Source organism: Rhizobium sp. 05N49 (assembly GCF_056396805.1).
This window is the reverse complement of sequence record NZ_JBFTME010000009.1, coordinates 1-55,257: the sequence shown is the minus strand read 5'-3', so window position 1 is coordinate 55,257 and position 55,257 is coordinate 1. Positions and strand designations below refer to the sequence as shown.

The window sequence follows — 55,257 nt, the reverse complement described above, 5'->3', positions numbered from 1 at the left end:
ATTCCCCATAATCGTCTTCGGACCTTGTCCGGTCTGCCGATAATTTCCGCAAGCTCCTATCACCAAATAGAGGTAACGGGAAGTTAGTGTTGATCATGAATTTGCCGCTTAGTCTTCATCTTTTGGCCTTCGACAAGCCTTCAAAAATGTGTCACAGTCCGCTGGTTGACACCTTGGATCCCTGGCAATGGATGGCTGGGGAAGGGTAAGAGGAAGGAAGGGTCAAATGACTGTTCAAGCTCATCTTGAATCGCTCCAGAAAAAGCATGTCGCTCTCGAGGAGGAGTTGCATGCCCTGAGAACATCTCCCTCTATTTCCGATACTGAACTTGCCGAATGCAAGCGCCGTAAGCTGCGCATCAAGGACGAGATCGAGCGTCTCAAGTCATCCGTCCATTGATCTTTCCAGGCTATCGCCGGACATTAGTCTTGTGAAAGAAAAGGTGAAATTCCCCAATTTTCTCGACTATCAAGCAAGACCCGGTGAATAACCGAAATCGAGCGCCAGTCCCTTGCATGCGGCATCGGGCTGGCGTTTTTGCGAGAAGAGGGCGCCTTCAGGCCCAGAACTGATCCAGCCAAAGATTGAGCTTGTCGAAACCACGGTTGTTGACCGTGTAGATGCGCCTCGTTCCTTCCGAGGTCACGGAAACAAGGTTGCTTTCGAGCAATGCCTTCAGGTGCTGCGACACGGCGGGACGGCTGATCGGCAGACCCTCGGCAAGCTCATTGACCGTCTTTGGAGCGCGCCGCAATTCCTCCAGCAAGAACCGCCGGTTCGGATCGGCAATCGCAGAGAAGGGGTCCGTGTTCGACATGTCAAAAAGCTACGTCAAACGGGCCTTTCCAGCAAGGAAATTGTGCATCGCAACGGAATGCAACCCTATCCAAGCACCCCTTCGCGCAAGATCAGGAAGGCAGCGATCAGCGCCATAGTATACATAAAAGGGTAGAATATCTGCGGCTTCATGCGACGTACACACCATGCACCGGCCATTGTCGCCAGCGGAGCGAAGGGCACAAGCGTGGCTGAGGTCAGAAGATTGCGGGTGTCGAGTTGGCCGAGCGCGAAATAAGGAACAAGCTTTATGGCGTTCAGAATGGCGAAGAAGCGTACGCTGGTGCCGGTGAATTCGCGTGGCGGCAGCTTGAGCGGCAGGGCATAAATCTGGAAAGGCGCGCCGCCGGCATGGGCGACGAAGCTGCCATAGCCGGAAAACGTGCCCCAGAGGCTTGCCAGTACCGGGCGTTGGGGACGCGGTGGGACGACTATCCCCTTGCCGGGGCCGAAATTATTCCAGAAGTAACGCAGGCAGAAGGCCACCGTGACGGCACCGATGAGAACGCGCAATACGCTGCCTGGCACGAGAGCGGAGGTCGCCCAGCCGAAGGTGATGCCGAGAATAGCGCCAGGCAGCATGATCTTCAGCGTCGTCCAGTCGCCATGCTGGCGCCAGATCGCCAGCGAGATCATGTCCATGAAGACGAGAATGGGAAGCAGGATCGCGGCGGCTTCCACGGGAGCGACGACGAGGGCGAGAAAGGGAAGGCCGATCAGCGACAAAGCGTCGCCCATCCCGCCTTTGGCAAGCCCGACGAGAATGACAGCCGGGATTGCGGCGTAGTAGAATGACAGATCTTGCGGCATGCTTTTGAAGTTCCTCCCCTTGCAAGCCCCCTCTATCGGAATTACTCACTCAAAACGAGTGCGGATCCGCCATAGAGCGGGAAAAACCGCCGCAGATGGAAAGACTTCATGACCGAACCGGAAAACCGCTGCCGCCTTGTTCTCGTTCTGCCCGATATCGCCGATGCCGATGAGCGGGCGAAGATCGTCGCCGATGCGCTGAAAGGCGGTGATGTCGCGTCCGTTATCCTGCCGCAATACGGTCTTGACGACGGCGCCTTCCAGAAGCATGCGGAAAAGCTCGTTCCCATTATTCAGGGTGCGGGTGCCGCGGCGCTGATTGCCGGCGACAGCCGCGTCGTCGGTCGCGCGAAGGCCGATGGCCTGCACATCACCGGACCGGCAAGCGAGATTGCGGATGCAATCGATCGTTATGCGGACAAGTTGATCGTCGGCGGCGGCAATGCCGCCGACCGGCATACGGCGCTGGAAGTCGGCGAGGAGCGGCCGGATTACATCTTCTTCGGCAAGCTCGACGGCGACATCAAGCCGGAGGCGCATCCGAAGAACCTGGCGCTTGCCGAGTGGTGGGCGTCGATGATCGAAATCCCGTGCATCGTCATGGGCGGCACTGATCCGGCCTCCGCCCTTGCCGTTGCGCAGACCGGGGCAGAGTTCGTGGCGATGCGCATGGGCGTATTCGCCGAGCCGGCTCAGGCGCCCTCGATCGTGGCTCAGATCAATGCCCTGCTTGACGAAAAAGCGCCACGGTTTGAGGATTGATATCGCGCTTATGCCGATCCCCGCCCGCTTTTCGAGATGCGCTCTCTTTTGTATAGCCGCCTTATTGGCGGCTCGGACGGAGTTTGCGCAGGCACAGGCGAATGAAACCGTTACCGAGCGCTCGCCAACGCCAAGCCAGACATTCCGTACCGACCGACCGCAGCCCCCGCAGGGGATTGAGCCGTCTGACGGCGTCGGGGTTTTCGATCGCATGGGTGCGAAGCTGCCCGATCTGCCACCTGAAAAGCCATATACGGGTGCGATTGACGAGGCGTTCGGCGCCTATCAGCGTGGCTACTATCTGACCGCCATGGACAAGGCGCTGCCACGCGCACAGCTCGGCGATCCGGCGGCCCAGACGCTGATTGCCGAAATTCTGTCGCAGGGCCTCGGTGTCAAGCGCGATATGAAGAACGCTGCCTTCTGGTACGGCAAGGCGGCAGAGGGCGGCGATCCGACCGCCATGTTCAAATATGCGTTGCTCCTGATGGAGGGCAACAATGTCACGCGAGACAAGGCGAAGGCCGACGAATATATGCGCAAGGCGGCAGATGGCGGAAATTCGTCAGCCGAATTCAACTGGGGCCAAACGCTCGTAGCCGACAATCCCGGGGACAAGGGATTGAAGCTTGCCCTGCCTTATTATGAAAAGGCAGCAGAGCAGGGCATCGCAGACGCGCAATATGCGGTAGCGCAGATCTACCAGCAGGTGCCCGACCTGCCCGAAGACAAGAAGCAACTGGCACGCGAATGGATGGCGCGCGCGGCGCGGGCGGGCTTCGATACGGCTCAGCTCGACATGGGTATCTGGCTGATCAACGGCGTCGGTGGGCCGAAGGATTACGTGCGTGGCTTCGAATGGATGAAGCTTGCGGCCAACCGGGGCAATGTCGCCGCGCAGAACAAGCTCGCACATCTTTACGTCAATGCAATCGGCACGGCACCCGATCCGGTCGAGGCGGCCAAGTGGTACGTCCTGTCACGGCGTGCAGGATTGAGCGATCCCTCGCTTGAGGATTTCTATCTCGGCATCGAAGACGACCAGCAGAAGGCGGCGATCGAAGCGGCGAACAAGTTCCGCCGCATCAATTAAGCTGCGGCCTTTCTAAAAGAGAGCGTCCTCGAACAAGTCCTCGTCGCTCTGGGCTTTGGCGGGCTCGGCAGGCGCCATTGTTGTTGTTTCCTCGTTGGCGGGAATGATGTTGCGATGGACATTGCGTTCCTGCACCATCGTGTAGAGCTTGAAGATCTTGCGGTCGAGCGGGCCAATTGCTTCGGCAATGTCGGAAATATCGGCGATCTGATCGCCGGCCACGGTTTCCAGCACGTCGGCGCAGCGGGCAAGCACGTCACCGAGATCATGCTGGAAATCGAGTTTGCCGATCAGCAGGTTGATCTTGGTCGCGACCTCGCGGCCATGTTCGGCAAGGACTTTGAGTTCGTCTTCCATCAGGTTGGCCGCGGAGCGGATCGTGCCGACGGCCGAGGTGAGGCTTTCGGCAAGGCCGCCGTTCCTGGAGCCGGCGGCGGGGGCAACGCGCCCTGCCGAGGCTTCGAGCGCAGGCAGGCCATTGACGATGGCATCGGCTGAATCATCCAGCTTGCCGGCAAAGATGCGCAATTCGGCGGTGACGACGTTGATCGACTTGCCTTCTTCGCCGAGACGGCTGCAGCGCAGGTTGGTATTGAGCGCCATGTAGTGGATATCGGTCTTGACCGCGCGGATCGCCTCGATGGACTGCAGAAGCGTTGCGGCGGTGCCGATCGTCGACTGGCTGACCTGGTCGGCTTGACGGCTTGCCACATCGACCTGCTTGACGATCTCGTGAGCGGCGGAGACGCTCGATTCCAGCGCGCGCATGAAGTTCCCACCGCTGCCGTCGCTCTGACCGCTCATCTGGTCGCGCAATCTCAGAATTTCCTGCGTATCCTGGCTGAAGCTTGCGATGGTCTTTACGACATTACGGGAATCCCGCTGGAAGTCGGTGCACATCTCAGCCATCTGCGCGGCTGTCAGGTGATGAATGACGTTCTGCAGGCGCTTGCGTCCATCGGCATTGAGCTTGGCGCCGTCTTCGCTTGCGAGGAAATCCTCGAGCAGCGAGAAGGTGCTCTGCACATGTTCGATGCGCTGGCGAGTGATATCGCCGATCTGCAGCGCCGAAAGAGTGGAGGCGACCTTGCCCTGCACGCCACGGGCGATTGCGCCTACATCGCGGGCGATGGTGCCGAGGCTCTGGCGGTGGTCGGCAATCTTCTTTGCGTCATCCTTCAGCGCCCTGGCGACTGCCGGAACGGTGTCGGCGTAGCTCTTGGAAAGATTGTTGCCGAAGGAGAGGGCGAGCTTGACCTCCTTCTGCAGGCTGTCGAGATGGGTGGCGAAGCGGTTGACTTCGTCTGTCCCTGAATAGATGCGCTCAAGGATTTCCTGAGCGAAGCCTGCAAATTCGGCGAGGCCCGCACCCGTTATCTTTACCGTCACTGCGAAGGTGCGCAGGTAGCGCATCGTCTCCTGCATATCAGCGACATGCCGGTGCAGTTCCGAGCCGGTCTGGGCAAGTGCCGTCAGAGCCTGCTGGCGTTTTTCCTCAGAGCCCGGAAGCTCGATCAGGTTCTGGACGGTCGCATTGAGATCGGCGCTGGTGTCACTCGCCTCATTGTTGTCCAGCGCCTTGGTGATCTGGTCCAGTGACGTCAACAGACGATTGAGGACATCCATCACTGAAAGCAGGACTGTACCACCTTCGAGGAAGCGTTCCTCCACCTGGGCGCGGGCCGACTCCAGGGTCTGGCTGATATCCGAACCTGGTGCCAAAAATGCAGTCTGTGCCGATGCCGTCGCGTTTGTCACATTTGTACCTTTACTTATGAACACAGGCAATTTGACTCTATTTTTACGGGCAGGATGGAAACGGCAGGTAAACGCCGCAGACTCGTAAACGTTGTGATTAACAACCCATAAAACTATTCGGCAAGATTTTATAAGCTTCCTATAAATTGTTGTCTATCATATTGTTTTTTCAAGTTATTTTATAATATGAGAAAGCTTCAGTATAAATTATCCCGGATAAGAATTCAGGGAGTCGGGACTCGCGCCAATTGCATTTTCCTACAACCGCTGTTTACGCGCTGTTAAGCCTGTCATGAGAGTCCTTTTATGGTCGTTAAGTATTTCTCCGACCATGGAGGCTGCATTGGATACTCAGGCAAAATATTTCGAATCTATATCCCTTCCGGAAACTCTGAGCATTCGTAATGCTTCGGAAGTATATGCGAAGATTATTGATCGGTTTCGCGACAATAATAGTATTGCCGTAAGTCTTCCCGAAAACGCGGAGGCGGATCTGAGTTTTCTTCAGCTCATCGAATCCGCCCGTCGTCAGGCCAAGGCCGAAGGCAAGACTTTTACCCTTTCAGCTCCGGCCAGCGGTTCGCTTCTCAAGGTTCTTGAACGCGCCGGATTTATGGAAGTCTTCGATCAAGAAGACCAGAAGTTCTGGTTGCATAAAGAGGTGACATTATGAGCGCAAACATCCTGACCGTCGACGATTCCGCCAGCATCCGGCTGACCACCAAGGTCACGCTGACCAATGCAGGTTACACCGTCACCGAAGCCGTCAATGGCGCCGAGGGTCTGGCAACCGCCAAGAGCGGCAATTTCGACCTGATCGTCACCGACCTCAACATGCCCGTCATGGATGGGCTGACGATGATCGAGGAACTGCGCAAGCTGCCCGCCCAGGCCGGCGTGCCGATCATCTTCCTGACGACGGAATCCGACGCGGACCTCAAGGCCCGTGCCAAGGCCGCCGGTGCCACCGGCTGGCTCACCAAGCCGTTCGATCCGGAAAATCTCGTTAAGATCGTGAAGAAGGTTCTCGGCAGATGAGCTCGCTTGATCCAGTCGCAGTCTTCCGAACCGAAGCGGCCGAATGCCTCGAGGCGATCGAAGCCGGCCTTCTCGACCTTAATCACGACCTCGAAAACAGGGATCTCGTCGACGCTGTCTTCCGCGGCCTTCATACGTTGAAGGGTTCGGGTGCCATGTTTGGCTTCGAGGCGCTTGCGGCTTTCACGCATCATTGCGAAACGGCCTTCGACCGTGTTCGCAAGGGCGAGGTGCCGGCAACCGCCGAGCTCGTCGCCGCCGTTCTTGCCGCGCAGGATCACATGCGCGCCCTTGTCGAGCAACCCGATGCCGATCATGGTGATACCGGCCACAAGCTGCTTGCCCAGCTCCAGGCAGCGGTCGGCGGCAAGTCGGAGGCCAAAGAGGCCACAGCGCCTGTGGCTGCAGCACCTGTCGTCGCCGGTCCCGTCAAGAAGAAAACGACGTGGCGCATCCGTTTCAGCCTTCCGGCGAATTCCATGGCCAACGGCACCAACCCGCTCGGCCTTCTGGATGAATTGCGCGATCTCGGCGAATGTACCGTCCGCGCAAACAGATCGGGAATTCCGCTACTCAACGATCTGGTCCCGACAGAACTTCACGTTTCCTGGGACGTCGTTCTGACGAGTGAACAGGACCGTTCCGCCATCGACGACGTCTTTATCTTCGTCATGGATGACATGGAGCTCGATGTTCAGGAAATCGCCGGTCCGCAGGACGCAACGATCGAAGCAAAGAAAGACGTAACTCCTGCCGCAGCAGCTGTCGCTCCAGTGCCCGCCGCTGCTCCGGAATTCCGCCCCGTCGAGGCGGTTCCGGTGAAGCGCGAGGCGGCAGCTCCTGTTCAGGCGGCAGCCCAGGCGAAAGCGCAGGAAAACGTCCGCGTTCCGGCCGAACGCCTGGACGAACTGATGGACCGCGTCGGCGAGCTCGTCATTGCCCAGTCGCGCCTTAGTCAGCTGGCAAGCTCCAGCTCGGATATAGCGCTACGCTCGGTTTCGGAAGAAATCGAACGTCTCTCCGGCGAGCTGCGCGACACGATGATGGTGTTGCGCATGGTGCCGGTCGGGACGCTCTTCTCGCGCTTCCGCCGTCTCGTCCACGATCTCGCCCGCGAAACCGGCAAGGTGATCGAGCTCGTTACCGAAGGTGAGACCACCGAAGTCGACAAGACCGTCATCGAGCGTCTGGCCGATCCGCTGGTCCACCTCGTCCGCAATTCGATAGACCACGGTCTCGAGCCGCCGGCCGAGCGCCTTGGCGCCGGCAAGACCGAAGCCGGCACGGTGACGCTTGCTGCCCACCAGTCTGGCGGCGAGGTCATCATCTCCATCAAGGATGACGGCCGTGGCATCAACCGTGACCGCGTTCGCGCCAAAGCGGAATCCTCCGGCCTCATCGCGCCCGGCCAGCCGCTTTCCGATCAGGAGTTGCTGCAGCTCATCTTCGCTCCGGGCTTCTCGACCGCAGCGGCGATCACCAATCTGTCCGGTCGCGGTGTCGGCATGGACGTCGTCAAGAAGACGGTCGAGGCGCTGCGCGGCACGATCGATATCGTCAGCCTGCCCGGGCAAGGCTCGGAAGTTTCTCTCCGCATTCCGCTGACGCTCGCCATCATCGACGGTCTGCTGGTGCGAGTGGGTTCCGGCCGCTACGTCATCCCGCTCTCGGCGGTCGAGGAATGCCTCGAACTGTCGCTGGAAGAAGATCTCCGCTCTCGCGGCCGCTCGTTCATCTCGCTGCGCGACAGCCTGGTTCCGTTCCTCAGGCTTCGCGATCTCTTCCGCACAGGCACCAAGCCGGACGTCCACCAGAAAGTGGTCGTCATCTCGACGGGCACCGAACGTGTCGGTCTGGTGGTCGACCAGATCATCGGCGACCACCAGACGGTCATCAAGTCGATGTCGAAACTGCACAACGACGTGGCGACCTTCTCTGGCGCCACCATTCTCGGCGACGGCAGCGTCGCTCTCATTCTTGACGTCGGGCATCTCGTTGCCGCGGGTCAGCAACAGGAGGCGCAATTGCGCGTGGCAGGATGAGCACAGCAACAGCCGAAAAATTCGACAAGCACTGGAATTACGCTGAGGAAGTCGAGGTTCTGACCTTCGATCTCAATGGCGAAACCTTCGCTCTGGAAGCAGTCATCGTACAGGAAATCCTGGACCTGCTTCCCGAGACTGCGGTACCTGGCGCTCAGCCTTTCGTTGCCAGCGTCATCAACTTCCGCGGCAAGGTCATTCCGCTTGCCGATCTTCGCCTCGCCTTCGGGATGGAGGCTTCGGAAGCGACAATAGACAGCCGCATCATCGTCATCGAAGTCGATCTGCAGGGGGAGCAGACCCTCGTCGGTATCCGTACCGACAAGGTGAACGAGGTGACGACGCTGACGAAAAACGCCAGCGAGCCTCCGCCGAGCGTGGGTATGCGGTGGCGCGCGGATTATATCAACTGCCTGGTCAAGAGGGGTGGTGAGTTCATCATCCTCCCGAATTTGCAGGCGATTTTCTCATCGAGGCATGAGACGGCGGGGGCCGTCAACTAGCCGGGGGCCAATCACTGAGGGGTTAAGACGATGCGATTGACGATCAAGACAAAGCTGGTGACAGCGTTCACCTTTATCATCTTCATGCTGATAGGCACGGCCGCCTACGGCATCTTCAGCCTCGGCTCGCTGAACGATACGATCGGCAACCTTCTTGCCGGTCCTGCTGCGCGCCTCGACCTGGCGCAACAGATCAACATCGCCCAGCTTGAAGCCATCCGCCAGCAGAAGAACCTTCTGACTGCACGCAACGCCGATGACGCTTCCGGCGCCATCGAAAAGGGCGCCAAGGCCCGCAAGGACTTCGCCGATGCATTCGCTGCCGTGACGAAACTCGCCACCGAGGAAGGCAAGGCGCGTTGGGAGCGCGTTGCCCAACTCTCCGCGACATTCAATCAGGCCGACGACCAGATTCGAGATTTCATCAAGGGCGGCAATATGGACGGCGCCAACAATATCTCGGTCACGACGGCTCGCCAGGCGGCCAACGATATAGACGCCACGCTCGACGAAATTCTGGCGCTCGAAAAACAGCGCATGCAGGATGCAGACGACAGCGCCGAGCAGCAGTACGGCACGACACGCACGATGATGATCGCGGTTGCCGCCGCAGCGTTGCTGATCGCTGTCCTCACGGCGTTCTGGATCGCAAATACCATCAGCAAGGGTCTCAACCGCGCCAACACTGTTGTCCGTGAAGTTGCCGAAGGCGACCTGACCAAGATGGCCGAAATCACCACGCATGACGAGATCGGCGAACTGCTCGGCAACGTCAACGTCATGATCGAACGCCTTCGCGGTGTCGTCGCCGATGCACTGTCTGCCGCCGACAATGTCTCTTCGGGCAGCCAGGAACTGTCGGCCAGCTCCGAGCAGGTCTCGCAGGGTGCGACCGAACAGGCGGCATCGGCTGAAGAGGCCTCCGCTTCGATGGAGCAGATGGCTGCGAACATCAAGCAGAATGCCGATAATGCCGCGCAGACCGAAAAGATCGCCCGCCAATCCGCCAAGGATGCGGAAGCTTCCGGCGACGCCGTCAACCGCGCCGTCGACGCGATGCGCACGATTGCCGAGAAGATCGGCATCGTTCAGGAAATCGCCCGCCAGACCGATCTGCTCGCCCTGAATGCCGCCGTCGAAGCCGCACGTGCAGGCGAACATGGCAAGGGTTTTGCGGTCGTTGCTTCGGAAGTGCGCAAGCTTGCCGAACGCAGCCAATCGGCCGCCGCGGAGATTTCCTCCATGTCAAGCGACACGGTCAAGGCTGCCCGCGACGCCGGCGAAATGCTCGGCCGCCTGGTTCCGGACATCCGGAAGACTGCGGAGTTGGTCTCCGAGATCAGCGCTGCCTGCCGTGAACAGGATATCGGTGCCTCACAGATCAACGAAGCGATCCAGCAGCTCGACAAGGTGACCCAGCAGAATGCCGGTGCTTCGGAAGAGATGTCGGCCACTTCGGAGGAGCTTGCTGCTCAGGCCGAGGAACTGCAGGCTTCGATCGCCTTCTTCAAGGTTGATACGGCAGGCGCGACCCGCGCTGGTGTACGGAAGACCGCCACAAAGACTTCTGCAAAGGTGGTGAAGACTCCGGCCGCCGCCACTCCACGCAAGCCGGCTCCGGCGACGCATAGCCATAATCACGGCAATACCGTTGCTTCCCAGCAGGCGCGTGCCAAGGGCTTTGCCCTGGACATGTCGATGGGCGGTCCGGACGCCGGTGACGACGATTTCCGCGAAAGCGCTTAAGCGCTTCGCCGATATGAGCATCGCCGCGGACTTCTTGCCCGCGGCTTACTGAAGACCCGACGTGTGTATGCGTCGGTATCGATCGGCAGATGTCCGCCTGCTAGGTTAAACAGGCAGGCGGAGCATCGGATTTCCCTTCCGCAAGATGGGACCTTCCGCAGTCAGACGCGCTGCGGTTTTGCAAGCCGATCGTAATTTCCGGCAGGGTCCGTGACGACGGGCGCGCGGAATGAGCGGCAATGTATCTCCCGCAACCGAATATTCTGCATGCATGCCGTCATAAGCGGCAGAATGACGATCCATGCCCGGACGTCGCGCAACGCCCCCAGCTCTGTCGATCTACTTCAAGGAAGTATTCAAATGCGCTTCACGATCAAGGCAAAGTTAGCCATCGCCTTCGGGCTTCTCATTGCCGTCACCCTCTGCTGCGCAGGCTTCGGCATGCGTGGCGTCAGCCTCGTCGCTTCCATGCAAGATGAACTGCTGACCGGTCCGGTTCGCCAGGACGGCTATGCATCCAACCTCGCGAGAGCCTTCGACTCGCTCAATGTCGCGGAAAGCGACCTTCTGCTTGCGACGACGCCTCAGAGAACGCAGCAGGCAGTTTCGGAGATGGAAGCGCAGCGCAAGGCATTCGAACAGGCTCTGAAGGAAGGTCAGGAAAGCGCTGGCGACGGCTTCAAGGAAAAGTGGGAAGCGATTAGCGCCTTCTGGTTGGACTACACGAAGCTCAACGATAACATCCGTGAGCTGGCGCTCAATGGCCAGCGCGACCGCGCAATCGAGGTAAACCAGACGGACGGCGATGTCGCTTCGGAAAAGCTTGACGCGCTGACGGAATCCCTGGCTGGCCTGACGCGCGCCTCGATCAGCGAAGGTGACGAAAGCGCCGACGCGGCATTCCGCAGCACCTTTACGACGCTGATGATCATTGCCGGCGTCGGCGTGGTGCTCTCGATCGTTGCGGCTCTCTGGATCGCGATCAACATCATCACCGGTCTTTCCAAAGTGCGCAGCGCGGCCAATGCGGTTGCCATCGGCGACCTCAACCAGACGATCAACGTGCGCACCAATGATGAGATCAAGGATCTCGTCACGACGATGAATGTGATGACAGCCAATCTGCGCTCCACGGCCGACGTGGCGAATGCCATCGCTGCGGGCGATCTTTCGATCGATGCGAAGCGGCTTTCGGATAAGGACGCGCTCGGTATCGCGATGGAAGATATGATCGCCAATTTGCGTGCAACCGCGCACATCGCCGGTCAGATTTCGAATGGCGACCTGACGGTTTCCCCGAAGCCGCTTTCCGACAAGGATGTTCTGGGCGTTGCGCTCGAACAGATGGTCGAACGTCTGCGTGGTGTCGTCGCCGACGCTATCGCCGCGGCCGAAAACGTCTCGTCCGGCAGCCAGGAGCTTTCGGCGAGCTCCGAACAGGTGTCGCAGGGTGCGACCGAACAGGCGGCTTCCGCTGAAGAGGCTTCCGCCTCGATGGAAGAGATGGCAGCCAATATCAAACAGAACGCCGATAACGCGGCCCAGACCGAGAAGATTGCTCGCCAGTCCGCCAAGGATGCCGAGACTTCTGGCGATGCGGTCAACCGCGCTGTTGCGGCCATGCGCACGATTGCCGAGAAGATCGGCATCGTTCAGGAAATTGCCCGTCAGACCGACCTGCTTGCTCTAAACGCCGCCGTAGAGGCTGCTCGCGCCGGCGAACATGGCAAGGGTTTTGCGGTCGTCGCCTCGGAAGTGCGCAAGCTCGCGGAGCGCAGCCAGTCGGCTGCCGCTGAGATTTCCTCCATGTCCAGCGACACGGTGAAGGCCGCTCAGGAAGCCGGCGACATGCTCGGCCGCCTGGTTCCGGACATCCGCAAGACGGCCGAACTGGTCTCCGAGATCAGTGCAGCCTGCCGCGAGCAGGATATCGGCGCGGGGCAGATCAACGAAGCAATCCAGCAGCTCGACAAGGTAACCCAGCAGAATGCCGGTGCCTCCGAAGAGATGTCGGCAACGTCGGAAGAACTGGCGACCCAAGCTGAGGAACTGCAGGCCTCGATCGCCTTCTTCAAGGTCGACATGGCCGGCAACCGCCTGTCGCACGCTCCTGCTGCCAAGGTCACGGTTCGCAGGCCGGCTCCAACTGCAGCCCGCAAGTCGGTCGCCAAGAAGGCCGCGCCCGCCAACACGGTTTCTGCCCAGCAGGCACGCGCCAAGGGCTTTGCCCTGGACATGTCGATGGGTGGTCCCGACGAGGGGGATGCAGAGTTCAGGGAAAGTGCCTGAGCGCTTGCCACGTTGATGCTGTCAGGGGCTCGGCATTCGGCCCCTGACACAGGCTTTCGGTGCCCAGGAACGCCGGAGGCAAGATCGCAATTTCTTCGATAACCGTTTTCGCCTGCCGGAATGTTTTTGCTGCGTGATATCGCGCCAAGGAAACCACCGGTCCACACTTATTCCGTCGCTTTCAAATAGGGGTATTGCGATGCGCATCACGATCAAGCTCAAGCTCGCGGCCGCATTCGGCTTCGTCATACTGCTGCTAATGGGTAGTGCAGTCTTTGGAATTATCAGCCTCAGTTCGCTGAACGATGCCGTAGGCAACCTGATCGCAGGCCCTTCAAAAAGCCTGGAGCTGGCTCTGGAAGCCAAAGCTGCCGAGCTCGATGCCATCAGGTGGCAGAAGAACGCCCTTCTGGAAATGGATCCTGAAACGGCCAAGAAACACTACGAAAACTCGGCAAGAAGCATGGATGAAATGCTCGCCTTCGCGACCGGCGGCCAGCAGATCGCAACGGCTGATAGCAAGCCGACATGGGACAGGCTGATCGAGCTGAGCAAACGTTTCGTTGATGGTTCCAACAAAGTCGCCTTGATCCACGAAAGCGGCGACAGGGCAGGGGCCACGGCTTATTCCGGTGGTGAGGTTCGCGCCATCGTCACGGAGCTGGAAGACGTCTTCACCGCGCTTGTCACGCATCAGCAGAAGGCGATGACCCAGGCCGACGACGATACGGAAACCCTCTACGGCAACACCAGAAACCTGCTGATCGGCATTGCCATCGGCGCCTCCGTCATCGCTTTCGCTGCCGCGCTGTGGATCGCGCTCGGCATCAGCAGCGGTCTGCGCAAGATCATGAATGTCGCCAACGCCGTCGCCATTGGTGATCTGAACCAGAAGGTCGAGATCAAGAGCAATGACGAGATCAAGGATCTGGTGAACACGATCAACGTCATGACGGATAATCTGCGCAATACCGCGGGCATCGCAAACGAGATCTCGAATGGTGACCTCAGCGTTACGCCGAAACCGCTCTCCGACAAGGATACGCTCGGCATTGCCATGCTCGGCATGGTGAACAACCTGCGCGCCACCGCCGATATTGCCAACCAGATCGCAGAAGGCGATCTCTCGGTCGAGGTCAAACCACTTTCAGCCAAGGATACGCTTGGCATCGCGATGCAAAGCATGGTCGCCAACCTTCGCGCCACAGCCGAAATTGCCACCCAGATTGCCGGGGGCGACCTGACAGTCTCTCCGAAGGCGCTCTCGGCCAAGGATACGCTCGGCACCGCGCTGGAACAGATGGTGGAGCGCCTGCGCGACGTCGTTGCTGATGCAATTGCGGCCGCCGAAAATGTTTCGGCCGGCAGCCAGGAGCTTTCGGCGAGTTCGGAGCAGGTGTCGCAGGGCGCCACCGAGCAGGCCTCTGCGGCCGAGGAAGCCTCCTCCTCAATGGAGGAGATGGCCGCCAACATCAAACAGAATGCCGACAATGCCGCCCAGACGGAAAAGATCGCGCGTCAATCCGCCAAGGATGCCGAGATGAGCGGGAGCGCCGTTTCCCGCGCCGTCGAGGCCATGCGCACGATCGCCCAGAAGATCAGCATCGTTCAGGAAATCGCTCGCCAGACCGATCTTCTCGCCCTCAATGCTGCAGTCGAGGCCGCCCGTGCCGGCGAACATGGCAAGGGCTTTGCGGTCGTCGCTTCCGAAGTTCGAAAGCTTGCCGAACGCAGCCAGTCGGCAGCAGCGGAAATCAGCGCCATGTCGAGCGATACCGTCACGGCCGCCCAGGAGGCTGGCGATATGCTCGGCCGCCTGGTGCCTGATATCAGGAAGACCGCGGAACTCGTGGCGGAGATCAGTTCGGCATGCCGCGAGCAGGATGTCGGTGCGTCGCAGATCAACGAGGCGATCCAGCAGCTCGACAAGGTAACCCAGCAGAATGCGGGCGCTTCCGAGCAGATGTCTGCGACGTCGGAAGAGCTCGCCGCCCAGGCCGAGGAACTGCAGACCTCCATCGCCTTCTTCAAGGTGGATACGGCAGGCGGCAAGGCAATGGCGGCTAGTGGCCGCCAGGGCCGCGCACCGGCCGCCAAGGTGACCACGCGTAGCCCGGCTGCGTCTGCAGCCCGTAAGGCAGCTTCCGCCAACGGCGTTGTTGCTCAGCAGGCCCGCGCCAAAGGCTTTGCCCTCGATATGTCCATGGGCGGACCGGACACGACTGACGATGATTTCCGGGAAAGTGCTTAGGCGCCTCCCCGCGGACAGACGTCGGGGCCACAGCAACAGCGGCCCCGTTATGGCCGACGCATGGACGCGTCGGGACACACCGGCCCAGCCGGCAACGCATGAAGCGTTTTTACGGCGGCACAATGTGTCATTTCGCGGGATATCCGCAGCAGTCCTGAAGGGGTCTTGGAATGCGCTTCACGATCAAACTCAAACTGAGCCTGGTGTTCGGTTTCATCGTTCTCTTGACCTGCGCAATGGCCGGTCTTTCGATCTACAATCTCTCGTCGCTCAATGACGACATCTCGGTCATGGTTGCTGGCCCGGTCGCCAACCTGCGTGACTCCGGTGATCTCTCCGATGCGGTGATGCGCTCGATCCGTTCCGAAAAGGACGCGATCATCAACACGGATCCGACGAAGATCACCGGCTATGTCGACGAAATCTCCCAGAGCCGCGATCAGATCAAGACACTGCAGGCGCGTCTTGCTGCATCGCCTGATCCGGATATCCGCAACAGCATGAGCGAATTCGGCGATCTCTACGGTAAATGGACGTCCCTGCAGGACCGTGTTGCCGATCTCGCCAGGCAGAATACCAATGAATCCAACACGCAGGCCGGCGCTCTTTCGATGGGGGAAGGCCAGCAGGTTACGAACCAGCTTCTCGCCATCCTCTCGAAGCTGAACGATACGGTTACGGGCAATGTCGGCGAGACCGACGCGGCCACCAACGAACAATATGCGCAGTCACGCAACATGCTCATCTTGATGACGATCGGCCTGATCGTCGTATCCTCGGCCGCTGCGATCTGGATCCTGCTCAACATCTCACGCGGCCTGAAACGCGCCGTTCAGCTTGCAGATGCCGTCAGCATTGGTGACCTCGAACAGAATATCGATCACAAGAGCAACGACGAAATTCGCGACCTGGTCAATTCCATGTCGAGGATGACCGGCAACCTGCGTAACACGGCGCAGATCGCCAACCAGATCTCGAACGGCGACCTTACGGTTTCCCCGAAGCCCCTGTCGGAGAAGGATACGCTGGGCATTGCTCTGGAGCAGATGGTGGAACGTCTGCGCGGTGTCGTTGCCGACGCGATTGCTGCGGCCGAAAACGTCTCGTCCGGCAGCCAGGAGCTTTCGGCGAGCTCCGAACAGGTGTCGCAGGGTGCGACCGAACAGGCGGCTTCGGCTGAAGAGGCTTCCGCTTCGATGGAGGAGATGGCCTCCAACATCAAGCAGAATGCCGATAACGCTGCCCAGACGGAGAAGATCGCCCGCCAGTCGGCCAAGGATGCTGAACTGTCGGGTGAAGCGGTCTCACGCGCTGTTCAAGCCATGCGCACGATTGCCGAGAAGATTGGCATCGTTCAGGAAATTGCCCGTCAGACCGACCTGCTTGCTCTAAACGCTGCGGTCGAAGCCGCGCGGGCCGGCGAACATGGCAAGGGTTTTGCGGTCGTCGCTTCGGAAGTGCGCAAGCTTGCCGAACGCAGCCAGTCGGCCGCCGCTGAAATCAGTGCGATGTCCGGCGATACGGTCAAGTCCGCGCAGGAGGCCGGCGACATGCTCGGCCGCCTAGTTCCGGATATCCGCAAGACGGCCGAACTGGTCTCCGAGATCAGTGCGGCCTGCCGCGAGCAGGATATTGGCGCAGCCCAGATCAACGAAGCAATCCAGCAGCTCGACAAGGTGACCCAGCAGAATGCCGGCGCCTCCGAAGAGATGTCGGCAACGTCGGAAGAACTGGCGACCCAGGCTGAGGAACTGCAGGCCTCGATCGCCTTCTTCAAGGTCGACATGGCCGGCAACCGCCTGTCGCACGCTCCTGCTGCCAAGGTCACGGTTCGCACGCCGGCTCCGGCTGCGGCCCGCAAGTCGGTCGCCAAGAAGGCCGCGCCCGCTAACACGGTTTCTGCCCAGCAGGCACGCGCCAAGGGCTTTGCTCTGGACATGTCGATGGGCGGTCCCGACGAGGGGGATGCCGAGTTCAAGGAAAGCGCCTGAGTATCAGGTCCTTCCAATATATTAACAGGCGTCCCCGATAATGGGGCCGCCCGAATCCAAGGAAAGCGGTTGATCATGGCGACAACATCTCTGGAAGCTCAATTCGTGACCTTCAGCCTCGGCGAGGAGATCTTCGCCGTTCCGGTTGAGGTGGTGCGCGAAATCCTCGACTACGCCGAAGCATTCAAGATTCCGAACGGTCCCGACTATCTGCTCGGTCTGCGCGATGTGCGCGGACAGGGCGTCCCGACGATCGACCTGCGCCTGAAGCTCGGCATGTCGAAGACAGTGCCGACGCCGCATACGCGTGTGCTGGTTCTCGACGTTCCCATGGAAAATCGCCTTCTGACGCTCGGCCTCGTTGCCGACCGCGTTTTCGAAGTGACGCCGTTCCGCCGCGACCAGATCGAAGCTGCGCCCGATATCGGCGTACGCTGGCGATCGGATTACATTGCAGGCGTGGTGCGCCGTGAGAACGGCTTCGTTGTCATCGTCGACCTTGCCCGGCTTCTGTCGCGCGAGGACGCCTCTGTCCTGCAATCGGCCGCCTGAGGCCCTCAAGACTACCCGGAGTGTTGCGTGTTATGAGTATGGCAGCGGTAGAAGCCCAGTTGCCGGGCGACAGGATCAGCAAGCGTAATTTCGACAAGCTGGCGCGGTTCATCTACGACTATAGCGGCATCAAGATGCCGCCGACGAAGCTGACGATGCTGGAGGGTCGGCTGCGCCGGCGCCTGCGCGCCACGCGCCATGCGAGCTTCGACGATTATTGCGATTTCCTGTTCAACGAGGGGGGCCTCGATCAGGAGACCATCTACCTGATCGATGTCGTAACGACCAACAAGACCGACTTCTTCCGGGAAGCCAAGCATTTCGAATATATGCAGACCGTCGCCCTGCCGACGCTTGCCGACAGCGGCCTGCGCACGATCCGCACATGGAGTTCTGCGTGCTCGACCGGCGCCGAGCCCTACACGATGGCAATGGTGCTGGCTGAATTCGTCGAGAGCCGCAGCGACGTGTCCTACAATGTGCTCGCGACTGATCTCTCCACCGATGTCCTGCAGACGGCGCGCCGGGGCATTTATGCAGAGGATCTGGTCGCCCCGGTGCCGCGCGACCTGCAGAAGAAATATGTTATGGTTGCCAAGCAGCAGGGCCGCCGTGAAGTTCGGATCTCGCCGAAGCTGCGCAGCCGTGTCGGCTTCGCCCGCATGAACCTGATGGATGAGAAATATCCTGTCGGCGACATGATGCACCTGATCTTTTGCCGCAACGTGCTGATCTACTTCGACAAGCAGACGCAGGCCGGTGTGCTCACCCGTCTCTGCGGCTGCCTGGCGAAAGGCGGTTACATGTTTATCGGTCACTCGGAATCGATTACCGGCTTCGACCTTCCCCTGAAGCAGGTTTCGAACACGGTGTTCCAGCGCATCTGAGAGGGGTCCTATGGCCAAGAAAGTCCGCGTCCTCATCATCGACGATTCCGCCAGCGTCAGGCAGACGCTGACACGGGTTCTGGAAGAAGACCCGGAGATCGAAGTCATGGCCGTCGCCTCCGATCCATTCATGGCGGCGCGCAAGATCCAGGAAGAGATCCCTGACGTCATCACCCTGGATGTCGAGATGCCGCGCATGGATGGCATCACCTTCCTGCGAAAGCTCATGTCGCAACGACCGATTCCGGTCGTCATGTGCTCCTCGCTGACGGAGGCGGGTTCGGAAACTCTGCTGCAGGCGCTTGAGGCGGGTGCCGTCGATATCATCCTGAAATCGAAGATCGGAGCGGCGGATAGCCTGGCAGACGATGCCATGCGCATCCGCGAAGTGGTCAAGAGCGCTTCGCATGCGCGGCTTGCCAATACGCGCCGTGCTGCGGGAAGCGTCCGCTCGGCCTCGGCGGAAGGGCCGGCCAAGAAGCTGACGGCCGATGCGATGCTGCCGCCGCCAAGCGGTCGGGCAATGGCGAAGACAACTGAAATGGTCGTCTGCGTCGGTGCTTCTACGGGCGGAACGGAAGCCCTGCGCGAATTTCTGGAAGCGCTGCCGGCCAATGCGCCAGGCATGGTCATCGTCCAGCACATGCCGGAGAAGTTCACCGCAGCATTCGCCAAACGTCTCAACGGTCTCTGTGAAGTCGAGGTCAAGGAGGCGGCCGATGGTGATCCGGTGTTGCGCGGTCACGTGCTGATCGCGCCGGGCGACAAGCACATGCTGCTGGAGCGTCAGGGCGCGCGATATTACGTATCCGTCAAACCCGGCCCGCTGGTTTCCCGCCACCGTCCGTCCGTTGATGTGCTGTTCCGTTCCGCTGCCCGTTCTGCGGGGTCGAACGCGATGGGGATCATCATGACGGGAATGGGGGACGATGGTGCGCGCGGCATGCTGGAAATGCATCAGGCCGGCGCCTACACGGTTGCCCAGGACGAGGCGAGTTCGGTCGTCTTCGGCATGCCGAAGGAAGCGATCGCCAAGGGCGGCGTCGACCGTATCCTGCCGCTCGACCAGATCGCCCGCGAAGTGCTGATCACACAGCAGAAGTCTTGAATTCCGAATTGAATGCAAGAGCGGCAGCGCATCGCGCCGCCGCTCTTGTGGCTTCAGGCGAGATATCCGCCATCGATCGTCAGACTGGCGCCGGTGATGAAGGACGCTTCCGGGCTCGCGAGATAGGCGGCGAAGCTGGCGATTTCCTTATCCTCGCCGATGCGCCCGAGCGCCATCAACTGCTTCAGTCGCTCATGGCCTGTCTCGTCCGAGTTCATGTCCGTCGCCGTCGGCCCCGGCTGGATATTGTTCACGGTGATACCGCGCGGGCCGAGATCGCGGGCAAGGCCACGTGTCATGGCAGCGACCGCCCCCTTGGTCATGGCATAGACCGACGAGGTCGGAAAACCGCTGCGGTCGGCGGCAATGCTGCCGATGGTGATGACCCGTCCGCCCGCTTTCATGTGGCGCACGGCTGCCTGCGTGCCCGCGAAGACGGCGCGGACGTTGACTGCGAACATGCGGTCAAAGTCTTCGAGGGGAAAATTCTCTACTGAATTCAGCATGAGAATTCCGGCGCTATTGACGAGAATATCGATGCCGCCGAATGCCGAGACGGTCTGATCGACCGCGTTCTGAACGGCTTTCGGATCGGCACTGTCAGCCTTGATGGCCAGTGCTTTCGCGCCCTTCGCCTCGATTTCGGCAACGATGGCCTTTGCCTTATCGTCGGAGGCGGAATAGGTGAAGGCAACGATCGCGCCGTCGCTGCTGAGACGGCGGACGATTGCGGCACCGATACCACGCGAGCCACCGGTTGCGAGGGCGATCTTGCCGGCAAGTGGTTGGGACATTGTAGTTCCTTTCTTTCTGGATTGTTTAGTCTAGAATTGAACATGCGGAATCGAGTTTGGACTTCCGGTTTTACCGGAGGCTTCGAATGGCGAGACGGGCTATACCGCGGAGCGCTTCAGGGGAGGCACCGTTGCGCGCGCTGACTTTCATGCCTGAGAGGGTCGAGCCAAGGAACTGCACGGCATCGGTGGTATCGACTTCATCTGCGACCTCGCCCCGTTTCTTTCCTTCCTCAAGGATCGTCTTCACGGCGGATGAAAGCCGGCGGGATGCCTGGTCGGTCAGGGCGGAGATTTCACTGTCCGTCCGTCCGAACTCGCATACGGCGCTGACGCCGAGGCAGCCACGGCCGGCTTCGGTCTCGGGGCGGGAGGCAAAGGCGATGAGCGTCTCCTCCAAGGCTTCCAATGGTGTCGTATCGCGGTCCAGGTCGGCCACGAGTTGAGAGACGCTATCGGTATTGTAGCGGTCGAGCGCTGCCAGATAGAGGCTGCGCTTGTCGCCGAAAGTATCGTACATGCTTTGCCGGCTGATCTTCATGGCCGACAGCAACGCATCCGTCGAGGTGCCTTCGTAGCCGTGTTCGGCGAACACGGTGATGGCCGCCTTGAGCGCGGTGTCGCGATCGAATTCCTTATGCCTTGCCATAACGCCTCAATTATCTTTCAAGACTGATCTGTCCAGAATTATTTGGGAACTATCCTTTGCTGTTGCAACCCCGCCATGCGGCATTCCCCTTGAAATTTTCCTGATTTTGTGGTCTTGAGGCCGCCAATCTATGCAGCGCTGTCGCTTTCGGCGTTCAGGGACATATCCCGCCCCTGACAGCGCGTCCCGTATTATCCAAGGAAAATGCCCACATGGCCCGTTCAGCTCTTCTCAATGTCATGGTTCAGGCTGCCATCAAGGCAGGCAAGTCGCTGGGGCGTGATTTCGGGGAAGTGCAGAACCTGCAGGTATCGGTGAAGGGGCCGGGCGACTTCGTCTCGAATGCCGACCGCAAGGCAGAGAAGATCGTCAAGGAGGAGCTTCTCAAGGCTCGTCCAACCTATGGCTTCCTGGGCGAGGAGAGCGAAGAGATCAAGGGCACCGACGGTGCGCACCGCTGGATCGTCGACCCGCTCGACGGCACCACCAACTTCCTGCATGGTATCCCGGCCTTTGCCGTTTCCATCGCGCTCGAGCGCAACAACGAGATCGTCGCGGGTGTGGTCTTCAATCCGGCGACGGATGAGCTCTACACGGCAGAGCGTGGCGGCGGCGCGTTCCTCAATGACCGCCGCCTGCGTGTCGCCTCGCGCCGGGTGCTTTCCGACAGTGTCATCGGTTGCGGCGTGCCGCATCTCGGCCGTGGCAATCACGGCAAATTCCTGATCGAACTCCGACACGTCATGGGCGAAGTCGCCGGCATTCGCCGCATGGGTGCAGTCTCGCTCGATCTTGCCTATGTGGCCGCCGGCCGTTTCGACGGCTTCTGGGAAACGGCACTGTCGCCCTGGGACATGGCAGCCGGCATTCTGCTCATCCGCGAAGCCGGCGGTTTTGCGACCGACTGGGATGGCGGCGCGTCGATCCTGGAAACGGGCTCGATCATCGCCGGCAACGAGCATATCCAGAAGGCGCTGATGGAAGTCGTCAAGCGACCGGTTCCGACCCGCTGACGGGTATCGGAAACAGGCTGTTGTAAAGTCCCGCTTTTCCGCGGTGCATACTTCAATTCGGCACAATGTTGATCTAGTCTCCGGCTGCAATGAATCCGGAGGCCGAGGAACCTATGGAAAATGTGAATGCGGCCGAGTTCGGCTCCACTGAGAAGACGGCCGGTGGCTACGCCTACAAACTCTCCAGTCCCATGTCGTTCTTCTGGACGATGGTGTTGTTCCTTATCATCGTCGGCTTCATAGCAGCGATCCTGTTCCGCCAGACTCAAACCGCCTTCATGCACAATCCGGGCCTCAACGGCCTCATCCTCGGTGTTCTTGCCGTTGGAATCATTCTCGTTTTTAATCACGTGCTGTCGCTTCGTCCGGAAGTGCGCTGGTTCAATTCCTTCCGCGCCGCAGGCAGCGTCGAGAAGGTGAACCGCAATCCGCGGCTGCTCGCGCCGATGAGGGCGCTGATCGGCAACCGCAAGTCGGGTGTTGCATTGTCGACCACGGCGTTGCGCTCCATTCTGGATTCCATTGCCAACCGTCTCGACGAATCGCGCGACGTTTCGCGCTATCTGATCGGCCTGCTCGTCTTCCTCGGCCTGCTCGGTACCTTCTGGGGTCTAATCGGCACGATCGGCTCGATCAGCTCGGTCATCCAGTCTCTCGATGCCGGTTCGAACGGCACGGGCGATGTACTCTCGACGCTTAAGGAGGGGCTCGCGACGCCACTGTCCGGCATGGGCCAGGCCTTCTCGTCCTCGCTGCTCGGTCTTTCGGGTTCGCTGATCCTCGGTTTCCTCGATCTGCAGGCCGGGCGTGCACAGAACCGTTTCTATACGGAGCTGGAGAACTGGCTCTCCTCTGTTACCGATGTCGGCTCGGATATTCCGGTGCCGGCGCTCGATGGCGTCTCCGGCGGCTCGTCGGAAGATATGAAGGCGCTTTCGGAATATCTGCGCAAGGTTGCCGAAGACGGTGGCCCCACGAGCCAACGGTCGGTTGCCGCCATGGCAAGCCTTGCCGAAGGCATCCAGGGCCTCGTCAAGAATATGCGCAACGAGCAGCAGATGCTGCGCGACTGGATCGAAGTGCAGCAGGACGAAGCTAAGGCGATGCGGCGTACGCTCGACCGGCTGGCCGAGCGCATTGGCGTGCATGACCGCGGCAGCGACAGAGCGCGGGAACGATCCGGCCAGGTCGAAAAGAGCGAGGGCAAGTAAGCCATGCCTCTTGGCCGCAACCGTCGCCACCAACGCGCGGTGGACTACTGGCCGGGCTTCGTCGATGCGCTGTCGACGCTGCTCATTGCCATCATGTTCATTCTCACAGTGTTCGTTGTCGGCCAGTTCATTCTCAGTCGCGAAATCAGCGGTCGGGACGAAGTGCTGACGCGTCTGAACGGCCAGATCAACGAGCTCACGCAATTGCTGGCGCTGGAAAAGGGCAGCAATCAGGACCTTCAGGATTCCGTCGCCAATCTGCAGGCGTCGCTTGCGAGTGCCGAGGGCGAGCGAACGCGGTTACAAGCGTTACTCAGCGCTGGTGCTGGCGGGCAGGATGCGGCAAAGCAGCAGGTCGGAACGCTGACGCAGCAGCTTGATGAGCAGAAGCAGGTGAGCGACCGTGCCCTCAGCCAGGTCGAGCTCCTCAACCAGCAGATTGCGGCGCTACGCAGTCAGATCGCAGCTGTCGAGGCTGCACTGCAGGCTTCCGAGGAGAAGGATCAGACGTCGCAGACAAAGATCGCCGATCTCGGACGCCGCCTGAACGTGGCGTTGGCTGCCCGCGTACAGGAACTCAACCGCTACCGGTCGGACTTCTTCGGACGCCTGCGCGAAATCCTGTCGGATCGCGAGAACATCCGCGTCGTCGGCGACCGTTTCGTCTTCCAATCTGAAGTCCTGTTTCCATCCGGCGGCGCCGACCTCAATCCGGACGGCCAGACGGAAATGGCAAAGCTTGCAGCCGCGCTGCTTGACCTCGCCAAGGAAATTCCACCTGAAATCAACTGGGTGCTGCGCGTCGATGGCCATACGGACAATGTCGCGCTCTCAGGCTCAGGTCGTTACCGGGACAACTGGGAGCTTTCATCCGCCCGCGCGATTTCGGTCGTGAAGTTCCTGATCGCGCAGGGTGTGCCCGCAGACCGGCTCGTTGCGGCAGGTTTTGGCGAATTCCAGCCGATCGCACCGGGCGATACCCCGGAGGCGCGTGCCACCAACCGTCGTATCGAGCTCAAGCTGACCGAGAAATAACGGCCTGAAGCTTGCCAGTGAGGAAGGTGCGGACGGCGGGACTGTCGCTGAGCCCGATCGCCATCCTGTAGGCTTCTGCCGCGGCATCGCTTTCACCGAGGTCTGCCAATAGATGTCCCCGCACGGCCCAGTAAGGCTGGTAGCTGGCGACGCCCCGTCGTTCCAGCCCGTCCAACAGGGCGATGGCCGGAGCCGCGCCGTCGACCCTGCCAATGACGGCGGCATGACTGACCTTTGAGCCCAGTGTCGGTTTCATCTCGATGAGCGCCCGGTAGAGGGTAATGAGCGCCTTCCAATCCGTCGTGCCCGTCCGGCGACGCGTAGCGTGGACGGACTGGATCGCCGCCTGGCACTGGAACGGACCGAAACGGTCGAAGGTGCCCGCCTTGCGCAGCAACGTATCGGCTTCCGCCAGCATGATTTCGTTCCAGAGACCGGTATCCTGCTCCTCAAGCGGTATGTAGGTGCGATCGGCATCACGCCGTGCGCGCCTTCTCGCCTCGCAATAAAGCATCAATGAGAGGAGCCCGATAACCTCCGGCTGCTCAGGCAGCATGGTCATGAGAGCGCGGCCAAGCCAGATCGCCTCGCCGGTCAAACCTGTGCGATTGTCTTCCTCGCCATCGAGCCCATCCCAGCCGAGCCCATAGGCGGCATAGATTGCCGAGAGTACGCCCGCCAGCCGATCGGTCAGGATCTGCCGCTCAGGGATGGCGAACGGAATGCCGGCGTCGCGGATCTTGATCTTGGCCCGCACCAGGCGCTGGCTCATGGCATCCGGCGAGATTACGAAGGCTTGTGCGATTGTCTTCGCGTCAATGCCGAGCACCGTCTGAAGCATCAGCGGCGTGTGAACGGACCGATCGATCGCTGGATGTGTACAGGCAAAAAGCAGCTTCAGCCGCTCATCGGAAAAGTCTGCGTTTCGTGCATCGTTCAAACGCTCCTCAGCTTCCTCGATGGCCAGCGCAATGGTTTCACTGGCATTATCGTGCACGGTTCGGTGACGGGCAGCCTGAATGAGGTTGCGGCGGGCTGCGGTGAGCAGCCAGCCCTCGGGATTGTCGGGAATACCGCGCTCGGGCCAGACCCGCAACGCAGCCGCCAGCGCATCAGACAAGGCATCCTCCGCTGCCGGAACATCGCGGGAGCGAGCGGCAAGAAAGGCGATGAGCTTGCCATAGGATTGCCGTGCCACCCTTTCGGCGACACGGCCCGCATCTGATGTCACAACGGCCTCACGCGAATTGCAGCCGCGGCCGTACTTCCACCGAACCCCGTTCGGAGACGGGCACGCGCGTGGCCCATTCGAGCGCGGCATCGAGATCTGGTACCTCGATCACGTAGAAGCCGCCAAGCTGTTCCTTGCCTTCCGGATAGGGACCATCCTGCACATCATGGTCCTCGCCTTTCCGACGTACGATCGTGCCGGTCTCAGGCGGGGTCAGGCCGGCGCCGGCGGTCAAGATCCCTGCCTGCACCAGGGCTTTGGTGTAGGCCGTCCAGCCATCGCGATAGGCGGGGTCGTTACGGCGGACAAAGTCTTCTGCAGATTCACGGATGATAAGTGCGTATTGCATCGGAAACTCCTGATCCTCTGATGGGTTTGACCGGGCAAGCAGCATGTAAGGCCGAATTTGCCCAAGCTGCAATGCTTCGGTGGCGCGGCTTCGAGCCGTTCCGAAACAATGAGGTCTCAGTCGTCTTCATTTCGACATTGCGGCCGAAAAAAATCGATCACACCGAAATGGGCGCGAGAAATGCGCTGAGCGGGAGGTGCTGGAGGCGACTGATGCCGCCTCCGCTTCCAGTCAAGCGTCCGCCTTTGTCTGATCCACCACTTCCGCGCCGGGCGAATTCTTCTTGATGGATTCGATGGCGTTCACCGCGGATGCTTTCGCCTTGTAGCCTTCGGACGAGAACATGGTCTCGCCGTTCGACGCCTTGAAGCGGAAGCGGAATTCACCGGCCTTATCCTTGTAAACTTCAAATCTGTACATGGATCCCTCCTGGTAAGCTGAAATCGTGCATCAGCTTTCAGAAGGCTAGCCCAGAATTGTGAGCTTTTCCACCACCTTAATTAGAATTCCATTGTATGGCGTCCAATTGCCGCCGGTTGGATCGGGCGCGAGAGAAGGGCTGGCCGCATGCTGTCCCTTTCGCAAAGATCATTCCATCTGGATATGGGCGCCGTCTACGACCGGTTTCCATTTCGCAAGCTCGGCCTTCACATGGGCGCCGAGTTCCTCCGGTGTAGAGCCGACGATGGTTGCACTAAATTCCTTCATCCGCCCGGCGACGGCCGGATCGGTCAGCGCCTTGTTGGCGGAGGCGTTGAGGCGAGTAATCACATCGGCCGGTGTGTTGGCCGGCGCAAAGAGTGCGTTCCACGTATAGGTCTCGTATCCTGGAATGCCGGATTCCGCGATAGTCGGGATATCAGGGAAGGATGGCGCGCGTTCGGCGGTCGTGACGGCGAGTGCCCGGAGCGTACCGGCCTTGATGTGGCTCGACGACGAGGGCAGGTTGTCGAACATGATCGGTACCTGATTGCCGATGACGTCGTTCAATGCAGGCCCCGCACCCTTGTAGGGGATATGCTGCATGTCGACGCCCGCCATGCTTTTAAAAAGTTCGCCGGAAAGATGCAGCGGCGTGCCGTTACCGGATGAAGCATAACTGTATTTGTCCGGATCGGCTTTCAGGAGCGCAATCAGCTCCTGCACATTCTTTGCGGGCAGTTCCGGATTGACCACCAGGACATTGGGAACAACCACGAGCAATGAAACCGGTGCGAAATCCTTTTCGGCATCATAGGGCGTCGATTTCAGGATCAGCGGATTGAGGGCGTGGGTGGCGACGGTGCCCATCAGGATCGTATAGCCATCCGGCGCGGCGCGCGCGACGTTATCAGCGCCGAGATTGCCGCCGGCTCCCGCAACATTCTGCACGATGACCTGCTGGCCGAGATCTTCGGACATTTTCTGCGCGACGATACGCGCGACGACGTCAGTCGAGCCTCCGGCGGCGAACGGCACGACCATGGTTATGGAACGATCGGGAAAAGTCTGGGCTGATGCGGCCGTACCAGTCGCGGCTGCGATCAGGCCAAGTCCAAGTGCCACACTTATGCGACTGAGAATATCAGAAAGCGCCATTCGAATCTCCTCCCATCGATTTCAACAGCAAAGACCCCTACCTTGAGCATGGGAAGGTTAGGGCAGGTTCCAGCAAAGGCAACCGAGTGGGAAGGCTGTCGCGATCAGACTTTAGTCGCGATGGGGGTATGAGGCAGCTATTTGGCGGCTGCCAGCACATCCTCGTTGGCCGCATCGAATTGCAGGCGGGCGAGTTTCGCATAGATGCCGCCGTTTCGGATCAGGCTCTGATGCGTGCCCTCCTCTACGACACGTCCCTGATCCATGACGAGAATGCGGTCGGCCTTGAGAACAGTGGCGAGACGGTGGGCGATGACAACAGTGGTGCGGCCATGCATAAGCCCGTCAAGCGCTCTCTGCACAAGCGTTTCGCTCTCTGCATCAAGCGCCGAAGTCGCCTCGTCCAGCAGAAGGATCGGTGCATTTTTCAGGATCGCGCGGGCAATGGCGATGCGCTGGCGCTGACCGCCGGACAGTGTGACACCGCGTTCGCCGACCTGCGTCTCATAAGACTTTTCCAGCCGGTTGATGAATTCATCGGCCTGCGCGGCGATTGCCGCTGCGCGAACCTGCTCGCGCGTCGCGCCATGAACGCCAAAAGCGATATTATCGTGGATCGAGGAGGCGAAGATGGTCACATCCTGTGGCACGATGGCTATGCGCTGGCGCAAGGCGTCCGGATCGGCCTGGCGGGCGTCGACGCCATCGATCTTCACGCTGCCCTGTTGCGGATCGTAGAAGCGCAGCAAGAGCGAAAAGACGGTGCTCTTGCCGGCGCCGGATGGGCCGACGATCGCAACGGTTTCGCCCGGCAGGACCGTGAAATCCAACCCATGCAGAGCTGACTTGCCAGGACGGGATGGATAGGCGAAATGCACGCCGTCGAATTCCACGCGGCCTTGGGCGGGCGAGGGGAGTGGCTGCGGGTTTGCGGGCGCGGCGATCGGCGAAACTTCATCGAGAAGCTCGGTCAGGCGATCAGCGGCACCGGCTGCCTGCGAAAGCTCGCCCCAGACTTCCGACAGTGCGCCGAGTGAGCCGGCTGCGATGACCGCATAGAGCAGGAACTGGCCGAGCGTGCCGGCCGAAAGTGTACCCGCGAGGACGCTGTGGGCGCCAAACCAGAGAACGGCGACCACGCTGCCGAAAATGAGGGTGATGGCGATGCCCGTCAGCAGGGCGCGGGAGGAAACGGCAGAACGTGCGGCCTGATAGGCCGATTCCACAGCCGAGCCGTAGCGGTCCGCTGCAATGGTTTCGGCGTTGAAGGCTTGCACGGTGCGGGTTGCGGCGATCGTCTCATTGGCGAAGGCGGAAGCTTCTGCCAGCGTATCCTGTGCGGCGCGGGAGCGCTTGCGCACCGAACGGCCGCCGGCAACAAGCGGAAAGACGATGACGGGGATCGCGACGATGACGAGGCTGGAAAGCTTTGGCGAGGTGACGATCATCATGCCGAGCGCGCCGATACAGAGGATCAGGTTGCGAAGCGCCACGGAAGCGGTGGCGCCGACGGCGGATTTGATCTGCGTGGTATCGGCCGTCAGCCGCGAGACGATCTCGCCCGACTGGTTGACGTCGAAGAAAGAGGGCGAGAGCCGCGTGACATGCGAGAAGACATCGCGGCGCAGATCCGAAACGATGCGCTCCCCAATGGTGATGACGAAATAGTAGCGCAGAGCGCTGGCAATCGCGAGCACGATGGCCATGATCATCATCATGGCGAAATAGCTGTTGATGAAGGTGCCGTCGGCCTGCGTGAAGCCGTGGTCGATCATGCGGCGCACGGCGAGCGGTATGGCAAGCGAAGTCACAGCCGCCAGCGCCAGCGCAATCAGGGCACCGGCCACCATGCCACGGTAGCGTGCCACATAAGGTGTCAACCTGCCGAGCGGCTTCAGCGAACGCGACCTCTTCTCCCCAAGTTCTGCCTGCTCTGCCAAATTGTCTCCGATCGCCCTCAAAGACCGCGTATTGCGGCTCCTTGGCCCTTGTTATCCCGGCGCCCTTCATGTATAGGCACCGCATCCTAATGGGAAGCCGTAGCCTTCACGACTGCGGCTTCATTTATTCAATCGGTTCTTCCGCCGCAACTGTCTGCGGCAAATTGGACCTCGGCATCGCAGGAAGATTGTCATGAAGGAAGGCATCCATCCCGACTACCATACCATCAAGGTAGTCATGACCGATGGCACCGAGTACGAAACCCGCTCGACCTGGGGTTCGGAAGGCGCTGTCATGAACCTCGAAATCGACTCCAAGTCGCACCCGGCCTGGACTGGCGGCAACCAGCAGCTCATGGACCGCGGCGGCCGTGTCTCGAAGTTCAACAAGCGTTTCGGCGGCCTCGGCCTCTAATTCGCTTCCGCTTTGCGGATTATTCAAAAGCCCGGCCTTGTGTCGGGCTTTTTTGTTTTGGGATATTACTGGCGCGCAAATAAAAAACCGGCCGCGTCACCGCAGCCGGTTTCATGAATTCTATGATGTCAGATCAGTTGTTGCCGAAGGCCGTCTGCAGCAGGGAAAGCTGGGCCTGGACGCTGTTCTGATTATCGGGAACGATCGCAGCTTCTGCCGGGCGGTAGATTTCACGGTCGAGCAGGGCGATGCGGTTCTGCAGGCGAAGCGAGCGCTCCACGAGATCGCGGAAGGATTCCGGCAGGTCGCCCCAGCCCGGAGCATTGCGATCGACGTTGAAGCCATCGAGCCGGACCTTGTTTTTCTCGGCCAGGACCTGATCGCGGGACATTTCGCCATTGTTGACGGCGCGCTGCAGCAGCAGCCAGGAAGCCATCTGCATCAGGCGGGTTGTGAGGCGCATTGATTCAGCCGCATAAAGTACCGAGGCCATGCGCGGCAGCACCTTGGAGGCTGCGCGGCCCTGGCCGTCGAGATAGGATGCGGTTTCTTCGACCAGCGACATGCCCTCTGCATACAGCGTCTTGAACTGCGAGGATGCGGCAGCGCGGCCAGCAAAACTGATTGTATTCAATCCAAGTTCCGACATCTAAAGAATCCCTGTTGCACGCATCTACTATCAGGTAACGCCGGGTTCCCGGAAAAAGTTTCCCAAGCCGGTCTTCGTGATTTCAAGATGGTATCTTTAACCTAGATGCGCAAGCCGTTTCTTAAGAAAAGGTTAATCTCCACAGTTTCGTGGAAAGGTCTAAGGCAGCGCAAAAAGAAGAGCCGCAAAAGCGGCTCTCAAGGTAAAACAGGGAGAAAAATCAGACCAATTCACCGCTTGGAAAACTGTCTGAGGTCCAGAAGAATCTGAACAGCATCAGTAATACCTTATAAAGCTTAATTTTTTATTAATGTCGTCCCGATTTAAGACTTAACGAAAGTAAATACGAAGCAATATTTGCTCGCTCACAGTCTTATGACCGGAAAAGATTTTCGGCGGCCAATCGGCCGGAAGCCTTCTTGGCGGCCTCGGCCTCGAGCCGTGCGATCTCGGTTTTCAAAAGTTCCACGCGTGCTCTCAACTCGTCGACCGAAAGCATGGAGAGATCGGAGCCGATCTCGTGCGCTGTCTTCTTCTGCGGCCTATCGTCATCCATCAAGCTCATTGTCGCTCCTCCTGCAAACCGTGTGGCGATCACTAGGATTTCGGCCCACGCTTCAAGTCTCTGTTGCAAGCGTGTCGCTATCGCAAAATCGCTGCGCATTTTTCGCGCGACATGCCTCAGTCCGTCAGCCGAACTTTACAGCAGGATCGCCGCTTTCGGGAGACTTGTTGGAGCTGCGATCGGCAAGCGACATGCTTTGCGGCGTAAGCGTCGGAGATGTTGCTGTCGGGATCGTCGTATAGGCATCGCGGTCGCTCGCCGGAATGGCTGCACGAATGCGGCTTCTGAGGATGGCATAGCCGGTGATCAGGAGATGGGCGAGCGCTGTCACCAGGAAGAGTGCATGGGGGCTGACGACTGACATGACCGGACCTCCGATCGTCGGCCCGATAACGGTGCCGATGCCGTAGAGCAGCAGCAGGCCGCCGGAAACCTTTACGAAATCCTCCGATGAGGCAAAGTCGTTCGCATGGGCGACAGCGATCGGATAGAGCGTATTGGCGACCGCACCGTAGAGGATGACGAGGCCGATCAGGAAGGCTGGGGAGGACGGATGCAGGAGGAAGATCAGGAGCCCGGCGAGCGCCGCGATGGCTGACATGGCTGCCAGGACGTAGCGACGGTCGATACGATCTGACAGGCGTCCGGCCGGAAGCTGCATCACCGCGCCGGCAAAGATGGTGGTGCTCATCATCACGGCAATCGAGGTGTCGGAAAGACCCGCACCCGCGCCGAAGACGGCCCCGAGCGTACCATAGGCGCCATTGGCAATGCCAACCAGCAGGATGCCGAGGCAGGAAACCGGCGAATTGCGATAGAGCGCAGGCAGATCCAGTTTGACTGCTTTCAGCGGCTGCGGTGAGGCTGCGGTCGACAGCGTCGTCGGCAGCATGGCGATGCAGTAGAAGATGCCGCAGATCATGAAGAGTACGGGCGTGCGCACGTCTTCGAGCGGGATCATCATCTGGCCGCCCACGACGCCAAGGAGGGTGATGCCGATATAGAGCGAGAAGATCGCGCCGCGGCTCTCATTGTTCGCCCGTTCGTTCAGCCAGCTTTCGATGATCATCGAAGTCCCGGCAGTGGAGAAACCGGTGACGGCACGCAGGATGACCCACCAGACCGGATCAATGATGATGCCGCTGACAAGCGCGATGATGGCGATGATGGCGATAAAGCCGGAGAACGCGCGCACATGGCCGACGCGACGCACCATCTTCGGTGCAACCAGGCAGCCAATAACGAAACCTGCCGCCCAGGAGGTCCCGAGCAGACCGAGCGTGGTCGTGGCATAACCTTCGAGGTTTCCGCGCACAGGAAGCAGAATGCCCTGCAGTCCGTTGCCCATGAAAAGGAAGAGCGTGCCAAAGAGCAGCGCAGCGACGGACAGCAGATTTCTTGTCATATCCCCAGACTCGGCGTGTTCGCTTCGAAAAAGACATAAGGCGCGACGTTAATCTGCCCAGTCCATAAGAGTGTTGATTGTGTCCCGGAATGCCTTTACGGCGTGTAGATATTCCTGTGTTCGCGTGAAAAAATGTCCGTCCTGTGACATTCTGATAAATGGAAAAAATAAAGCCATGACAAAGCTGATAGCGTTGCTACTCATCCTTGCCATGGCAATCCAGATCATCAAGCCGCTCGGCTATCCGGGGCTGCGCCGCCGGATGGATTTCTGGAAGATCGCGCTGATTGCCTTTGCCATCTGGGCGGTGGCCTTGCTGGCGCGTGATTTCCTGGTGCAATAGGCGGGGTCAGTCCTGCAGGATGATCTCGCCTTTCATCATCGGCACGCAGCTTCCCGAGATCGTCACGTCAGTGACCGTGCCGACCGTCTTGACGACATCGAGTTCGATGATGCTGCGCCGGCCCATTTCGACGCCCTGTTCGATCGTCACGTGCTGGCTGACGTCCGCCTCCGGCAGCAGCGAGACGAGATAGGCGGAGAGGGCGGCTGATGCGCTTCCGGTCGCCGGATCTTCAATGACGTTGTCCAGCGGCGCGAACATGCGGGCGCGGATGTTCCAGGGGGTAGCGGCGGGACGTACATAGAGGAAGAGCGAAAAGTCATGGCTGCCGGCCACGCCCCTAGCCGCCGCCTGGAAGCCGTTCAGATTGGGACTTGCCGCGGCCAGAGCCTCGAGACTCTCGAGTTCTGCGATGGCGAAGTTCAGTCCCACCGAGGCAAAGACTGGGGCATGCTTGTTCTTGCGGATCGAGGAGGGATCAAGGGAGACGCAATCGGCAATGACGGTCTCGGATATTCTGTCGCCTATTTCAAGCGGCCGTGGAGCACGGATGGTTGCTCCGGTGACTCGGCCTTCACGGCGCTGCAGGGTGACTTCCACGAGGCCGGCCTTTTCCTCGAACCGCAGCCTATCGCCAATGGCGCGACCGAAGATTTCGTTCTGCTGGCCGAGAACATAGGCAGTGCCGACATTGGGATGCCCCGCGAACGGCACCTCCATTGTCGGCGTGAAGATGCGAACTTTTGCGGTGTTTTCGGGGTTCTCGGGCGGCAGCACGAAGGTTACTTCGGAATAGCCGAACTCGGCGGCAATCTTTTGCATTGCCGCATCGCTGATGCCCCTGGCGTCGCTCATGACCGCGAGCGGATTGCCCTCATAGCGGGTGGAGGTGAAGACGTCGACGGTGAGGTAGGACAAGCTGTTCATGGCGGCTCCAACAATGGTGGCACCATGATTATCGAGGCTCGTTGTTGCTGCGAAGGACTATCTTGTCGCCATGACAAATCGGCTTCGCGACTGGCAAGAACAAAGACAGGCGGCGAGGGTGCTCGCCGCCTGTCTGTTTTCTCAAGCATCCAAAAGGCTCATGCGGCCTTTTCGAGTTCGGCCTTCCAGTTGCCCTTGGCGGCGAGGCTGTTCATCTCGGCGCGGTGTGCGAATTCGCGCTGGCCGGCAGCGACGTTTTCCTGCTTGCCGTTCCAGGCCTTGAGTGCACTGTCCTGCAGAGCACGGCCATAGGAGAAGGTGACAAACCAGGGCAGCTCATAACCGGAGTTGATGGCGGAGAGATGGGCTGTCGCTTCTTCCGTGGTCTGGCCGCCGGAGAGGAAGGCGATCCCCGGAACGGATGACGGAACCGTGCGCTTCAACACCTGGACGGTGCGCTCCGCCACTTCCGCAACCGAGGCCTTGCGGGCATTCTTGCCGTCAATGACCATGTTCGGTTTCAGGATCATGCCCTCGAGGCTGACACGGGCATCAGCAAGTTCCTCGAACACGATGCGCAGCGTGGATTCGGTCACTTCGGCGCAACGGTCGATATTGTGGTCGCCCGGCTTTCCGTCCATCAGGCATTCCGGCTCGACGATCGGTACGATCTTGGCTTCCTGGCAGAGCGCGGCATAGCGAGCCAGCGCCTGGGCGTTGGCGCGCACGGAACCACGGCTCGGCAGGGTCTGCGAGATGGCGATGACGCCGCGCCACTTGGCGAAGCGGGCGCCGGCCTCATAATATCTGGCAAGCCGGTCTGCGAGGCCATCAAGGCCTTCGGTGACGGTTTCACCCGGATATTTTGCCATCGGCTTGGCGCCGATATCGACCTTAATGCCCGGAATGCTGTCGGCAGCCTTGATGATGTCGACGAAAGACGTGCCGTCAGCGGCTTTCTGATACAGGGTTTCCTCGTAGAGGATGACGCCGGAAATGTACTTCTTCATTGCGTCTTCCGAGCGGAAGAGCATCTCGCGATAATCGCGTCGGCTGGTTTCGGTCGATTCAAGATTGATCGCATCGAAACGCTTCTTGATGGTGGAGGTCGATTCATCGGCGGCAAGCAGGCCCCGACCGCCAGCAACCATCTTTACTGCAATGTCTTCCAGTCGTTCGCTCATCTCGTTCTCTCCACAATGAAACCCGGTAGAATTGACAATATAGAACTCGGATAACAGAAGTTTATAGCGAGAAAAATGGGAGCGCTAAGTCATTGAAACGATTGAAATGATTTCAATCGTTTGAAAGTTCGGGAATTTTTCCTCTTCTTGAGCAAAAGACCGCGGAAGCGTTCATTCCCGCGGCCTATCCTGCTGGAATATCTGCCGAATCGGCTTATCGCCAATCGGCCGTTACCGAGAGAGAACGGCCACGCCCGGCAGTTCCTTGCCTTCCATCCATTCGAGGAAGGCGCCGCCTGCCGTCGAAACATAGGTAAATTCTTCGGCAACGCCGGCATGGTTCAGCGCCGAGACCGTATCGCCGCCGCCTGCAACTGACGTGAGCTTGCCGGCCTTGGTGCGCTCGGCGGCATATTTCGCAGCGGCGACGGTCGCTGCGTCGAAAGGCTCGATTTCGAAGGCGCCGAGCGGACCGTTCCAGACGAGCGTCGTGGCGCGCTCGATCCAGGCCTTGACGGCTTCGACCGACTTTGGACCGACATCGAGGACCATGGCGTCACCGGGGATGGCTTCGATCGAGACGATCTCATTGGCCGCTCCTGCCTTGAATTCGCGGGCGATAACCCCGTCTTCCGGCAGAACGATCGCGCAGCCGGCCGTGGCGGCTTCGATCATGATCTGCTTGGCGGTATCGGCGAGGTCATGTTCGCAGAGCGACTTGCCGACATTGGTGCCTCGGGCGGCGATGAAGGTGTTGGCCATGCCGCCGCCGATCACGAGCGCGTCGACCTTCTTCACGAGGTTCATAAGAAGGTCGATCTTGGTCGAGACCTTGGCGCCACCGACGATGGCGACGACCGGACGGATCGGGTTGCCGAGGCCTTTTTCGAGCGCCTCGAGTTCTGCCTGCATCGTGCGCCCCGCATAGGCCGGCAGGTGATGGGCAAGGCCTTCGGTGGAGGCGTGGGCGCGGTGAGCAGCGGAGAAGGCGTCGTTCACATAGATATCGCCGTTTGCGGCGAGCGCCTTTGTGAATTCAGGATCGTTCTTTTCCTCTCCCTTGTGGAAGCGGGTGTTTTCCAGAAGCAGGATATCGCCATTGTTCATCTTCGCGACGGCGGAAGCGGCGGCTTGGCCGATGCAGTCGGACGCAGTCAGCACGGCGTGGTCGAGCACCGCCTCGACCGACGGAGCAATCAGAGAAAGCGAGAATTCTGCCGAGGGGCCGTCCTTCGGGCGGCCGAAATGGGCGAGCAGGATGACCTTCGCTCCCTTTTTCGACAGTTCAAGGATCGTCGGCGCGACGCGCTCGATGCGGGTCGTGTCCGTAACCTTGCCGTCCTTGACCGGGACGTTGAGGTCGACGCGGACGAGAACGCGCTTGCCGGCGATATCGTTGAGGTCGTCGAGGGTCTTGAAAGCTGCCATGGAAGGATCCGTTCGTGGTTGCGAAAGTTGCGCCGACCATAGCAAGGATCGAAGGAGACGCAAGGCAGTCGGCGGCCGTTTTAGCGTGGGGTTTCGTCACGTCCGGCAGCACTTTCCGCAGCCGTCACCTCATGCCTCTTGCGGCCTTTCATACGGTCGCGGGTACGCTGGATAATTTCGCGCAGATTGATGAAGATCGGCAATGTTATGGCGGGCTCCACGGCCTCCAATGACATGCCGACAGAGGTGATGTGATCCTGATCGTCGAGGTCGCGGACGATGAGAATGAGCGAGCCGAGACGGACGCGATCAGCATAATCCGCCTTGCCGCCGAGGCGCTGTTTCATCAGTTCGGCGATCGTCAAACCCTTCTCGGATTCATTGAGCAGGCCCGGACCATAGGCGGCATCGAGATCGGCGGCAGGGCGAGCCGGCGACAGCGCGAAGGCGCCAAAAAATTCCGCGTCATCCTCATCAACAGGTGCGCGACTGGCGAAGAGCCGGTCGAGCAGGCGCGAATAGCTGGGAGCGATGAAGAGGTAGACAAGATCGTTTTCCCTCAGGCGACCGGCATATTGGTAGCGCATCGACTTGCCGTCGCGGATCACAAGCGAGGGTGCCGCCCAGCGCGGAATGCGCTCGCCACGCAGAACCGGGCTGTCCTTGACGACGCGATAGGAAAGCAGCTCGTGATTGGCCGCGCCTGGCAGGTCGACCTCAACTTTGTCGACCGCGCCGATGCGCGGCGGAATGATGAGACCGAGGCGCTTGGCGACCGGCTTGATTGTCCAGCCCTGCACGAGGAGCGAGACGAGCACGATGATGAAGGCGGTGTTGAAGTAGATCTGGCTGTGCTGCAGGCCGCCGAGGATCGGCATGATGGCAAGCAGGATTGAGACTGCGCCGCGCAGACCGACCCAGGCGACAAAGCCGATTTCCTGCTGCGTATAATCGAACGGCAGCAGCGACAGCCAGACGGCGAGCGGCCGGGCGACGAAGATCAGGAAGAGAGCGAGCAGGATCGCCGGCACGATGATGACAGGGAATTGCGAAGGCGTCGCCAACAGGCCGAGCACAAGGAACATAATGATCTGGGCAAGCCAGGTCATGCCGTCCTGAAAGCGCCTGATGGTGCCGATCGCCTGCATCTTTCGGTTTCCGGCATAGATGCCGGCAACGTAGACGGCGAGGAAGCCGCTGCCGCCAACCGCGCCGGTGAAGGAGAAGACGAGCAAGGCGAGCGCCAGCACGAAGATTGGCGTGAGGCCGCGATCCGTTTCCAGCCGCCCGGCGATCAGCACGATCATCATGCCGCCGAGCAGGCCGAGGATGACGCCAAGACCCATCTGCTGAATGAACATGGCGAGCATGCCGATATTGATGCCGGCGTAACGTTCGCCGCTGGCGAGAACCTCGACCAGGGCGATGGTCAGGAAGATCGCCATCGGGTCGTTGGTGCCGGATTCGACTTCCAGAGTAGAGCGCACCTTGTCTCGGATGTTGATGCCGCCGATGCGCAGCAGGAAGAAGACGGCTGCAGCATCGGTTGAGGCGACAATCGAGCCAAGCAGCATGCCTTCCAGCCAGCTGAAATGCAGCAGCCAGCGAGCGGCGAAGGCGAAGAGCCCGGCGGTCAAGAGCACGCCGACCGATGCCAATGTCAATGACGGTATCGCGGCAATCCGGAAGGCTTGCATCGGTGTACCGAAGCCGGAATCAAAAAGGATAATCGCAAGCGCGATGGAGCCCAGAATATAGGCGAGGTAGTTGTTGCTGAATTCGATGCCGAGGCCATCGACGCCGGCAGCAAGCCCGATCATCAGAAACAGCAGCAGGAGAGGAGCGCCGAAGCGGAACGCAAGCAGGCTCGAGAAGGCCGCAAGAAGCACGAGCGCCGTCGCAACCAGCACCACGATATAAAACGCTTCCATGCCTACCCCTTTCGCTTCGTCACGCCATCCCGCAGCCGCCCCGCCCATCCCCCAACGTCCAGCACGATCTTTCAGTAAACGGCAAAAAACAGCAGAAGGGTAGGCCTTGCGGCTTAACCTCGGCTGCATTGCTGCGTCATGCTGCTGGACGGCCCTTGGGGTGAGGGCCAGAAAAGAATGCTATTGGAAAAAGTCTCTATAAAGAATGTATGAGCAAATCAGGCGAGAGCAGGGCAGGCAGAGGGAGCGCCACACTTTTTGTTGATGAGACCGTTAGAGGCCGCTTCCATTTTTCGTCACCTGAAATTGCTTCTGAATTCGGTCCATGGGCGTACCGTCCTTAAGCGGCACTTTCTTCAGCGTGTTATAGGTACGGAACCCCATCTTCTCGTAGTACGCCAGCCCGCCAATGTTGTCGGCGCGGATGGTTGCGTTGATGATTTCGATATTGCGTTCTTTGGCTGCAGAACGTGTTGCGGCAAACAGGGCAGTGCCGACGCCTGGGATCTTCGGGTTCAGGCGCGCGAAAGTTCCGATATCGGCCCACCCCTTCGGCAAATCGCCGTAACGGCTGAGGAACTGAAAACCGGCGAGGCCGGACCCTGCCTGCGCCACATGGCAGATGAGGGCGAATTCGCCGGATATGAACCAGTCGGCCAAAAGTTCGGGCGAAAAGCGATCCTCGAGGGCAGTCGTGCCGCCCGCTTCGATGATTTCATTGATGAGCCCGCAGAGTTCATCGGCGTCATCAACCGTCGCGTTGCGAATAGTCAGTTGCGACATGCTCTTCCATCTCCTGATCGATCGCCCAAAATGAAAACGGCCCGGTTTCCCGAGCCGCTTCCTGATCTTGATGCCTGACGCTTAGATGAGCTTGGCGAAGGCAACAGCCGTGTCGGACATGCGGCTGGAGAAGCCCCACTCGTTGTCGTACCAGGACAGGACGCGCACGAAGTTGCCTTCCATGACCTTCGTCTGGTCGGTCGCGAAGATCGAGGAGTGGCTGTCGTGGTTGAAGTCACGGGAAACGAGCGGCTCATCGGTGTAACCGAGGATGCCCTTCAGCTTGCCGTTTGCGGCAGCCTTGATCGCTTCGTTGATTTCGCCGACCGTGGTGGCCTTCTTGGCAACGAACTTGAAATCGACGACCGAAACGTTCGGGGTCGGAACGCGGATCGAGGTGCCGTCGAGCTTGCCCTTGAGGTGCGGCAGAACGAGGCCGACGGCCTTGGCAGCACCCGTCGAGGTCGGGATCATCGAGAGAGCAGCAGCGCGGGCGCGATACAGGTCCTTGTGCATCGTATCGAGCGTCGGCTGGTCGCCGGTGTAGGAGTGGATAGTGGTCATGAAGCCGTGGTCGATGCCAACGGCGTCGTCGAGAATCTTCACGACCGGCACCAGGCAGTTGGTGGTGCAGGAGGCGTTGGAGATGACCAGATGCTCCTTGGTGAGCTGGTCATGGTTGACGCCGAAGACAACGGTCAGGTCAGCGCCGTCGGCAGGAGCCGAAACGATGACGCGCTTGGCACCAGCCGTCAGATGAGCAGCGGCCTTGTCGCGGGCGGTGAAGATGCCCGTGCATTCCATCGCGATGTCGACACCCAATTCCCTGTGGGGAAGGGTTGCCGGATCCTTGATCGCGGTGACCTTGATAGGCTTGCCGCCGCCGACCACGATCGTGTCGCCTTCGACCTTCACTTCGGCCGGGAACTTACCGTGGATGGAGTCGTAACGCAGCAGGTGGGCGTTGGTCTCGACCGGGCCGAGGTCGTTGATGGCGACGACTTCGATGTCCGTACGGCCGGATTCGACGATGGCGCGAAGAACGTTGCGGCCGATACGACCGAAACCGTTGATGGCAACCTTGACTGTCATGTTCATTCACTCCCTAGAGATTGGGATTGCGGATAATAGATGAGGAAGCGCCCGAAGGCACTCCCTTAAAGCTTGGCTTCTGCTGCTGCGACGACGGCGTCCGCCGTGATGCCGAAATGCTCGAACACCTTCTTGGCCGGGCCGGACGCGCCGAAACCCTTCATGCCGACGAAGGTGCCTTCCGGACCGATAAAGGCATCCCAGCCTTCGCGAACGGCGGCTTCGACGGCGATCTTGACCGGCGAGTTGCCGAGGATTTCCTTGCGGTAAGCCTCCGGCTGATCGAAGAAGAGTTCCGTGCAGGGAACGGAAACGACCCGGGTGCTGACACCCTTGCCTTCAAGCGTTGCACGGGCGGCAACGGCGAGTTCCACTTCCGAACCCGAGGCGAAGATCGTGACCTTGGCATCTGCGTTGCCGGCGAGCGTATAGGCGCCGAGTTCGCAGAGGTTCTTCTGATTATACTCGGTGCGGACGGTCGTCAGGTTTTGACGGGTCAGGGCCAGAGCGGACGGATGGTCCTTGCTCTTCATGGCGATCTGCCAGCATTCCGCGGTCTCGACTGCGTCGGCCGGGCGGAAGACACGCAGGTTCGGCACCGCACGCAGGCCGGCGATCTGTTCAACCGGCTGGTGCGTCGGCCCATCTTCGCCAACGCCGATCGAGTCATGGGTGAGCACGTGGATGACACGGATGCCCATGAGCGAGGCGAGGCGGATCGGTGGGCGGCAATAATCCGAGAAGATCATGAAGCCGCCGCCGTAAGGAATAAGACCGCCATGGAGTGCGATGCCGTTCATGGCAGAGGCCATGCCGTGCTCACGGATGCCCCAGTGCATATAGCGGCCGGCGAAATCCGTCGGCGTGATCGAATGCATCTGGCTGGTCTTGGTATTGTTCGACGGCGTCAGGTCAGCGGAGCCGCCGAGCGTTTCCGGCACGAAGCCGTTGATGACTTCGAGCGCATCTTCGGATGCCTTGCGGGAAGCGATCGTCGGCTTGGTTTCGGCAAGCTTCTTCTTGTAGTCGTCGATAGCCTTGTCGAAGCCTTCAGGCAGGTCACCGGCAAAACGACGGGTGAACTCGGCCTTGGCCGGCGACTTGGACAGCGTTTCTTCCCATGCCTTGACGATATTGTCAGAGCGGGTGCCGGCGGCGCGCCATGCGTCGAGGACGTCGGAGGGAACGACGAAGGGCTCGTATTCCCAGTTCAGCGCCTTGCGGGTGGCGGCGATTTCGTCGGCGCCGAGCGGGTTTCCGTGCACCTTGTGGGTGCCTTGCTTGTTCGGAGCGCCAAAGCCGATGACCGTCTTGCAGGCGATGAAGGTCGGACGGTCAGACTTGTGGGCGGCTTCGATCGCATCGGCGATGGCGGCCTGGTCGTGACCGTCAATCTCGATCGTGTTCCAATGAACGGCCTTGAAGCGAGCGACCTGATCGGTCGAGTCGGACAGGGAAACGGCGCCGTCGATGGTGATCGAGTTGTTGTCCCAGAAGAGGATCAGCTTGTTGAGCTTCAGGTGGCCGGCAAGCGCGATCGCTTCGTGGCTGATGCCTTCCATCAGGCAGCCGTCGCCATTGATGACGTAAGTGTAGTGGTCCTGCAATTCCGGACCAAACTCGTCGCGCAGCTTGCGCTCGGCGATCGCCATGCCGACGGCATTGGCAATGCCCTGGCCGAGCGGGCCAGTGGTCGTTTCGATGCCGGTGGCATGGCCATATTCCGGATGGCCGGCGGTCTTGGAGCCGAGCTGACGGAACTGCTTCAAGTCCTCGACCGACATGTCTGGATAGCCGGTCAAATAGAGAAGCGAGTAGAGCAGCATCGAGCCATGACCGGCAGAGAGAACAAAGCGGTCGCGGTTCGGCCAGTGCGGCTTCTGGGGATCGAAGCGGAGATATTTGGTAAAGAGGACAGTTGCCACATCCGCCATGCCCATCGGCATGCCCGGGTGGCCGGAATTCGCCTTTTCGACAGCATCCATGGAGAGGAAACGGATCGCATTCGCCATCCGGTCGTTTTGTTCGCGTGAGGTCATGGCTTTTCCGCTAGTTCCGGGTTTGAGGATGGCCTCGAGCCTGCCAAGACCATCAATGAGAGCGGTCGAGACATACCAGTTGGAACGGCCAAGTCAACAAAATGGAAGCCGTTTGGAGGCCGGGTGCGACGATTTTTGACATTTGACCGTCAAGTTTTACAAAAGACGAATCTTGTGTGACAGGCTTGTGTAAATCGCTCATCCACAGAATAGGGCAGGGGGTAGCCGAGGGGCTTTATTGACGCGCTCCAGCCTAGCTGCATATCCTCTTGAAAATACAGGGTCGGCGACAGAGGCCGATTCGCGGGTCTTGTGCGGGGAACCGGAAAAGACATGACGCCTAATGGCAACATCATCGAAGCTGCGCTTACGGAGCTCAAACAGGCAATCTCGGGCCTCGAGAATGCTGTCGACATGCGCATCGAGCGCCAGCGTGAGCAGGGCGAGATCGAAGGCGAAGTCCGCCGCGTGCATGCCGACCGCTCGCGCCTTGCCCAGGAGCTCGACCAGGCTGAATTCCGCGCGAACCGGCTGGAAGAGGTCAATCGCGAGGTTTCGCGGCGTCTGGTGACGGCGATGGAAACGATCCGCGCGGTTCTTGACCGCTAAGAGGACATGATGACATGGCGCAGGTAACGGTTACGATCGACGGCAAGGCCTATCGCATGGCCTGCGAAGAGGGGCAGGAAGATCATCTGACCGACCTCGCAGTTCGTTTCGACCGTTATGTCGGCCATCTCAAGGGTCAGTTCGGCGAAATCGGCGATCTCAGGATCACCGTCATGGCCGGCATCATGGTGATGGACGAGATCTCGGAGCTGACGCGACGTGTTGCCGGGCTGGAATCGGAGCTGGAGTCGCTCCGCAGCAACCGGGACACGGTAATTGCCGCCACCGCTCGCACGGAAGAAGGCATTGCAGTGGCGCTTTCGGAGGTCACGAGCCGTATTCAGGGCATTACCGACAAGCTGAACGGCCGTACGCCGGCCGAGCTTAATTAATTTGGGAGAGCGGTGCTGCCCCACTGGTGCGGTGCTGCAAATGTCCCTATATTCGCTCACGCGGTCTGTGCTTCTCGACAGGAACAATGAATCCTCGGGGCCATACCCGATCCTTAGGGAGCTGTCCCTGTCCGGGCTCGTGGGTCTGGACATACGGCGCCCACCTACTTTCGTAGGCGCCCAGGATCGAAAGTTTCCACCGGTTGTGTGGATCGCGCTTTATCTCTCGTCGGCGGGTTCTTCTTGGCCGGCGCTGATATTTCCCGACAAGTCCCGCTTTCAGTCGACTGGTGGTTCACTCCAGCCGGTGAGCTTTGCCCAGTCGTAGGCGCCCTCCATGATGATATCGAAAACCGGATCCTTGATATCGTAATAGGCTTCGGCATTGTCAGGGAAAAAGCCGGCGAGGCGTTGCTTGATCAGCCCGTAGGCTGCTGCCGCCGTCGGATGAGCGCGCAGGAAATCCCGGCATAAAAGCGGATAGCGCTGATTGAAGCGGCCCCTTTCACGAACATGGATATTCGCGGGCCGGCCCCTGTTTTTGAAATACAGCTTTCTCAGCTCGCCATCTGCCAGATCGAGACCTGGTGGACAGTGATCGGTTACGATCGAGCGGCTCTCGAACCCCTCGCGTTCGAACGCTGTTCTATCGACCAGCTCAAGAGCATCGACACTCACCTGGATGTCGATGATATCCTTTGCGACAAGTCCGGGCACGGCGGTGGAGCCGATATGATGGAGTGTGGCACCGGCGGGTGCTGCGCGCAGAATGGTCCGCTTCAAACTTGCGAAGTCGTCGGCCCAGCTTTGGCGCGGCGGATGGATTTCTATCGGCATGGAGCGCTCGCTATCGTTGAGCCGTGACAGGGGAATGACGGAGGTCTTCCTCAATGAATGTTCTCGACCAGGAAATCGATGAAGGCCCGGATACGTGCGGCAAGATGTTCGTGACCGGGATAAACGGCGTGAATGAGTTCGATATCTTCAGGATTATAGGTTTCCAATACGGGCACCAGCGTTCCGGCATCAATATCCGGCTGTACATGGAACTGACCGACACGAGAAAGGCCAAGGCCGGCGAGGCAAAGGCTGCGAGCCGTCGGTCCGTTGTTGGTTTCGAGGTTGCCAAAGACGGGTCTCGAGAAGCGGCCGCCATTTTCGGGATTGCGGAATGGCCATTCCTCAGAGGTCGAGCGGAAGCTGAAGGTCAGGCAGTTGTGACGATCGAGATCCTCAGGGCTTTCCGGGATGCCTTGCCGTTTCAGATAGCCGGGTGAGGCAACGATAACGCGGCGGCTTTCGAGGAGCTTGCGCGCCTTCAGTGAGGAATCGCGCAAGGCGCCCGAACGGATGGCGATGTCGGCGCGTTCGCCGATGATATCTATAATGCCATCGCTGAGCGCGAGGTCGAGGTCGACCTCGGGATAAAGCTTCAGGAAATCGGGCACCAGCGGCACGATGTAGCGAACGCCGAAGGCGACCGAGGTGCTCACGCGCAGGCGTCCCCGAGCCACCGTCGTGCCGCCTGCTGCGACGGCGCGTTCCGTTTCCTCGATGTCGGCGAGGATGCGTCGGGAGCGTTCGAGATAGATTTCGCCCTCTGGCGTCAGTTGCAGGGCGCGGGTCGTGCGCACCAGAAGACGCGTGCCGAGACGGTCCTCGAGCCGGGTGACGAGCTTGCTGACGGCGGAGGGCGAAAGCTTGAGCTTGCGGCCAGCGGCCGAGAAGCTTTGCAGTTCGGCCACCTGCACGAAGACATCCATCTCGCCGATGCGGTTATCCATCCGTTTCCTATCTTGAATTCAATTCACAACTGTTGAGCTATTATAGGCAATTATCGAGGAAGTGCGCCACGCCCATATTCCGACCCGAACAAGAACCAATCATCGGGTCACTCTCATGCCACTCGCTCTCTTTGCATTGACGATTGCGGCTTACGCGATCGGCACGACGGAATTCGTCATCGTCGGCCTGCTGCCGACGGTTGCCACCGACCTTCACATCACCCTGCCGCTCGCCGGCCTCATCGTCAGCGTCTATGCGTTGGGCGTTACCTTCGGCGCACCGATCCTGACGGCGTTGACCGGACGGATCGAGCGCAAGCCGCTCATGCTTGGGCTGATGGCGCTCTTTATTATCGGTCACATCATCGCGGCGCTCAGCCCCGGTTATGAAGTGCTGCTGATTGCCCGCGTCGTCTCGGCCTTTGCGCACGGCGTCTTCTTTTCCGTCGGTTCCACCATCGCTGCCGATCTTGTGCCGGAGAACCGAAGGGCGTCGGCTATTGCGATGATGTTCATGGGCCTGACGGTTGCGATCGTCACCGGCGTTCCGCTCGGCACGTTCATTGGCCAGACTTTCGGCTGGCGCACCACCTTTGCTGCCGTTGCCGGTCTCGGTATCGTTGCCTTCGCAGCCATTGCCTTCCTGCTGCCCTCGAACCTCAAGAAGGCTCCGCCGGCCAGCATCGGTGAACAGATCCGCGTACTTGCCACGGGGCGGCTGCTTCTCGTTTACGCCATGACGGCACTCGGTTATGGCGGCACTTTTGTTGCCTTCACCTTCCTTGCGCCGATCCTTGAGCAAGTTACCGGTTTTGCCTCCTCGGCCGTCGGCCTGATCCTGATGCTCTATGGCGTGGCGATTGCCGTCGGCAACGTCGTCGGCGGGCGCATCTCCAACCGTGATCCGGTCAAGGCTCTGACCTTCCTGTTCATCGCTCAAGCACTCGTGCTGGTGCTCTTTGGCTTCACCGCTGTCTCGCCCTGGCTGACGATCCCGACGCTTGCAATCCTCGGCTTCCTGTCCTTCGCCAATGTGCCCGGCCTGCAGCTCTATGTCGTGCAGCTTGCACGTCAGCTGCAGCCGAACGCCGTCGATGTCGCCTCGGCGCTCAATATCGCCGCCTTCAACCTCGGCATCGCCATGGGCGCCTGGATCGGCGGTCTGGTCGTCGAATCCCGCTTCGGGCTAGGCGCCACGCCCTTCGTTGCTGCCGCGCTCGTCACCGTTGCCCTAGGCCTCACCATCAGGAGCGGTGCGCTCGACCGCCGCTCCATCCCGAATGCTGCCGCTGCCTGCAGCGCGGCCTGATCTCTCCGACTTGAAAGGAAACAGCATGAAATTCGTCAGCGCCAATGGYGCCTCCATCCCGGCCCTCGGCTTTGGCACGTTCCGCGTGCCGGGACCCGACGCCGAACGCATGGTCTCCCGCGTGCTCGTCAATGGCTATCGCCACATCGACACCGCGCAGATCTACGGCAACGAGGCCGAGGTCGGCGAAGGTATTCGCCGCTCCGGCGTCGCTCGCGGCGATATCTTCCTGACGACCAAGGTCTGGGTCGAGAACTACAAGCGTGATGCCTTCCTTGCGTCGGTCGACGAGAGCCTGAAGAAGTTGAAGACTGATTATGTCGACCTTCTGCTGCTTCATTGGCCGAACCAGGCCGTACCACTCGCCGAGCAGATCGGCGCACTGAACGAAGTGGCGAAGGCGGGCAAGGTGCGCCATATCGGCGTGTCGAACTTCAATACCGATCTGATGCGGGAGGCCGTCAAGCTCAGTAGTCTGCCAGTCGTGACGAACCAGGTGGAGTATCATCCCTATATCGATCAAACGCCGGTGCTGCGCGCTGCAAAGCAGCTCGATATGTCGGTGACGGCCTATTACGCCATGGCTGACGGCAAGGTGTTCGAGGATGCAACGCTCAAGACGATTGCTGCCAAGCATGGCAGGTCGATCGCGCAGATTGTACTGCGCTGGATCGTGCAGCAGGATTTGATCGCGCTTTCCAAGACAGTCTCGGAACAGCGCGCGCGGGAGAATGCGGCGATCTTCGATTTCGAACTCTCTTCCGATGAGATGTCCGCAATCCATGCGCTGGCGAACCCCGATGGTCGCATCGTCAGCCCGGAAGGGTTGGCTCCCGCCTGGGATAAGGCAGCTTGAGAACGGGCGCTTCGGCGCCCGTTTCCCTATCGGCTAGAGCTGAAGCGAGCGCGGCGATGTCTGCAATTATCGCCGGTTCTTCTTGTGCATACGGGCCTGCCTCGCGGTCCGTATCAGCGGCGCTGTAGCGGGTAAGGCCCATCCTCGAAATTCTGGTCGTGGTAACCCTTTGCGCCGACGAGAAGAGCGAGCGGACTTCTCCATTCCCTGCCGTCGCGCAGGCAATCGAGCAGGTGTCGAAAGTCGTACTTCGGGCGCCAGCCAAGTTCCTGTCGGGCCAGCGCATTGACATAGACGCGGTCGAAGTGCGGAAACATCGTCCATCCGCGCGCCGCGTAAAGTGCGGCCATGTCGGGGAAAAGGCGCTCCGCCGTCACGCGCGCATCACGGCGCAGGTCGGCGAGATCGGCTTCGGTGAAGGGTGCCGTCGCTGAAATGATATAACGACCGAAGCCGATGGACGGCGCTCTTTCCAGTGCCAGCAAATGGGCGTCGACCACATCCTCGATATCGACGCGCCGATAAAGCAACTCGTTGGCCTGTGAGTTGTCGGCGGAGTAGCGGTTGCGAATATCGGGATCGTCGTCATCTTCCGGGAAGAATCGCGAAGTCCTCAAAACGACGACGGGCAGTGACATGGTGCGCGCGAAGAGCTCGCAGATGCCTTCGGCTGCGACCTTCGTAACGCCGTAGATATTTCGGGCAACGGGCAGAACATCTTCGGTGATCCAGGCGGCCGGTTCGCCTGGGGTCGGGCGCAGGGCCGCTCCGAAAGCACTGGTGGTGCTGGTGAAAACGAAGCTTGTTACGCCTACCGCGACTGCCTGCTCGAGAAGGTTCATCGTGCCTGCGACGTTGGTGTCGATGAAATCCTTGTTGGCGTGTGTTCCGACATGCGGCTTGTGCAGCGTGGCGGCGTGGATAATGGCGGTGATGCCTGTCATCGCACGGCGGATGAAATCGGGATCGGTAATCGATCCGGTCATATCGGTAAAAGGCGAGGGTTTGATATCGATGCCGCGGACCCGACGGCCTTGATCCCTCAAGGTGCGCATCAGCGCTTCGCCCAGATGGCCTGTGCTTCCCGTCACCAGTATTGTCATTCTGCGTCTCCGGACAGTTGGTGACGGACGCTAACAAAGGCCGCTCTCGCGGGACAACGCATAATTTATGCAGCGGAATGCAGGAAATCTGCAGGCTCAGTCGAGTGTCGTAACCAATCGTGCGGCGCTGCCGTCAGCCAGGAAGATGCGCTCCCACAATAGCTGCCCGGCCACGATGGGCAGGTGCGGATTATCGTTTGCGCCCGTCTCCAGTGTCAGCGAATTCATTTGGCCTTCATGCCAGCCGAGGCCGGCGAGTTCGCCCTCTGTCTTCACGATTTCCTGCGACGCATAGGAGAGCAAAGACCTGTCCAGGAGATCGGAGACCGGCAGGCGCCATTCGCTCTGCCGTACACTGGAGACTGCGAGAAGCCGGTGGGTGCGGTCGCAGATAAGATGAACCTTGCTCCGGGAATGTTCGACGAGACGTTTCAACGCGGCATCGGCGGAGGATGATTTGCTTGCGAAGATGCTTTCCAGCCGTGTTGCCTGAGCAACGGTGACTGGCAGGATGCCGCGCTCCCAGCGGGAGACGGTTGCCTGATTGACAGCAAGCAATTCCGCCAGATGTTCCTGCTTCATCTTGCGCAGTTGGCGCATGCGACGGATGGCAGATCCGGATATCAGCATGGTTCCTCTCCCTCTAGTTGCCGCAGCAAGCTAGTGCGACGGACCCTCGAGGTCGCTCTTCAGCCGGTCGAGAATCGACAGTGCATGGCCTGCATAGGCGCTGATCCAGCGGTCGTGAATCTGTTTGATCGGCAGGCTGTTCAGATGGTTCCAGCGCTCTCGGCCCTCCTTCCTGGCAATCACCAGATCGGCTTCCTCCAGCACCTTCAGATGCTGCATGACCGTGCAGCGATCCATCTCGGGGAATGCTTCGCAAAGCGCGCCCGTCGTGCGCGGTTCTTCCTTCAGAAGATCGAGAATATCGCGGCGGCGGGGATGCGCCAGCGCCTTGAAAATGGGGTCATCGTCCGATTCACTTGACATGTTATGTTTTTATAACATAATTGGATCAGACACAATGGAGAAGAGGAGGAAGTCGCATGTCCCTCAATATTCGCGTCTCGGGCCGCATCGGCCGCCCGGTGGCTGATGTTTTCGATGCCGTCGTCAATCCAAAGAAGCTCTCGAGCTACTTCACCACCGTGGGCGGGGCGAGCGCGCCCCTGGTTGAGGGCACGACGGTGACCTGGTGGAAAGACGTGCCGGTCGAGGTGGTCGAGCTTGTGCCCGACAGCAAGATCGTGCTGCGATGGGATGGCGCCACGGACGAGGAGAAGAAGGCTTACAAGACCCTCGTAGAGATGAATTTCAAGCCGCTTGATGACGGTGGCACGATGGTGACCATCGCCGAGGATGGTTGGCGTGAGGATGAGCCGGGGCGGCGCGGAACCTACCAGAATCTCGAGGGCTGGACGCAGATGTTCTGCTGCATGAAGGCCTTTGTCGAATACGGCATCAATCTGCGCGAAGGCATGTTCCTCAGCGAAATGCGGGGTGAGCAGGCCAAGGCGCAGGAAGGTTGAGGGGGAGCGTCATGAACGATCTGATCTACGGCGGCGTCGACGTCGCGATGAAGGTTCCGCCGCATCAGTATGAAGCCACCGTTTCCTTCTACCGCGACATTGTGAAGCTGAAGGAAATTGAAGGAGACGATGTTTCCTTCGAGCTTGGGCCGATCCGGCTTTGGATCGACCGGGTGGCGACCATGAGCCAGGCCGAGCTTTGGCTGGAATTCATGACGCCGGATTTCGAGCGTGCTGCAGAGTATCTGGAAAAGGCCGGTGTCCCGCGCTGCGATGCCATAGAGCCACTGCCACCCAATCTTCGCGGCGGCTGGATCCTCAACCCCACAGGCATTGTCCATCTGGTACGGGAGACCAGCCGCAATTAGGCGATGCAGCTGAAACCAATGCCGAGCTGGATCGTGTAGCCGCCGACGAGGCGGCTATATCTCTGTTGGAGGGTTGGAATTGCGCTCCAAAGACGGCAGATTGCTACCTGCGGAAGGCATAGCCCCGCGCAAGGTGTAGCAGACGCACTCGCCTTTGTGACAGAGACTTCGCTTGCCTGTCACGATGCCGGTGCTAATTTCCGGAATCATATCGATTAAATCCCAGGAGATTTCAGATGCAGCTTGGCATGGTAGGTTTGGGCCGTATGGGCAATTACATGGTCCAGCGCTTGATGCGGGGCGGCCACGAATGTGTGGTCTATGACGCCAAGCCGGAAAGCGTCGCCGATCTTGTTGGGCTCGGTGCCGAAGGCAGCGGCTCGCTCGAAGAATTCGTTTCGAAGCTTGCCCGTCCGCGTGCAGTCTGGCTGATGCTGCCGGCTGCGATTACCGACAAGGTTATCGCCTCGATCGTTCCGCTGCTCCATGACGGCGATATCCTGATCGACGGCGGCAACTCCTACTATCATGACGACATCCGCCGCGGCGCCGAGCTCATCACCAAGGGCATCCACTACGTCGACGTCGGCACCAGCGGCGGCGTGTTCGGCCTCGAGCGCGGCTATTGCCTGATGATCGGTGGCGAGAAGGGCATCGTGCAGCATCTGACGCCCATCTTCGCAGCGCTGGCGCCAGGCGCGGGCACGGCGGAAAACTCGCCGAACCGCACGCCCGAAGCTGCAGCTCTCAGCACCGCCGAGCAGGGCTTCCTTCATTGCGGACCGCATGGCGCAGGCCACTTCGTCAAGATGGTCCATAACGGCATCGAATACGGTCTGATGGCCGCTTATGCCGAAGGCCTCAACATCCTGAAGCACGCCAATGTCGGCGCCCTGACGCATGAGGCCGATGCCGAGACGGCTCCGCTCTCCCATCCGGAATTCTACCAGTACGATTTCAATCTGCCGGAAGTTGCGGAAGTCTGGCGCCGCGGCAGCGTCATCACCTCGTGGCTGCTCGATCTGACGGCCGATGCGCTGCACAAGGACCCGGTGCTTACTCAGTATGCCGGCCGCGTTTCGGACTCCGGCGAGGGCCGCTGGACGATCATGGCGGCGATCGATGAAAGCGTGCCGACGCCGGTACTCAGCGCTGCCCTTCACGGCCGCTTCTCCTCGCGCGACCAGGACGAATTCGCCAACAAGGTGCTTTCGGCCATGCGTGCCGGCTTCGGCGGTCATGCCGAGAAACCACATAAGTAGAGCAAGCGCATTTCTCATGTCAGCCGCCGGCCGCAAGGCAGGCGGCTTTCTTTTTGCCGGTATTCAGCTAAACCGTTTGTTCGTCTGGCTTTTCCGTTGTGGCACTTGCATAAAAGCCTGACCTGTAACATCGGAGGCGGGCATGCGGCGAATTTCTGCGATCGGCATCTGCAGCATCATGATGCTGTTTTCTCTTTTCGGCGCCGTTTCCGCACAAACGACGCCGGCAGCCTCCACCGACGTTGCGCCGCCGCCTGCCCAGGTGCGGCAGATGATGGAGCTGATGCAGACGCCGGAGGTCAAGCAATGGATGGCGACGCAAATGGCGGCGCCTGCTGCCTCGACCGACAATAACGAGGAAATGTCGATATTGTCGGGCCGCCTCCAGCACGCCCGCCGGCATATCGCCATGGTCTCGGGTGCTGCAATGACATTGCCATCCGAAATCACGCGGGCCTCATCGCTCTTCTGGGGCGAGTTGGGAGCCGCGGGTTCGCTGCGCATGGCCGCACAATTTCTGGCTATCCTCGTCACCGGTTTTGTCGTCGAAATCCTGGTGCGACGGGCCGTGCGCGAAAGGCGGGAGCGGGCGGCGCAAATGACGGGCACGCGGCTTGCTGCGCGCGTCATTCCGGCCATTGTCTTCGGCCTTGCCACCGGGCTTGCGTTGATCAGCTTCAACTGGCCGCCGATCAGCCTGAATATCGCGATTGCCATTGCGGTCGCTGTCGTCGTGCAGCGCTTCGCTGTTTCCATCGGCGGTGTCATCGTCGATCTCGTCACCCTGCCGCGCGGCGAGGGAGAGACGGTTGCGGTCGATCCGGCGGTCGCACGATTCTGGTTTCGTCGCTGCATTCTGTTCGTCATCTATTTCGTCTTCGGCTGGGCCGTTCTCCAATCGATGGAACCGCTCGGCTATTCGATGGCTACACGCTATCTGGTCGGCTATGTGCTTGGGATCGGCCTATTCCTGATCGCTACGGAAGCGGTCTGGTCGCGACCGGGCAATGAAACGCGGCGCAGTCATGCTGCTACCTGGTTGTTGACCCTCTATTTCGCCCTGCTCTGGGGCATCTGGGTCCTGAGCTTCGATTGGCTTCTCTGGGTCTGCATCTATCTCATACTGTTGCCACGGGTACTTGCCGTCTCGACGCTCGCAGTCAAATCCTTCCACCAGGCCGAAGCCGGTTTCCTTGCCAAGCGCCATATCGCGACCGTTTTGCTCGATCGCGGTGTAAGGGCTCTGATCATCGCCCTTGCCGCGATCTGGCTCGGACGCATGCTCGGCGTCGAAACCGCTGCGATGATGACGTCAAACGAGACGATGATCGACCGGGTGGCGCGCGGCACGATCGGCGGCATTGTCATCCTGCTTGCGGCCGATCTGCTCTGGCATCTGGTCAAGGCCTATATCGACGGCAAGCTTCTGGATTCACCCACTGACGGTACGGTCAGCGATGAGGAAAAAGTCAAGCGTGCCCGTCTGCAGACGCTCCTGCCGATCTTCCGCAACATCCTTGCCGTCGTCATCGTCGTGATCGCCATCCTCATGGTGCTCTCAGGTCTCGGCATTGAGATCGGGCCATTGATTGCGGGTGCCGGTGTTGTTGGCGTTGCGGTTGGTTTCGGCGCGCAGACGATCGTCAAGGATGTCATCAGTGGCATGTTCTATCTGTGGGACGATGCTTTTCGTGTCGGTGAATATATCGAAAGCGGCAGCCACAAGGGCGTGGTCGAGGCCTTCAGCCTGCGTTCCGTCAAACTCCGCCATCACCGCGGGCCGCTGACCACGGTGCCTTTCGGCGAACTTGGGGCCGTCAAAAACCTCAACCGCGACTGGACGATCGACAAGATCAGCCTGAATGTCACTTATGATACGGACCTCGTGAAGACGAAGAAGATCATCAAGCAGATCGGCCAGCAACTTCTCGATAACCCGGAATGGGGTCCGAATATCATCGAAACTTTGAAGATGAAGGGTGTCGAACAGTTCGGCGAATTCGCAATCGAGATCCGGCTCTCGATGATGACAAAGCCCGGCGAGCAGTTCGTCATCCGCCGCAATGCGCTGGCGATGATCCGCAACGCCTTCAAGGAAAACGGCATCGAATTCGCCGTTCCGACGGTGCAGGTCGCCGGCGAGCGTGACATTGATGCGAGTGTCGCTGCGGCGCGCTACGCGGTACAAGCCCATGCCGGGGGCGAACCGGCGGCCTGATCTTCCAATGCAAGGCAGAGCTTACGAAATTGCAATGCGATCACGCCTGTGCGCTGCGCAAATTTGCCCCAATTGGGGATGAAGGAGGCGGCAAGTGCGCGGGTGTGGGTAGCCGCAACATGGTTCATAGAGCTTGCATGTTGCGTATGTTACGTCTCTCAGAAGAGATTCCCGCCAAATTGGCAATTGCAGCAGGTAATAAATGTCGGGTCACGGCAAGTTGGAAGAGAATTCAGAGACGGAAGAGGGTTTTTCCGTCGGCGCAGTTTTCCGGCGCTATCGCACGCCTCTGACGGCTCTTGCCACGCTCCTCATTTTGCCCTCGGCAACCCGGCCGAGCTCGATCCTGCTCGCCTTGCTCTTCACGGCGCTGAGCTTTCTGGCACTCGTTTTCTACGATCTCAACGCCATCGACTATATCGGCAAGCGGCTGCCTTTTCCGCATGTCGCGCTCACCGCCTTCAGCGCCTATGCGGTCGGCAATACTGCCGGTTTCGGTGCATTGTCAGGCGGGGCGATCCGTTACCGTGCCTATACGAGGCTTGGGATTTCGCCTGARGATATCGGCCGGATCATTGCTTTCGTGACGTTGTCTTTCGGCCTCGGCCTTGCGGCTGTGGCTGCAATCGCGCTTCTCGTTATTGCCGATGAGATTGCRCCGCTGATCAATGTCAGCGGCCTGTGGCTTCGGATCGTCGCGGCGGTCATCCTGGCGATCCTCGGCTCTCTCATGATTGTCGGTCGCGAGGGCAGGGTGATCGAAATCGGTTCGATCGCGCTTCGCCTGCCGGATTCGCGCACCTGGTCGCGCCAGTTCCTGGTGACCGCATTCGATATCGCGGCTTCCGCCTCGGTGCTCTACGTGCTCCTGCCTCAAACGGCGATCGGTTGGCCGGTGTTTCTGGCGGTCTACGCGATTGCCGTCGGRCTTGGCGTGCTGAGCCATGTGCCGGCGGGYCTTGGCGTTTTTGAAACCGTCATCATCGCCTCGCTCGGYAGCGCGGTGAACATTGATGCCGTTCTCGGCTCACTGGTTCTTTATCGCCTGATCTATCACGTCTTGCCGCTGCTGATCGCCATCCTTGCGGTGTCGGCGACCGAGCTTCGCCGCTTCGTGGATCATCCTGCGGCGTCCAGTGTGCGGCGCATCGGCGGGCGGCTGATGCCGCAGCTTCTTTCGGCACTGGCGCTGCTTCTGGGCGTCATGCTGATCTTTTCGAGTGTGACGCCGACGCCCGATCAGAACCTCGAATTTCTCTCCAACTATCTGCCGCTGCCAATTGTCGAAGGTGCGCATTTCCTCTCCAGCCTGCTCGGGCTTGCCCTTGTCGTTGCGGCCCGCGGCCTTGGCCAGCGGCTCGATGGTGCCTGGTGGGTTGCGGTATTTTCCGCCGTTGCTGCCCTGACGCTTTCGCTGCTGAAAGCGATTGCGCTTGTCGAAGCGGCTGTCCTGGCCTTTCTGGTTTTCGGCCTCTTTGTTAGTCGCCGACTTTTCACCCGTCATGCTTCGCTTCTCAACCAGGCGATGACGACATCCTGGCTGACGGCGATTGCCGTGATCATTGTCGGAGCTGTCGTTATCCTGCTCTCTTCGT

General features: G+C 60.0%; 53 protein-coding genes and 1 other RNA gene. 29 read left to right on the top strand and 25 right to left on the bottom strand.

Going from position 1 to position 55,257, the window contains the following annotated elements:
- Positions 1-226 precede the first annotated feature (226 nt).
- Positions 227-400, top strand: a complete 174-nt coding sequence (locus tag AC1DF8_RS19050) for a YdcH family protein (protein ID WP_007826474.1) — start codon at positions 227-229, stop codon at positions 398-400.
- A gap of 157 nt (positions 401-557) precedes the next feature.
- Here the strand turns inward: AC1DF8_RS19050 and AC1DF8_RS19045 are convergent, their stop codons facing one another.
- Positions 558-818, bottom strand: a complete 261-nt coding sequence (locus AC1DF8_RS19045; protein ID WP_029868735.1) for an ArsR/SmtB family transcription factor — start codon at positions 816-818, stop codon at positions 558-560.
- A gap of 65 nt (positions 819-883) precedes the next feature.
- Entirely contained in the window at positions 884-1,648 is a 765-nt protein-coding gene (locus AC1DF8_RS19040) for a sulfite exporter TauE/SafE family protein (RefSeq protein WP_478154444.1), read from the bottom strand.
- 108 nt (positions 1,649-1,756) lie between these two features.
- Here AC1DF8_RS19040 and AC1DF8_RS19035 point away from each other — a divergent pair, with 108 nt between their 5' ends.
- Together AC1DF8_RS19035 and AC1DF8_RS19030 are read left to right on the top strand one after the other, a co-directional pair.
- Positions 1,757-2,410, top strand: coding sequence for a thiamine phosphate synthase (locus tag AC1DF8_RS19035; protein ID WP_478154443.1), 654 nt, complete (start codon positions 1,757-1,759; stop codon positions 2,408-2,410).
- Positions 2,411-2,420: 10 nt separating this feature from the next.
- Positions 2,421-3,503 (top strand): tetratricopeptide repeat protein, encoded by a 1,083-nt coding sequence (locus tag AC1DF8_RS19030; protein ID WP_113015541.1) that lies wholly within the window; start codon positions 2,421-2,423, stop codon positions 3,501-3,503.
- Between the two features lie 12 nt (positions 3,504-3,515).
- Here the strand turns inward: AC1DF8_RS19030 and AC1DF8_RS19025 are convergent, their stop codons facing one another.
- On the bottom strand, positions 3,516-5,261 hold the full coding sequence (locus AC1DF8_RS19025) for a chemotaxis protein (RefSeq protein ID WP_113204508.1): 1,746 nt from the start codon (positions 5,259-5,261) through the stop codon (positions 3,516-3,518).
- 343 nt (positions 5,262-5,604) lie between these two features.
- Between AC1DF8_RS19025 and AC1DF8_RS19020 the strand changes: the two genes are divergently transcribed.
- From AC1DF8_RS19020 to AC1DF8_RS18970, 11 genes are all read left to right on the top strand, one after another.
- Positions 5,605-5,934, top strand: a complete 330-nt coding sequence (locus AC1DF8_RS19020; RefSeq protein ID WP_113117311.1) for an STAS domain-containing protein — start codon at positions 5,605-5,607, stop codon at positions 5,932-5,934.
- Positions 5,931-6,299: a response regulator gene (locus tag AC1DF8_RS19015; protein ID WP_112544064.1), complete on the top strand. Its 369-nt coding sequence runs from the start codon at positions 5,931-5,933 to the stop codon at positions 6,297-6,299. Before AC1DF8_RS19020 ends, AC1DF8_RS19015 begins: the two co-directional genes overlap by 4 nt.
- Positions 6,296-8,341 carry a chemotaxis protein CheA gene (locus tag AC1DF8_RS19010; RefSeq protein WP_478154442.1) on the top strand — a complete coding sequence of 682 codons (2,046 nt, stop codon included), beginning with the start codon at positions 6,296-6,298 and terminating at the stop codon, positions 8,339-8,341. Before AC1DF8_RS19015 ends, AC1DF8_RS19010 begins: the two co-directional genes overlap by 4 nt.
- Positions 8,338-8,844, top strand: coding sequence for a chemotaxis protein CheW (locus AC1DF8_RS19005; RefSeq protein WP_112544062.1), 507 nt, complete (start codon positions 8,338-8,340; stop codon positions 8,842-8,844). The genes AC1DF8_RS19010 and AC1DF8_RS19005 overlap by 4 nt, the downstream gene beginning before the upstream one ends.
- A gap of 30 nt (positions 8,845-8,874) precedes the next feature.
- A complete protein-coding gene (locus tag AC1DF8_RS19000; RefSeq protein WP_478154441.1) occupies positions 8,875-10,590 on the top strand; it encodes a methyl-accepting chemotaxis protein in 1,716 nt (571 codons plus the stop codon).
- A gap of 360 nt (positions 10,591-10,950) precedes the next feature.
- Positions 10,951-12,879 carry a methyl-accepting chemotaxis protein gene (locus AC1DF8_RS18995; RefSeq protein ID WP_478154440.1) on the top strand — a complete coding sequence of 643 codons (1,929 nt, stop codon included), beginning with the start codon at positions 10,951-10,953 and terminating at the stop codon, positions 12,877-12,879.
- Between the two features lie 199 nt (positions 12,880-13,078).
- Positions 13,079-15,130 carry a HAMP domain-containing methyl-accepting chemotaxis protein gene (locus AC1DF8_RS18990; protein WP_113145556.1) on the top strand — a complete coding sequence of 684 codons (2,052 nt, stop codon included), beginning with the start codon at positions 13,079-13,081 and terminating at the stop codon, positions 15,128-15,130.
- 170 nt (positions 15,131-15,300) lie between these two features.
- Positions 15,301-17,121: a HAMP domain-containing methyl-accepting chemotaxis protein gene (locus tag AC1DF8_RS18985; RefSeq protein ID WP_478154439.1), complete on the top strand. Its 1,821-nt coding sequence runs from the start codon at positions 15,301-15,303 to the stop codon at positions 17,119-17,121.
- A 75-nt stretch (positions 17,122-17,196) separates the two neighbouring features.
- On the top strand, positions 17,197-17,673 hold the full coding sequence (locus AC1DF8_RS18980) for a chemotaxis protein CheW (protein ID WP_029869063.1): 477 nt from the start codon (positions 17,197-17,199) through the stop codon (positions 17,671-17,673).
- A 32-nt stretch (positions 17,674-17,705) separates the two neighbouring features.
- On the top strand, positions 17,706-18,560 hold the full coding sequence (locus AC1DF8_RS18975) for a CheR family methyltransferase (RefSeq protein ID WP_112968826.1): 855 nt from the start codon (positions 17,706-17,708) through the stop codon (positions 18,558-18,560).
- Positions 18,561-18,570: 10 nt separating this feature from the next.
- Positions 18,571-19,668, top strand: a complete 1,098-nt coding sequence (locus AC1DF8_RS18970; RefSeq protein ID WP_112968827.1) for a protein-glutamate methylesterase/protein-glutamine glutaminase — start codon at positions 18,571-18,573, stop codon at positions 19,666-19,668.
- Positions 19,669-19,721: 53 nt separating this feature from the next.
- Here AC1DF8_RS18970 and AC1DF8_RS18965 read toward each other — a convergent pair whose 3' ends face one another.
- Together AC1DF8_RS18965 and AC1DF8_RS18960 are read right to left on the bottom strand one after the other, a co-directional pair.
- Positions 19,722-20,462: a 3-oxoacyl-ACP reductase family protein gene (locus AC1DF8_RS18965; protein WP_112968828.1), complete on the bottom strand. Its 741-nt coding sequence runs from the start codon at positions 20,460-20,462 to the stop codon at positions 19,722-19,724.
- Positions 20,463-20,532: 70 nt separating this feature from the next.
- Positions 20,533-21,111: a TetR/AcrR family transcriptional regulator gene (locus tag AC1DF8_RS18960; RefSeq protein WP_478154438.1), complete on the bottom strand. Its 579-nt coding sequence runs from the start codon at positions 21,109-21,111 to the stop codon at positions 20,533-20,535.
- Between the two features lie 212 nt (positions 21,112-21,323).
- Between AC1DF8_RS18960 and AC1DF8_RS18955 the strand changes: the two genes are divergently transcribed.
- From AC1DF8_RS18955 to AC1DF8_RS18945, 3 genes are all read left to right on the top strand, one after another.
- Complete coding sequence (locus tag AC1DF8_RS18955; RefSeq protein WP_029869239.1) at positions 21,324-22,124, top strand: inositol monophosphatase family protein; 801 nt, start codon at positions 21,324-21,326, stop codon at positions 22,122-22,124.
- A 113-nt stretch (positions 22,125-22,237) separates the two neighbouring features.
- Positions 22,238-23,335, top strand: a complete 1,098-nt coding sequence (locus AC1DF8_RS18950; protein WP_112545034.1) for a MotA/TolQ/ExbB proton channel family protein — start codon at positions 22,238-22,240, stop codon at positions 23,333-23,335.
- A 3-nt stretch (positions 23,336-23,338) separates the two neighbouring features.
- Positions 23,339-24,370, top strand: coding sequence for a peptidoglycan -binding protein (locus AC1DF8_RS18945; RefSeq protein WP_478154437.1), 1,032 nt, complete (start codon positions 23,339-23,341; stop codon positions 24,368-24,370).
- On the opposite strand, the gene AC1DF8_RS18940 is transcribed toward AC1DF8_RS18945, so the two are convergent.
- From AC1DF8_RS18940 to AC1DF8_RS18920, 5 genes are all read right to left on the bottom strand, one after another.
- Entirely contained in the window at positions 24,351-25,601 is a 1,251-nt protein-coding gene (locus AC1DF8_RS18940) for an RNA polymerase sigma factor (protein ID WP_478154436.1), read from the bottom strand. The genes AC1DF8_RS18945 and AC1DF8_RS18940 overlap by 20 nt on opposite strands.
- Before the next feature lie 7 nt (positions 25,602-25,608).
- Positions 25,609-25,950: a YciI family protein gene (locus AC1DF8_RS18935; RefSeq protein WP_113145569.1), complete on the bottom strand. Its 342-nt coding sequence runs from the start codon at positions 25,948-25,950 to the stop codon at positions 25,609-25,611.
- 231 nt (positions 25,951-26,181) lie between these two features.
- The gene (locus tag AC1DF8_RS18930; protein WP_029869175.1) at positions 26,182-26,370 is read right to left on the bottom strand and encodes a YegP family protein; all 189 of its coding nucleotides are present in this window, start codon (positions 26,368-26,370) and stop codon (positions 26,182-26,184) included.
- 168 nt (positions 26,371-26,538) lie between these two features.
- On the bottom strand, positions 26,539-27,528 hold the full coding sequence (locus tag AC1DF8_RS18925) for a tripartite tricarboxylate transporter substrate binding protein (RefSeq protein WP_113211975.1): 990 nt from the start codon (positions 27,526-27,528) through the stop codon (positions 26,539-26,541).
- 137 nt (positions 27,529-27,665) lie between these two features.
- Positions 27,666-29,468 (bottom strand): ABC transporter transmembrane domain-containing protein, encoded by a 1,803-nt coding sequence (locus AC1DF8_RS18920; RefSeq protein WP_478154435.1) that lies wholly within the window; start codon positions 29,466-29,468, stop codon positions 27,666-27,668.
- A 193-nt stretch (positions 29,469-29,661) separates the two neighbouring features.
- Between AC1DF8_RS18920 and rpmE the strand changes: the two genes are divergently transcribed.
- On the top strand, positions 29,662-29,883 hold the full coding sequence (rpmE, locus tag AC1DF8_RS18915) for a 50S ribosomal protein L31 (RefSeq protein WP_112545040.1): 222 nt from the start codon (positions 29,662-29,664) through the stop codon (positions 29,881-29,883).
- Between the two features lie 133 nt (positions 29,884-30,016).
- Here rpmE and rcdA read toward each other — a convergent pair whose 3' ends face one another.
- The 3 genes from rcdA to AC1DF8_RS18900 all read right to left on the bottom strand — a co-directional run bounded on the left by rcdA (position 30,017) and on the right by AC1DF8_RS18900 (position 32,502).
- Entirely contained in the window at positions 30,017-30,532 is a 516-nt protein-coding gene (gene rcdA / locus AC1DF8_RS18910) for a protease adaptor protein RcdA (RefSeq protein WP_112545041.1), read from the bottom strand.
- 373 nt (positions 30,533-30,905) lie between these two features.
- A complete protein-coding gene (locus AC1DF8_RS18905) occupies positions 30,906-31,097 on the bottom strand; it encodes a DUF1192 domain-containing protein (RefSeq protein ID WP_113015551.1) in 192 nt (63 codons plus the stop codon).
- A 124-nt stretch (positions 31,098-31,221) separates the two neighbouring features.
- On the bottom strand, positions 31,222-32,502 hold the full coding sequence (locus AC1DF8_RS18900) for an MFS transporter (RefSeq protein ID WP_112968833.1): 1,281 nt from the start codon (positions 32,500-32,502) through the stop codon (positions 31,222-31,224).
- Between the two features lie 175 nt (positions 32,503-32,677).
- On the opposite strand from AC1DF8_RS18900, the gene AC1DF8_RS18895 reads away from it, so the two are divergent.
- Positions 32,678-32,845 (top strand): hypothetical protein, encoded by a 168-nt coding sequence (locus AC1DF8_RS18895; RefSeq protein ID WP_183850680.1) that lies wholly within the window; start codon positions 32,678-32,680, stop codon positions 32,843-32,845.
- Between the two features lie 6 nt (positions 32,846-32,851).
- Here the strand turns inward: AC1DF8_RS18895 and AC1DF8_RS18890 are convergent, their stop codons facing one another.
- The 7 genes from AC1DF8_RS18890 to tkt all read right to left on the bottom strand — a co-directional run bounded on the left by AC1DF8_RS18890 (position 32,852) and on the right by tkt (position 42,229).
- Complete coding sequence (locus tag AC1DF8_RS18890) at positions 32,852-33,772, bottom strand: PhzF family phenazine biosynthesis protein (protein ID WP_183850678.1); 921 nt, start codon at positions 33,770-33,772, stop codon at positions 32,852-32,854.
- Positions 33,773-33,930: 158 nt separating this feature from the next.
- A complete protein-coding gene (locus AC1DF8_RS18885; protein ID WP_112545045.1) occupies positions 33,931-34,956 on the bottom strand; it encodes a class I fructose-bisphosphate aldolase in 1,026 nt (341 codons plus the stop codon).
- Positions 34,957-35,187: 231 nt separating this feature from the next.
- Positions 35,188-36,384, bottom strand: coding sequence for a phosphoglycerate kinase (locus tag AC1DF8_RS18880; RefSeq protein WP_183881794.1), 1,197 nt, complete (start codon positions 36,382-36,384; stop codon positions 35,188-35,190).
- A gap of 80 nt (positions 36,385-36,464) precedes the next feature.
- Positions 36,465-38,315 (bottom strand): potassium/proton antiporter, encoded by a 1,851-nt coding sequence (locus AC1DF8_RS18875; RefSeq protein WP_112545047.1) that lies wholly within the window; start codon positions 38,313-38,315, stop codon positions 36,465-36,467.
- 273 nt (positions 38,316-38,588) lie between these two features.
- The gene (locus AC1DF8_RS18870; RefSeq protein WP_112968836.1) at positions 38,589-39,098 is read right to left on the bottom strand and encodes a GNAT family N-acetyltransferase; all 510 of its coding nucleotides are present in this window, start codon (positions 39,096-39,098) and stop codon (positions 38,589-38,591) included.
- Between the two features lie 81 nt (positions 39,099-39,179).
- Positions 39,180-40,190, bottom strand: a complete 1,011-nt coding sequence (gene gap / locus AC1DF8_RS18865) for a type I glyceraldehyde-3-phosphate dehydrogenase (protein WP_112545061.1) — start codon at positions 40,188-40,190, stop codon at positions 39,180-39,182.
- 65 nt (positions 40,191-40,255) lie between these two features.
- Positions 40,256-42,229 (bottom strand): transketolase, encoded by a 1,974-nt coding sequence (gene tkt, locus AC1DF8_RS18860; RefSeq protein ID WP_112545049.1) that lies wholly within the window; start codon positions 42,227-42,229, stop codon positions 40,256-40,258.
- 333 nt (positions 42,230-42,562) lie between these two features.
- Here tkt and AC1DF8_RS18855 point away from each other — a divergent pair, with 333 nt between their 5' ends.
- From AC1DF8_RS18855 to ssrS, 3 genes are all read left to right on the top strand, one after another.
- Positions 42,563-42,838, top strand: coding sequence for a DUF4164 domain-containing protein (locus AC1DF8_RS18855; RefSeq protein ID WP_112545050.1), 276 nt, complete (start codon positions 42,563-42,565; stop codon positions 42,836-42,838).
- 14 nt (positions 42,839-42,852) lie between these two features.
- Entirely contained in the window at positions 42,853-43,230 is a 378-nt protein-coding gene (locus AC1DF8_RS18850; RefSeq protein ID WP_113015555.1) for a cell division protein ZapA, read from the top strand.
- A gap of 59 nt (positions 43,231-43,289) precedes the next feature.
- Positions 43,290-43,448, top strand: a non-coding RNA gene (ssrS, locus tag AC1DF8_RS18845) — 6S RNA.
- A 61-nt stretch (positions 43,449-43,509) separates the two neighbouring features.
- Here the strand turns inward: ssrS and AC1DF8_RS18840 are convergent.
- Positions 43,510-44,121 carry a GrpB family protein gene (locus AC1DF8_RS18840; RefSeq protein ID WP_478154434.1) on the bottom strand — a complete coding sequence of 204 codons (612 nt, stop codon included), beginning with the start codon at positions 44,119-44,121 and terminating at the stop codon, positions 43,510-43,512.
- Positions 44,118-45,014, bottom strand: a complete 897-nt coding sequence (locus AC1DF8_RS18835; protein ID WP_113205852.1) for a LysR family transcriptional regulator — start codon at positions 45,012-45,014, stop codon at positions 44,118-44,120. The genes AC1DF8_RS18840 and AC1DF8_RS18835 overlap by 4 nt, the downstream gene beginning before the upstream one ends.
- A gap of 115 nt (positions 45,015-45,129) precedes the next feature.
- On the opposite strand from AC1DF8_RS18835, the gene AC1DF8_RS18830 reads away from it, so the two are divergent.
- Positions 45,130-46,323 carry an MFS transporter gene (locus AC1DF8_RS18830; protein ID WP_113116171.1) on the top strand — a complete coding sequence of 398 codons (1,194 nt, stop codon included), beginning with the start codon at positions 45,130-45,132 and terminating at the stop codon, positions 46,321-46,323.
- A 25-nt stretch (positions 46,324-46,348) separates the two neighbouring features.
- Positions 46,349-47,179 carry an aldo/keto reductase gene (locus AC1DF8_RS18825; protein WP_478154433.1) on the top strand — a complete coding sequence of 277 codons (831 nt, stop codon included), beginning with the start codon at positions 46,349-46,351 and terminating at the stop codon, positions 47,177-47,179.
- A 113-nt stretch (positions 47,180-47,292) separates the two neighbouring features.
- Here the strand turns inward: AC1DF8_RS18825 and AC1DF8_RS18820 are convergent, their stop codons facing one another.
- From AC1DF8_RS18820 to AC1DF8_RS18810, 3 genes are all read right to left on the bottom strand, one after another.
- Positions 47,293-48,282, bottom strand: coding sequence for an NAD-dependent epimerase/dehydratase family protein (locus AC1DF8_RS18820; RefSeq protein ID WP_478154432.1), 990 nt, complete (start codon positions 48,280-48,282; stop codon positions 47,293-47,295).
- A gap of 96 nt (positions 48,283-48,378) precedes the next feature.
- Positions 48,379-48,912 carry a helix-turn-helix domain-containing protein gene (locus AC1DF8_RS18815; RefSeq protein WP_478154431.1) on the bottom strand — a complete coding sequence of 178 codons (534 nt, stop codon included), beginning with the start codon at positions 48,910-48,912 and terminating at the stop codon, positions 48,379-48,381.
- Between the two features lie 30 nt (positions 48,913-48,942).
- The gene (locus AC1DF8_RS18810) at positions 48,943-49,275 is read right to left on the bottom strand and encodes an ArsR/SmtB family transcription factor (protein WP_478154430.1); all 333 of its coding nucleotides are present in this window, start codon (positions 49,273-49,275) and stop codon (positions 48,943-48,945) included.
- 56 nt (positions 49,276-49,331) lie between these two features.
- Between AC1DF8_RS18810 and AC1DF8_RS18805 the strand changes: the two genes are divergently transcribed.
- The 5 genes from AC1DF8_RS18805 to AC1DF8_RS18785 form a co-directional block, all read left to right on the top strand.
- Positions 49,332-49,814: an SRPBCC domain-containing protein gene (locus tag AC1DF8_RS18805; RefSeq protein ID WP_183850663.1), complete on the top strand. Its 483-nt coding sequence runs from the start codon at positions 49,332-49,334 to the stop codon at positions 49,812-49,814.
- An 11-nt stretch (positions 49,815-49,825) separates the two neighbouring features.
- Positions 49,826-50,182, top strand: a complete 357-nt coding sequence (locus AC1DF8_RS18800) for a VOC family protein (RefSeq protein WP_112968845.1) — start codon at positions 49,826-49,828, stop codon at positions 50,180-50,182.
- 236 nt (positions 50,183-50,418) lie between these two features.
- Positions 50,419-51,444: a phosphogluconate dehydrogenase (NAD(+)-dependent, decarboxylating) gene (gnd, locus tag AC1DF8_RS18795; protein WP_112968846.1), complete on the top strand. Its 1,026-nt coding sequence runs from the start codon at positions 50,419-50,421 to the stop codon at positions 51,442-51,444.
- 142 nt (positions 51,445-51,586) lie between these two features.
- On the top strand, positions 51,587-53,662 hold the full coding sequence (locus AC1DF8_RS18790) for a mechanosensitive ion channel family protein (protein ID WP_183890036.1): 2,076 nt from the start codon (positions 51,587-51,589) through the stop codon (positions 53,660-53,662).
- A 202-nt stretch (positions 53,663-53,864) separates the two neighbouring features.
- Positions 53,865-55,257, top strand: a 1,393-nt coding sequence (locus tag AC1DF8_RS18785; RefSeq protein ID WP_478154429.1) for a putative bifunctional lysylphosphatidylglycerol flippase/synthetase, incomplete at its 3' end; no start/stop codon positions are given.

What these genes read in the sequence shown, in the direction of transcription:
- AC1DF8_RS19050 (WP_007826474.1), top strand. Translation starts at nt 227, where the DNA reads ATGACTGTTCAAGCTCATCTTGAATCGCTCCAGAAAAAGCATGTCGCT.
- AC1DF8_RS19045 (WP_029868735.1), bottom strand. Translation starts at nt 818, where the DNA reads ATGTCGAACACGGACCCCTTCTCTGCGATTGCCGATCCGAACCGGCGG.
- AC1DF8_RS19040 (WP_478154444.1), bottom strand. Translation starts at nt 1,648, where the DNA reads ATGCCGCAAGATCTGTCATTCTACTACGCCGCAATCCCGGCTGTCATT.
- AC1DF8_RS19035 (WP_478154443.1), top strand. Translation starts at nt 1,757, where the DNA reads ATGACCGAACCGGAAAACCGCTGCCGCCTTGTTCTCGTTCTGCCCGAT.
- AC1DF8_RS19030 (WP_113015541.1), top strand. Translation starts at nt 2,421, where the DNA reads ATGCCGATCCCCGCCCGCTTTTCGAGATGCGCTCTCTTTTGTATAGCC.
- AC1DF8_RS19015 (WP_112544064.1), top strand. Translation starts at nt 5,931, where the DNA reads ATGAGCGCAAACATCCTGACCGTCGACGATTCCGCCAGCATCCGGCTG.
- AC1DF8_RS19010 (WP_478154442.1), top strand. Translation starts at nt 6,296, where the DNA reads ATGAGCTCGCTTGATCCAGTCGCAGTCTTCCGAACCGAAGCGGCCGAA.
- AC1DF8_RS19005 (WP_112544062.1), top strand. Translation starts at nt 8,338, where the DNA reads ATGAGCACAGCAACAGCCGAAAAATTCGACAAGCACTGGAATTACGCT.
- AC1DF8_RS19000 (WP_478154441.1), top strand. Translation starts at nt 8,875, where the DNA reads ATGCGATTGACGATCAAGACAAAGCTGGTGACAGCGTTCACCTTTATC.
- AC1DF8_RS18995 (WP_478154440.1), top strand. Translation starts at nt 10,951, where the DNA reads ATGCGCTTCACGATCAAGGCAAAGTTAGCCATCGCCTTCGGGCTTCTC.
- AC1DF8_RS18990 (WP_113145556.1), top strand. Translation starts at nt 13,079, where the DNA reads ATGCGCATCACGATCAAGCTCAAGCTCGCGGCCGCATTCGGCTTCGTC.
- AC1DF8_RS18985 (WP_478154439.1), top strand. Translation starts at nt 15,301, where the DNA reads ATGCGCTTCACGATCAAACTCAAACTGAGCCTGGTGTTCGGTTTCATC.
- AC1DF8_RS18980 (WP_029869063.1), top strand. Translation starts at nt 17,197, where the DNA reads ATGGCGACAACATCTCTGGAAGCTCAATTCGTGACCTTCAGCCTCGGC.
- AC1DF8_RS18975 (WP_112968826.1), top strand. Translation starts at nt 17,706, where the DNA reads ATGAGTATGGCAGCGGTAGAAGCCCAGTTGCCGGGCGACAGGATCAGC.
- AC1DF8_RS18970 (WP_112968827.1), top strand. Translation starts at nt 18,571, where the DNA reads ATGGCCAAGAAAGTCCGCGTCCTCATCATCGACGATTCCGCCAGCGTC.
- AC1DF8_RS18965 (WP_112968828.1), bottom strand. Translation starts at nt 20,462, where the DNA reads ATGTCCCAACCACTTGCCGGCAAGATCGCCCTCGCAACCGGTGGCTCG.
- AC1DF8_RS18960 (WP_478154438.1), bottom strand. Translation starts at nt 21,111, where the DNA reads ATGGCAAGGCATAAGGAATTCGATCGCGACACCGCGCTCAAGGCGGCC.
- AC1DF8_RS18955 (WP_029869239.1), top strand. Translation starts at nt 21,324, where the DNA reads ATGGCCCGTTCAGCTCTTCTCAATGTCATGGTTCAGGCTGCCATCAAG.
- AC1DF8_RS18950 (WP_112545034.1), top strand. Translation starts at nt 22,238, where the DNA reads ATGGAAAATGTGAATGCGGCCGAGTTCGGCTCCACTGAGAAGACGGCC.
- AC1DF8_RS18945 (WP_478154437.1), top strand. Translation starts at nt 23,339, where the DNA reads ATGCCTCTTGGCCGCAACCGTCGCCACCAACGCGCGGTGGACTACTGG.
- AC1DF8_RS18935 (WP_113145569.1), bottom strand. Translation starts at nt 25,950, where the DNA reads ATGCAATACGCACTTATCATCCGTGAATCTGCAGAAGACTTTGTCCGC.
- AC1DF8_RS18930 (WP_029869175.1), bottom strand. Translation starts at nt 26,370, where the DNA reads ATGTACAGATTTGAAGTTTACAAGGATAAGGCCGGTGAATTCCGCTTC.
- AC1DF8_RS18925 (WP_113211975.1), bottom strand. Translation starts at nt 27,528, where the DNA reads ATGGCGCTTTCTGATATTCTCAGTCGCATAAGTGTGGCACTTGGACTT.
- rpmE (WP_112545040.1), top strand. Translation starts at nt 29,662, where the DNA reads ATGAAGGAAGGCATCCATCCCGACTACCATACCATCAAGGTAGTCATG.
- rcdA (WP_112545041.1), bottom strand. Translation starts at nt 30,532, where the DNA reads ATGTCGGAACTTGGATTGAATACAATCAGTTTTGCTGGCCGCGCTGCC.
- AC1DF8_RS18905 (WP_113015551.1), bottom strand. Translation starts at nt 31,097, where the DNA reads ATGAGCTTGATGGATGACGATAGGCCGCAGAAGAAGACAGCGCACGAG.
- AC1DF8_RS18900 (WP_112968833.1), bottom strand. Translation starts at nt 32,502, where the DNA reads ATGACAAGAAATCTGCTGTCCGTCGCTGCGCTGCTCTTTGGCACGCTC.
- AC1DF8_RS18895 (WP_183850680.1), top strand. Translation starts at nt 32,678, where the DNA reads ATGACAAAGCTGATAGCGTTGCTACTCATCCTTGCCATGGCAATCCAG.
- AC1DF8_RS18890 (WP_183850678.1), bottom strand. Translation starts at nt 33,772, where the DNA reads ATGAACAGCTTGTCCTACCTCACCGTCGACGTCTTCACCTCCACCCGC.
- AC1DF8_RS18885 (WP_112545045.1), bottom strand. Translation starts at nt 34,956, where the DNA reads ATGAGCGAACGACTGGAAGACATTGCAGTAAAGATGGTTGCTGGCGGT.
- AC1DF8_RS18880 (WP_183881794.1), bottom strand. Translation starts at nt 36,384, where the DNA reads ATGGCAGCTTTCAAGACCCTCGACGACCTCAACGATATCGCCGGCAAG.
- AC1DF8_RS18875 (WP_112545047.1), bottom strand. Translation starts at nt 38,315, where the DNA reads ATGGAAGCGTTTTATATCGTGGTGCTGGTTGCGACGGCGCTCGTGCTT.
- AC1DF8_RS18870 (WP_112968836.1), bottom strand. Translation starts at nt 39,098, where the DNA reads ATGTCGCAACTGACTATTCGCAACGCGACGGTTGATGACGCCGATGAA.
- gap (WP_112545061.1), bottom strand. Translation starts at nt 40,190, where the DNA reads ATGACAGTCAAGGTTGCCATCAACGGTTTCGGTCGTATCGGCCGCAAC.
- tkt (WP_112545049.1), bottom strand. Translation starts at nt 42,229, where the DNA reads ATGACCTCACGCGAACAAAACGACCGGATGGCGAATGCGATCCGTTTC.
- AC1DF8_RS18855 (WP_112545050.1), top strand. Translation starts at nt 42,563, where the DNA reads ATGACGCCTAATGGCAACATCATCGAAGCTGCGCTTACGGAGCTCAAA.
- AC1DF8_RS18850 (WP_113015555.1), top strand. Translation starts at nt 42,853, where the DNA reads ATGGCGCAGGTAACGGTTACGATCGACGGCAAGGCCTATCGCATGGCC.
- AC1DF8_RS18835 (WP_113205852.1), bottom strand. Translation starts at nt 45,014, where the DNA reads ATGGATAACCGCATCGGCGAGATGGATGTCTTCGTGCAGGTGGCCGAA.
- AC1DF8_RS18830 (WP_113116171.1), top strand. Translation starts at nt 45,130, where the DNA reads ATGCCACTCGCTCTCTTTGCATTGACGATTGCGGCTTACGCGATCGGC.
- AC1DF8_RS18820 (WP_478154432.1), bottom strand. Translation starts at nt 48,282, where the DNA reads ATGACAATACTGGTGACGGGAAGCACAGGCCATCTGGGCGAAGCGCTG.
- AC1DF8_RS18815 (WP_478154431.1), bottom strand. Translation starts at nt 48,912, where the DNA reads ATGCTGATATCCGGATCTGCCATCCGTCGCATGCGCCAACTGCGCAAG.
- AC1DF8_RS18810 (WP_478154430.1), bottom strand. Translation starts at nt 49,275, where the DNA reads ATGTCAAGTGAATCGGACGATGACCCCATTTTCAAGGCGCTGGCGCAT.
- AC1DF8_RS18805 (WP_183850663.1), top strand. Translation starts at nt 49,332, where the DNA reads ATGTCCCTCAATATTCGCGTCTCGGGCCGCATCGGCCGCCCGGTGGCT.
- AC1DF8_RS18800 (WP_112968845.1), top strand. Translation starts at nt 49,826, where the DNA reads ATGAACGATCTGATCTACGGCGGCGTCGACGTCGCGATGAAGGTTCCG.
- gnd (WP_112968846.1), top strand. Translation starts at nt 50,419, where the DNA reads ATGCAGCTTGGCATGGTAGGTTTGGGCCGTATGGGCAATTACATGGTC.
- AC1DF8_RS18790 (WP_183890036.1), top strand. Translation starts at nt 51,587, where the DNA reads ATGCGGCGAATTTCTGCGATCGGCATCTGCAGCATCATGATGCTGTTT.